Source organism: Pseudoalteromonas rubra, from assembly GCF_001482385.1.
GTDB classification, from domain to species: Bacteria; Pseudomonadota; Gammaproteobacteria; order Enterobacterales; family Alteromonadaceae; genus Pseudoalteromonas; species Pseudoalteromonas ardens.
The window spans coordinates 980,413-1,038,083 of sequence record NZ_CP013612.1; the positions used below are offsets into that span (position 1 = coordinate 980,413).

At 49.0% G+C, this 57,671-nt stretch carries 36 protein-coding genes and 2 pseudogenes (2 of these 38 only partly in view); 30 read left to right on the plus strand and 8 right to left on the minus strand.

Going from position 1 to position 57,671, the window contains the following annotated elements; genetic code table 11:
* The 8 genes and pseudogenes from AT705_RS23285 to AT705_RS23320 all read left to right on the plus strand — a co-directional run.
* Positions 1–354, plus strand: the 3' portion of a protein-coding gene (locus AT705_RS23285; RefSeq protein WP_058798704.1) for a hypothetical protein. The gene continues 3,354 nt to the left of window position 1, outside the view; only the last 354 of its 3,708 coding nucleotides appear in the window; its start codon lies off the left edge, out of view; its stop codon occupies positions 352–354.
* 84 nt (positions 355–438) lie between these two features.
* Positions 439–1,221, plus strand: coding sequence for a class I SAM-dependent methyltransferase (locus AT705_RS23290; protein WP_058798705.1), 783 nt, complete (start codon positions 439–441; stop codon positions 1,219–1,221).
* A gap of 369 nt (positions 1,222–1,590) precedes the next feature.
* Positions 1,591–1,911, plus strand: coding sequence for a hypothetical protein (locus tag AT705_RS23295; protein WP_058798706.1), 321 nt, complete (start codon positions 1,591–1,593; stop codon positions 1,909–1,911).
* A gap of 261 nt (positions 1,912–2,172) precedes the next feature.
* Complete coding sequence (locus tag AT705_RS26130; protein WP_420492131.1) at positions 2,173–2,370, plus strand: DUF7710 domain-containing protein; 198 nt, start codon at positions 2,173–2,175, stop codon at positions 2,368–2,370.
* Between the two features lie 473 nt (positions 2,371–2,843).
* Positions 2,844–4,388, plus strand: coding sequence for an aldehyde dehydrogenase (NADP(+)) (locus AT705_RS23300; RefSeq protein ID WP_058798707.1), 1,545 nt, complete (start codon positions 2,844–2,846; stop codon positions 4,386–4,388).
* Positions 4,389–4,711: 323 nt separating this feature from the next.
* A pseudogene (locus tag AT705_RS25855) lies at positions 4,712–5,539 on the plus strand (iron-containing redox enzyme family protein).
* A 38-nt stretch (positions 5,540–5,577) separates the two neighbouring features.
* The gene (locus AT705_RS23315) at positions 5,578–6,516 is read left to right on the plus strand and encodes a DMT family transporter (protein ID WP_058798710.1); all 939 of its coding nucleotides are present in this window, start codon (positions 5,578–5,580) and stop codon (positions 6,514–6,516) included.
* On the plus strand, positions 6,491–7,468 hold the full coding sequence (locus tag AT705_RS23320) for a TauD/TfdA family dioxygenase (protein ID WP_058798711.1): 978 nt from the start codon (positions 6,491–6,493) through the stop codon (positions 7,466–7,468). Before AT705_RS23315 ends, AT705_RS23320 begins: the two co-directional genes overlap by 26 nt.
* Before the next feature lie 21 nt (positions 7,469–7,489).
* Here AT705_RS23320 and AT705_RS23325 read toward each other — a convergent pair whose 3' ends face one another.
* Together AT705_RS23325 and AT705_RS23330 are read right to left on the minus strand one after the other, a co-directional pair.
* Complete coding sequence (locus AT705_RS23325) at positions 7,490–8,365, minus strand: LysR substrate-binding domain-containing protein (protein WP_058798712.1); 876 nt, start codon at positions 8,363–8,365, stop codon at positions 7,490–7,492.
* A 279-nt stretch (positions 8,366–8,644) separates the two neighbouring features.
* Positions 8,645–9,007, minus strand: a complete 363-nt coding sequence (locus AT705_RS23330; RefSeq protein WP_058798713.1) for a hypothetical protein — start codon at positions 9,005–9,007, stop codon at positions 8,645–8,647.
* Between the two features lie 476 nt (positions 9,008–9,483).
* Here AT705_RS23330 and AT705_RS23335 point away from each other — a divergent pair, with 476 nt between their 5' ends.
* Positions 9,484–10,158 carry a hypothetical protein gene (locus AT705_RS23335; protein WP_157576966.1) on the plus strand — a complete coding sequence of 225 codons (675 nt, stop codon included), beginning with the start codon at positions 9,484–9,486 and terminating at the stop codon, positions 10,156–10,158.
* 243 nt (positions 10,159–10,401) lie between these two features.
* On the opposite strand, the gene AT705_RS23340 is transcribed toward AT705_RS23335, so the two are convergent.
* Positions 10,402–10,683, minus strand: coding sequence for a hypothetical protein (locus AT705_RS23340; RefSeq protein ID WP_058798715.1), 282 nt, complete (start codon positions 10,681–10,683; stop codon positions 10,402–10,404).
* Between the two features lie 398 nt (positions 10,684–11,081).
* Between AT705_RS23340 and AT705_RS23345 the strand changes: the two genes are divergently transcribed.
* The 11 genes from AT705_RS23345 (at position 11,082) to AT705_RS23395 (ending at position 24,031) form a co-directional block, all read left to right on the plus strand.
* A complete protein-coding gene (locus tag AT705_RS23345; RefSeq protein WP_058798716.1) occupies positions 11,082–11,396 on the plus strand; it encodes a hypothetical protein in 315 nt (104 codons plus the stop codon).
* Between the two features lie 490 nt (positions 11,397–11,886).
* Complete coding sequence (locus AT705_RS23350) at positions 11,887–12,210, plus strand: DUF5992 family protein (protein ID WP_058798717.1); 324 nt, start codon at positions 11,887–11,889, stop codon at positions 12,208–12,210.
* Positions 12,211–12,847: 637 nt separating this feature from the next.
* Positions 12,848–13,318: a DUF4410 domain-containing protein gene (locus tag AT705_RS23355; protein WP_058798718.1), complete on the plus strand. Its 471-nt coding sequence runs from the start codon at positions 12,848–12,850 to the stop codon at positions 13,316–13,318.
* Positions 13,319–13,827: 509 nt separating this feature from the next.
* The gene (locus tag AT705_RS23360; protein ID WP_058798719.1) at positions 13,828–14,205 is read left to right on the plus strand and encodes a hypothetical protein; all 378 of its coding nucleotides are present in this window, start codon (positions 13,828–13,830) and stop codon (positions 14,203–14,205) included.
* A 481-nt stretch (positions 14,206–14,686) separates the two neighbouring features.
* A complete protein-coding gene (locus tag AT705_RS23365; protein ID WP_058798720.1) occupies positions 14,687–15,943 on the plus strand; it encodes an efflux RND transporter periplasmic adaptor subunit in 1,257 nt (418 codons plus the stop codon).
* Positions 15,944–16,039: 96 nt separating this feature from the next.
* Positions 16,040–16,777, plus strand: coding sequence for an ABC transporter ATP-binding protein (locus AT705_RS23370; protein ID WP_049863304.1), 738 nt, complete (start codon positions 16,040–16,042; stop codon positions 16,775–16,777).
* Entirely contained in the window at positions 16,774–19,200 is a 2,427-nt protein-coding gene (locus AT705_RS23375; protein ID WP_237113851.1) for an ABC transporter permease, read from the plus strand. The genes AT705_RS23370 and AT705_RS23375 overlap by 4 nt, the downstream gene beginning before the upstream one ends.
* A gap of 33 nt (positions 19,201–19,233) precedes the next feature.
* The gene (locus tag AT705_RS23380; protein WP_058798722.1) at positions 19,234–20,616 is read left to right on the plus strand and encodes a sigma-54-dependent transcriptional regulator; all 1,383 of its coding nucleotides are present in this window, start codon (positions 19,234–19,236) and stop codon (positions 20,614–20,616) included.
* 2 nt (positions 20,617–20,618) lie between these two features.
* Positions 20,619–21,947, plus strand: a complete 1,329-nt coding sequence (locus tag AT705_RS23385) for a sensor histidine kinase (protein WP_058798723.1) — start codon at positions 20,619–20,621, stop codon at positions 21,945–21,947.
* Positions 21,948–22,086: 139 nt separating this feature from the next.
* A complete protein-coding gene (locus tag AT705_RS23390; protein WP_058798724.1) occupies positions 22,087–22,434 on the plus strand; it encodes a hypothetical protein in 348 nt (115 codons plus the stop codon).
* A gap of 241 nt (positions 22,435–22,675) precedes the next feature.
* On the plus strand, positions 22,676–24,031 hold the full coding sequence (locus tag AT705_RS23395; RefSeq protein WP_058798725.1) for a trypsin-like serine protease: 1,356 nt from the start codon (positions 22,676–22,678) through the stop codon (positions 24,029–24,031).
* A gap of 148 nt (positions 24,032–24,179) precedes the next feature.
* Here the strand turns inward: AT705_RS23395 and AT705_RS23400 are convergent, their stop codons facing one another.
* Entirely contained in the window at positions 24,180–24,773 is a 594-nt protein-coding gene (locus AT705_RS23400; RefSeq protein WP_058798726.1) for a cytochrome b, read from the minus strand.
* A 238-nt stretch (positions 24,774–25,011) separates the two neighbouring features.
* Here AT705_RS23400 and AT705_RS23405 point away from each other — a divergent pair, with 238 nt between their 5' ends.
* Both AT705_RS23405 and AT705_RS23410 read left to right on the plus strand, forming a co-directional pair.
* Positions 25,012–26,091, plus strand: a complete 1,080-nt coding sequence (locus AT705_RS23405; protein WP_208856792.1) for an EAL domain-containing protein — start codon at positions 25,012–25,014, stop codon at positions 26,089–26,091.
* Positions 26,092–26,187: 96 nt separating this feature from the next.
* A complete protein-coding gene (locus tag AT705_RS23410) occupies positions 26,188–26,688 on the plus strand; it encodes a zf-TFIIB domain-containing protein (protein ID WP_058798937.1) in 501 nt (166 codons plus the stop codon).
* 49 nt (positions 26,689–26,737) lie between these two features.
* On the opposite strand, the gene AT705_RS23415 is transcribed toward AT705_RS23410, so the two are convergent.
* From AT705_RS23415 to AT705_RS23425, 4 genes are all read right to left on the minus strand, one after another.
* Entirely contained in the window at positions 26,738–27,115 is a 378-nt protein-coding gene (locus tag AT705_RS23415) for a hypothetical protein (protein WP_058798727.1), read from the minus strand.
* Positions 27,115–27,291 (minus strand): hypothetical protein, encoded by a 177-nt coding sequence (locus AT705_RS25450; protein WP_157576967.1) that lies wholly within the window; start codon positions 27,289–27,291, stop codon positions 27,115–27,117. The genes AT705_RS23415 and AT705_RS25450 overlap by 1 nt, the downstream gene beginning before the upstream one ends.
* Before the next feature lie 190 nt (positions 27,292–27,481).
* The gene (locus AT705_RS23420; RefSeq protein ID WP_058798728.1) at positions 27,482–28,453 is read right to left on the minus strand and encodes a glutathione S-transferase family protein; all 972 of its coding nucleotides are present in this window, start codon (positions 28,451–28,453) and stop codon (positions 27,482–27,484) included.
* Positions 28,454–28,497: 44 nt separating this feature from the next.
* Positions 28,498–29,334, minus strand: coding sequence for a pirin family protein (locus AT705_RS23425; protein WP_058798729.1), 837 nt, complete (start codon positions 29,332–29,334; stop codon positions 28,498–28,500).
* 674 nt (positions 29,335–30,008) lie between these two features.
* Here AT705_RS23425 and AT705_RS23430 point away from each other — a divergent pair.
* The 8 genes and pseudogenes from AT705_RS23430 to AT705_RS23465 form a co-directional block, all read left to right on the plus strand.
* Positions 30,009–31,070, plus strand: a complete 1,062-nt coding sequence (locus AT705_RS23430; RefSeq protein WP_058798730.1) for a hypothetical protein — start codon at positions 30,009–30,011, stop codon at positions 31,068–31,070.
* 879 nt (positions 31,071–31,949) lie between these two features.
* Positions 31,950–32,147: a hypothetical protein gene (locus AT705_RS23435; protein WP_049863315.1), complete on the plus strand. Its 198-nt coding sequence runs from the start codon at positions 31,950–31,952 to the stop codon at positions 32,145–32,147.
* Positions 32,148–32,527: 380 nt separating this feature from the next.
* Positions 32,528–35,601, plus strand: a pseudogene (locus AT705_RS23445) (amino acid adenylation domain-containing protein); the annotation flags it as partial.
* The gene (locus tag AT705_RS26135; RefSeq protein ID WP_420492132.1) at positions 35,587–39,219 is read left to right on the plus strand and encodes an amino acid adenylation domain-containing protein; all 3,633 of its coding nucleotides are present in this window, start codon (positions 35,587–35,589) and stop codon (positions 39,217–39,219) included. The pseudogene AT705_RS23445 and the gene AT705_RS26135, both read left to right, overlap by 15 nt.
* Positions 39,220–39,426: 207 nt before the next feature.
* Positions 39,427–46,179, plus strand: coding sequence for a non-ribosomal peptide synthetase (locus AT705_RS23450; RefSeq protein WP_058798733.1), 6,753 nt, complete (start codon positions 39,427–39,429; stop codon positions 46,177–46,179).
* On the plus strand, positions 46,176–53,627 hold the full coding sequence (locus AT705_RS23455; RefSeq protein ID WP_058798734.1) for a non-ribosomal peptide synthetase: 7,452 nt from the start codon (positions 46,176–46,178) through the stop codon (positions 53,625–53,627). Before AT705_RS23450 ends, AT705_RS23455 begins: the two co-directional genes overlap by 4 nt.
* A 113-nt stretch (positions 53,628–53,740) precedes the next feature.
* A complete protein-coding gene (locus tag AT705_RS23460) occupies positions 53,741–55,417 on the plus strand; it encodes a cyclic peptide export ABC transporter (RefSeq protein ID WP_058798735.1) in 1,677 nt (558 codons plus the stop codon).
* 131 nt (positions 55,418–55,548) lie between these two features.
* On the plus strand, positions 55,549–57,671 hold the beginning of the coding sequence (locus AT705_RS23465) for a non-ribosomal peptide synthetase (RefSeq protein ID WP_167552020.1). 10,909 nt of this gene lie beyond the right edge of the window; only the first 2,123 of its 13,032 coding nucleotides appear in the window; its start codon is at positions 55,549–55,551; its stop codon lies off the right edge, out of view.

A 57,671-nucleotide genomic window follows, 5' to 3' on the forward strand; every position in this document is an offset into this window, starting at 1 on the left:
GTACACTACATTCGCACATCGCCTTACAATGATGAATATTTGGTATACTCGTTCTCCGCGGATGCCAATGGCGATAATGTCACGTATCGCGAGTACGTAAGATATTACCTGGGCTTATACCCTACTGAAAGAAAAGAGATGTTTGAGCAAACATGCCTTGAGCAATCTTGTCGACAATCAAACCTTGAGTTAATCGAGTCAGAAAGTGGCACCAAACTGAGAGCATTAGACAGGTTAACAGGCCTTGTTATCTGGTCTCGAAACGTTGCTAGCAGCAGCTTGGAAGGTGATATTTTGTACTATGACAAAGACCGTATTTACCTGAATGTAAACGGGCTACATGTAATTCGTTAGTATCTGCCGCTGCGTCACGTTAGTTTTTGGTTTAAAACACGCGCGGCGCAGTGTTCAAAGCTAAATAGAATTTATGGAAAGACGATGGATTATTTAAGCATTAATAAATCAGCCTGGGATAAAAGAACCCAGGTACACGTAGCATCTAAATTTTATGATGTGGCCGGATTTAAGGCCGGGCAATGTTCACTGAACCCGGTTGAACTGGCGCAGGTGGGCCCAGTAAAGGGCAAGTCTTTGCTGCATCTGCAATGTCACTTTGGCCAGGATACCTTGTCCTGGGCTCGTTTGGGCGCCGATGTGACTGGGGTAGACTTGTCTGAAAGTGCTATCGCGCAGGCAAATAGCCTCAAAGACGCACTTGGCCTTAAAGCGGAGTTTATTGAAAGCGATGTAATCGAATTTGGTCAAAGTAACACACAGCAGTTTGATATTGTGTTCACCTCCTACGGCGTACTGTGTTGGTTGCCCGATTTAACCGCATGGGCAAAGACTGTGGCTGGCGCACTCAAGGCAGGTGGAGCATTCCATCTGGTTGAGTTTCATCCCTTTAATGATCTGCTGGCTGGCTATGCTTATTTTCCTCATGGTGCGCCGGATATTGAAGAAGAGGGAACCTACACAGAAAACTGCGATGGCACCAAAGCCACGACCGTGACCTGGACTCATTCGGTCAGTGATGTGGTTAACGCGCTGATTGGAGCTGGTTTGAATATCGAGTCGCTTACTGAGCACCCGTATAGCCCATATGATTGCTTTGAGGGGCTGGAGTTTGTGCCAGAGCAGGGGTATCAAAAGCTAATTCAAGGTCAGCAAGTGCCCATGTTGTATTCAATCAAAGCAAGCAAAAGCCGGGCGCTTGTGTAAAAGCACGGTATCACCCTATTTGGTTAGACTAACGGTGGTGATACTGTTTGTGCTCCCTGGCTTTTCAATACAATCAGTTCACGGTCATGGTTTAATATAAAAACAAGCACTTAAGTGCTTGCTACATAAACCGATTAGCATACAATAAACGCTCACTTGCATAGTCTGTTTATTGATATATTAACCACTCGCAAAATGAGAGCCTTGTGTCAAAAAAGAGTCTGACCAAACTGTTTACTGGTTTCAGCACTGACTTTGGTGTTATGAAGGTGCGTTACTTTTAGTTAAATTTCCATCAGAATAACTCACCTATTTTTGGCACCCGCTCTATTTATATATGACCATAAAAAATGATAGGAAGCAGAGAAAATGAAAAGAATAATAGCAACGGTATTAATGGCTTTTTCGTCTTTTAGCTCGATGGCTGGAGAATGGAATCAGGCAGGAAAAGTCACAAAAGTGTACCCAAAGCCAACTAGAAATGGGATTTACTTTACTCATGAGCATATGGTTTCGGGTGGTTGTACAAGGGGAACGAACTTATTTTTAAGTGCAGATGAAAACTTATTCAAAGAAACATATTCTCTGTTGTTGTCTGCCTATGCTACGGGTCGACCAATAAAAATATATGTTGACGGGTGTCAGCCAACACATGGGTATCCGCTCATTAAAGAAGTGGTTGCAAAGTAAAGTGCTCAGAGGCGGGCACTCAGAGTTGAGTGTCCGCACTTTATGTATGATTGATAATTTATGGTTATCTAAAATAGGTGCTGATGCACAATACCTTATAGTTATTCATACTATCTCTGGCAAACGGCGCGCTTAACTCATGCTGTTATTATGTGATTTTGACTTCGGAGAAAAGAAATGGGATCCGTTTGGGTATTCAACAAGCGTAACTCTGCTTGTCCTGGTGGTATATTCAGCGAAATTGGTTGAGCTGAAGCGTGGATAAAAAATAACAGCCTGTCGGGTGTATTCACTCCGTATCCACTTGAACAGGGGGTCTTTGACTGGGCGATTGACAATGATATGCACAATATCAAGCCTGAGAAAATCATGGAAAAAAGTAATCAGCCGGATTTCATTGGCGGGTTCACAATCGCAAGCCAGGCGTATTATCATTACAAACATGGAGCGCGTATTTAGGTTAAGTTTTAGGTCGGTTTAAGGTGCTTTTGAACACTCTCTTTTGTAAAGCACCACAAGTGCGTCATTACTTTCCTATCACCATATTGCCTGCAAGGTTCGGACTTACATCACTCTGTATAACAGAGTTGCGCAGCCTTATGCGCATTCTTAGCACCGTTATCGACAGATCCAGCCCTCCAATGGGTGACGTGTTCATGTCATTGGATATTAATACTATCCAAAACTGGTTTCTCCAATTATGGCTATGAGGGGCACGCCAATACGCAAGGGTAAGCGATGAGTTTATGCTTACCCTTAAAACCGGTCTGATTTTATTTTCCTTACCTGAAAGAGGGGCGAACTCCCGTCTCTTGTGGCTTTCCCGAGGCATGAGGATTGGCTCACTGGCCCTGTAAATATCTATCACTATCAGCACGGCTGTATTCTGCCTAGAGTATTTGACAGCGAACAAACAAATACAGGATAGAAGAATGTCAGTGTTAACCGGCAAGCATTTGATCGACGGGCAATGGTGCGCACAGAGCTGCGAAAGTTTTTCAGCCTATGCGCCTCAAATGGATGAATTTATATCCCCACAATTTCACTCTGCTGGGGCGGCAGAAGTTAATCTGGCAGTTCAAGCTGCGGAGCGGGGCTTTGAGGTGATACGACAGCTAAGCGACCATCGTCGTAGTGAACTGCTGACAAATATTGCGCAACAGCTGGAATACATCCGGACACCCTTAGTTGCTCGCTGTGTACGAGAAACGGGGTTGCCAACCGGCAGGGTAAATGGAGAGATTGATCGCACAAAAAAGCAACTTTTGCACTTTGCCAGCTTGCTCATGGAGGGGAACTGGCGACGAGCGTGTTCAGCATCTTCGGATGTCACCTCACATCCTGATTTACAACTAAGCTCGGTGCCATTGGGTCCGGTTGTAGTATTCAGTGCCAGCAATTTTCCTCTGGCCTTTTCTGTCGCCGGTGGTGACACAGCATCCGCATTGGCAGCAGGGTGTAGCGTAATCGTAAAGGCCCATCCGGCTCATCCGGGTACGTCAGAAATGGTTGCTGACTGTATTTTAAGTGCGTTAAAGCACCTGGATATTCCGCCTTGCGTTTTTTCTCTATTACAGTCAAAAGACCATGAAGCAGGGGTTGCGCTGGTGACCAATCCGGCCGTTAAAGCCGCTGGGTTTACCGGGTCAATTCAAGGGGGCCGGGCTTTATTCGATATCGTCAGCCAGCGGCCAGAACCGATCCCTTTCTTTGGAGAGCTGGGGTCTACCAATCCGGTGTTTGTTTTTGACAGCACATTTGCCAATGGGGTTGATGCTTTTGCTCAGGCATTTTTAAGTTCAATGACGCAAGGAGCCGGGCAGTTTTGTACCAGCCCGGGGATCCTGGTACTACAAAAGAGCGAGCACCTAGATACTTTGCTAACCAGCTTAGCCGCTGCTATTCCCTCACAGGCGAAGCAGACAATGCTCACTCCTCATATTTGTTCAGCATATCGCAGAGCGACCAAACAACGTCAGTCTCGCAGTGAGCTGAATACATTGGCCGTTGGAAGGGTGGCCGAAAACGCGCAAAGTCAGGCACACATTGCTCTGTTTAGCGTTTCAGCACAAGACTACCTGAGTAATCCCGAACTGGAACATGAGGTGTTCGGGCCATCCACCCTGATTGTGATATGCCAGGATTTTGCCGAGCAGCTAGAGGTGGCCAAGAGCCTTCGGGAGCATCTCGCCAGCTCTGTTTTTTCAGGGCCTGATACAGAGGACCGTCAGCAGATAGCGCAATTAGTGGATGCGCTCTCCCTGAAAGTGGGCCGACTGGTGTTCAATGGATTTGCCACTGGAGTCGAAATCAGCCCTGCGATGCAACATGGTGGCCCTTACCCCAGTAGCACAATTGCGGCAATCACCTCAGTCGGAAGTCGTGCAATTGAGCGCTTTATGCGGCCTGTGTGCTTTCAGTCAATGCCCGTCGATTATTTGCCTGTTGTGCTAACCAGCGCGACAGCAGACCAATAACAATCAATGTAGAAACTCAATAGGATATGAGAATGAGAAACAAATTAAGTCAAGACAATGTTAGCTATGTCGTCAACAACACAGGTCTGGCAGACTGCGTCAGATATCTGATTAATGCGGCGGATCTGGAGTTGTTTTTTACTGAGAATCCGGCGCTCTTCAATGCGCTGATCAATAAAAGCAAATCAGTAGCGGCAGACGCCATCATCAGTGGCAACGAGCATTCGTTGTATGAGCTACACCGAAGCTTGTTTGAATTATATAACATGAATATTCGAGAGCCTCGCCCCGGTCAGGATGACAATCACAGCAGTGCTTTTCTAATGAGTGTACGCAATACACTGGAGGGCTATGTTGAGCAGCAGGAGTCCAAACAAGTTGAGAAGTTTGATGTCGAACATTTAGAAGGTCAGGACTTTCTTAACCATATCAAGGAAATATGGAAAAGTAACAGTACGCCTGAGCACGAAATCTTCCACTTTATGGAACACAAAGCGAATCGTGCGCAGTTCAATACTTACTTTAAAAACGATTACATGTTGAACATTCGTTTTTACGATTTGATTGTCTATTCACTGATTGGCATTGATGAGGAAGTCAGGCCAGAGGTTGCAGAAAACTTCTGGGATGAAGTTGGCAAGGGAATCCCTGCACATACGCATGTACGTTTGTACAAAAATATCTTTGATGAACTGGGGTTATCACTCGATGAGTCAATGCTCAGCGATGAGCTGAACTGGCAGGCGCTGGAAGGGTACAACCTTTTGATGCGTCACATTATCAATCGCAAAAATTACTTTAAGTCTCTGGGTTCTCTGGCGATCACTGAACTTGCCGATCCACAACAATATGAGCGCTTTGTCGCCGGTTGTAAATGAGTCGGCCTTGGCGAGAATTCACAGTTGTTGCAGTACTATGAAGAGCATATTTCCGTTGACACCATTCACGGAGACGGCTGGCTGAATAACGTTATTTTACCGTTGATCACCAAATACCCCGAAGCAAAGCAAGACATTATCTTTGGCTGTTATGTTCGCCTGAATACCAGTAAAGCCTATTGGGACTCGCTCTATCAAAAGCTACTGGCACAAGAAAGTGCGACTTCGGCGATTCAGTATACGCCAAGTGGGGAAGCGTTGATCCTGTCTTAGTGCAAATTGGGAGGGTTCACCTCCCCTGGAGTTCCTGAATGAGATTAAGTTATGTCTTTGCCACACTGGCAACGTTAATGTGGGCTGGTAATTTTATCGTTGGCAGAGCCGTTAATGAATCAATGAGTGCGATAGAATTAAACTTCTGGCGCTGGTCAATCGCAGCTCTGATTTTATTGCCTTTTACCTATGGAAAATGGCGGGAAAACAGCGCCGTTATCAGGCAGTCTTTCCGCAGTTTACTGGCGCTTGCATGCACCGGTATCGCGCTTTATCACTGCCTGGTTTACATCGCTCTGCAAAGCACAGGATCCATCAATGCGACGCTAGTCAACTCGGTTGTACCTGTATTCGTTCCAATTCTGGCTTACTTTATTTTAGCCAAGCAACTGACAGTGCAAGGACTTATCGGTACCGGACTTTCTATTCTGGGTGTGACCATCGTTATCTGCAAAGGCTCGCCATTACAGATCTTTGATTTAGCATTTGTCCCCGGAGACATCATTATGTTGCTGGCTGCATTGATATGGTCTTTGTATACCGTGTTATTGAGCAAGGCCCCCAAACTGCCTGCAACTTTGTTTTTGTTCTTAATATCGGGCTTAGGTGTGTGTTTGCTGAGCCCATTTATGTTTTATCAGGTGATGTATGTCGGGGTGTTTGAACTGAGCGTAAGTAATGTTTTGGCGATGGCTTATATCGCTGTATTTGCAGCTGTTTTAGCTTTTCTGTGCTGGAATAAAGCGGTTCAGATAATGGGGCCTGTTAAAACAGGATTGTTCGCAAACCTCATTCCGGTGTTCAGTGCCTTTCTTGCCGTGCTGTTTCTTCAGGAAGCACTTCGTTTGTATCACTTTATTGCCCTCGCTTTGATTGTGTTGGGAATTTATCTCAACTCCGGTAACTTGCCCACATTATCGACCAAGCTGTTTAAATCTAAGGAAAGTCACTATGTCAGTCGCAAAGATCGAGTTTAATCACCAGCAAACGGCCTCATTGGGCTTCATGCTGAACCTGCTTAAGTCGAACCCCTATCAGGATTACGCTGCTTTCTATCATGAAGTTGAAGGATTAGTCAGCGAAATGACGGAGCTGAGCGAGCACATTATTAAGCAACTCAATGAGCTGCATTATCTGCAGCAGCCCGTTGTGCTGTTCAAAAATGCGCCGATAGATGATGCTCTGCCCATATTTGATTTTCATGATCCCGTTGCAGCCAAACACAAACTCAAGAAGACATTTGTGGCAGAAGGGATTCTATGTTTTATTGGTATTTTGATGAAAAGTTACCCGTTTGGGTTCGCGTCCATCAATGATGGTGATCTGTTCCATGATGTCTACCTCAAGGACGCATTGCGAGACTCTGCATCGCAAAAGTCTATGGTATCCATCGGGTTTCATTACGACATGGGGTTTTTCAAGGTTCGGCCTGATTTTGCCAACCTTCTGTGTTTACGTAACCCCAGTTGCAACAAGGTATCGACCAGCTTTGCACTGGACCAGGCAATTTTGGACGGGCTTACTGAACAAGAAAAGGCGCGCTTCTCCCGTACTGCGTTTAGGACCAAAACGGAAGTACTCGCATTGAAGGGAGAGCGCACGAGTGCCTATATGCCTGCGCATCCAGTTTATTATCCACAAAGAGCAGCGAAGTTGTCGTTCTTTGAAGGAAGGACGGAAGCGATTGAACCAGAAGATCAGGCTATTCTGGATAAACTCGCCGAGCTTATTCATCTGCATAAGCAGCGTTTTTACTTTGAACCCGGAGATCTGTTATGTATAAACAACAACCTGTGCATCCATGGTCGAGAGGTGATAGAAATCACAGATCTGGAAGCGCATAAAACGCGCTGGTTGCTAAAAACCTATAATTCCAATGATGAAACCTTGTTCGAAGACAATAAAGGTCATTTTGTGTCTGCTGAATAAAGCAAAGCGTAGCCCCATGGCTCAGCTGGTGGGTAGCTGAGCCAAGATCCAGCTTTTGAACAATGAGACTTTGTCATCTTGGGCCTTTTTGGCTTCGTACACTAAATAATAATCACGTTTGCTGGGCGCTGATATGGTAAAGGGTGTGCACAACTTGCCGGTTTGCAGTAGCTCCTTAACAAACAGTGGGTCAATGAGGGCAAATCCGGCGCCTTCTAAGCAGGCTTCTATGATCTGGGATGTGTTTTGAAATTGAAATATGACATCCAGGCTGTACTTTTTCTTTGTGACTGATAAAAACCACTCTTCCCATTCCGACAATACGTTTTCGTTGTGCAACAATACTGCGCTGCTAAGGTTGTCTAAGCTCAGCGCACTGGTGACGAACTCAGGGTGACAGACAGGGGTCAGATTTTCCTGATAGAGTAGCACGGAGTCCAGCCCTTTCCAGCTTCCGGCACCGCGTCGTATTGCCACATCAATCTTGGCTGAGTCCAGATCAAGCGCCTGTGTACTGGTATGAATATTAAGCTGCCAACCGGGATGGCTCTGATTGAAATGGGACAATTTAGGGATCAGCCATCGGGTGGCAAATAAAGGAACGCATGACAGTGAAATTTGCTTTTGCTGGCTCTTATCGAAGAGTGACTGAGAGCTTTGTTCTATGAGCTCAAGTGCACTGTTAACTTGTTGATAGTAGCGCTGACCATCTTCACTGAGATAGACCTTATTGTCTACTCGCTCAAATAGCCGGCAATTAAGGCGTTCCTCGAGCTGTTTTATCTGATGGCTGACAGCAGAGGGGGTGATATGCAGCGTTTTCGCCGTAGCTGAAAAGCTTTCTAACTGTGCTGCAGTTATGAATGTTCGTAATGAGCTTAATGAAGGCAGTATCATGTTTGTTCCTTATAAAAATTGACCGATCCATCCAGTTAATTTATTGTATACTTTATACAATAAATTAACTCAAGGCTATGGAATTAGGTACATGATGACTGCTGGTGAGCCGGGTTAGTAGACTTGCCATGATGAGTTTCAGCAGAGCAATGGGGCTTAGATGTCAGAAGGTAGCCACTCCTAAAAAACGATATGCGCCAATTTGTTTGTCAAAGATTCGATAGTCGCTTGGTACTCAGGCACCGTAACATCACAGCGGAGCGTATTTGTGGCTGTGGCCTATCGGTGAGTTGTATATTGATTGCGTTCCCACATCCAGCAAAGTATCAAGGCAAATAAACCACAGGCATAGGTGATGTACAAAGGTGCAGACGTGTTTGCATCCTCCGCATACATAAATGCGTTAGACATCACCCAGGCTGTTACAGCACCAATTCCGAGCCATGCGGCTGCATAATACAGTTTATGCCCGGGCGCACTCATATAACCAGAAACCACCACACAGGCTGCGGCAACGCCACCTATCACTGGTTTTTTCCACCAACCTGCGTATTCGGCCAGCATGCCAGCCAGCGTCGCTGAAGCGATAAAGGTAATGATCACGATTACCATGGACAGTAAGAGCTTAAGTATTTGTTGCATAGGCCACCTTTTCATCCTTTAAACATTACTCAGGATAGCCTACCGCCTTCGTAGCGCGAGACTTTTGTGACTTTTTATCATGAGGTTTGCATCTTTTACAGGGTTGAATTGTCGAGAAAATAGAGTGTGTACTCAATTTTGTGAGGACTGTCTCGGTCGAGCATTTCGGTTGGCGACTGGACCATTTTGTTATGTATATATATTTATCTCATTTAATTTTTTCTCGTTCTTAACACTTGTAACTAACTATAAAATTCAGAAAAACACTTGGTTTATTCTGGTTTTTGTTAAATTTTATTTTTTTAATAAGGTCGGTTTTTATAATTAAAAATTCTACAGGAAATAGAAGTTATTCATTATTATTTCTCAATTTTCACCAGGTGGGGAGGCGAAAATTTACCGAGGTAACCATAAGATTAACTTCGTGGCTTTGCCATACGATAATTTTTTAACTAACAAATAATTGAGGTTTTAAAATGTATAAAAAATCGATATTGCTACCTGCATTGCTTTCTGTTTCAAGTGTATGGAGTGTTATGGCAGCGGAAGTGTCACAGAGCAGTGGTCTTGAATTGCATGTTTCTGCCCATTCAGAAGGTATGGAGTCCGGTGACTTTGATGTGAGTTTCCACAATAAAAATGGCGATATTGTTCATTCTGAAATTCTGTCATGTAGCTCGATTGAGCATAATCAGTGTTCGCTAAACTCGGGTATACAGAGCCCCTGGTCTACAGTTGTTGTCGAATCTGTGAGTGGAAGCATGAGTGGTTATGGTCTTCAATCTGACGTAACTAATAATACCTTAAAGGTGCAGAATAAAACAGCATCAATTGGGCTTTTATCAAGCGGTGAAAATGAAATTTATAACTTTGGCGCTGATATTTATTCCTCTGAAAACAGAGAGTATTTCACTGGAACTGCTTCTCGCATAATCTGGAAAAACCAACTCGATGCTGCGATATCTCAGCTGCGTGCCAGTGCTATAAATGAGTGGAATAAAAAGGCCAAAGCTAAGTTTGGTGATTTCGACTGGTGGAATAAGGGGTCGCACAACAACCAGGTTCAATGTCAACCATACTGGGAAACGGTGGTGTATGGGTTTTACTACTGCCAGGCCGATGCCTATGTAAAATACGTGACTGCACTGTAATGTGATTTTTTAAATATTGAGTTGTATATTTTTATTTTTTTCTTATTTTTTCGTCCTAATGGTGATTTGTACAACCCGTTTTTGGCTATTTAACCGGCTTTTTTAGATGGTGAAAAACTTAGGGTTTTCGGAGTGATATTCCAGATTTTTTTTTGGTAATGCCAGAAGAAAGTATGCCAAGGTGCTATGCCCTGCTTAGAGCAGTGGCCTTCGGTGGTATTCGAGTTATAAGGTATTTATAGGCTAGCCTAGAATATGCTTTTTAGCGTCCACTATTTTGTGTGCAATTTTTAAGTTGTGTTGCTCAGGTGCAGAGCAACTCATATTTTGCTTGATAGAAGAGGAAAGGTATTGCGCAATGTTAGATACATCCTTATCTTCTAATACAAGTTTAAATACATGAGGCACATAGCTGTCGTATTCATCATTCCACTCGTCTTCACCGTAGTTAACACCGATTGGATCCCAGTCATGCCATAGTATCGAGGCTATCGCTTTGTACAGTTCTTTTTGTTTGGCTTTCACCGTTGAATTCCTTGTTTCTATGTGAGCTTAAAGGTTATATACGAGAACCTAGAGTTATATCTTGGATTAGCCGAGAAAAGCAAGAAGTATAAAATAGCCTATTATTCCTAGGCTTTATATTGAGGGTAAGTAGTTACTTCGAATTGGCGGTTTAGTTAGCATGATGAATTATATCAGCATTATACCTTTGGGCGCTTGTAAAATAAGTAGAAAATAAGTTTAATGGGTACATAGTCGTTGCTTTGTCCGGGGAGCTTGCTGGAGCAGCGCTCAGCAAGAAAGGCCTCTGAGAAAGTGTTTAAATAGACATTGTTATGGCTAACTCGATGTATCGGCATAAAAATTAAGTAATTGATAGCTTGCTGCTGGTTTTCTGAGAGCTATTTGAGCATAAATTTATGAAGCTATTACTTTATTTTTCTACATTGGTATTGTGTTTGTTTTTATTCTCACTGTTTGTTAAACCTGAAGCGTTTCCTGCATCCGAGGTACATATAAGGATTTCAGAAAAAGGGCTCATGAGAGCACGAACACCTCAAACCTCCGTTGAAGCGTATATTGATATAATACGAGATAAAATAGACAATGGGAAAGTGGTGGTTATTATTTCTGCTAATTCATGGCAGGAAGAGGATGTTGAAAAGTTGAAAAGTAGGATTCTAAATGAGTTTGATAATAAAAGATTGGAATTTAAATTAATTTACTCTAGCTGAAAATTATAATTTAAGTAGCTATTTACTGTGTGGTCAGTGTGTTTGCGATGAAGAATGCGGGAGTTGACTGTCCCAAAGACGTAGCGTGCTACTGCAAAGAAGCAATCAGAGAATTTCTAAAGGAATAAGTTGCTGATTTTGAAATTTACACAGCTGGTTTTAGCTTTTATTTTAAGTGAAGAGAGCTCTTTTGGTTTGAAGATAAAATGATGCTACTTTACGAATAAAAATCAACTTTGAGATCTCGTGAGTGAGAGATTGCGTACTTATAGGAGTGCATTATAGCAGTGAAGAACGATCATTAACTCTTCGGTAATTTGTAATAATAAAATAGAAATACTGCTTTAAAGTGGTTGGAAATTAATAGCAGTTAACAAGTGTCGTCAAAACGGAAGCCTACTCTCTGGCCTATTTTTCGCTAATCGCTTCGCGGTAAAAAAGCCCTTAAGGCATTCGTCGTTGATGCACACGTTAATTTGAAAGGAAATGTATGAGAAATTTAATCTGTGCGACTTTGCTTTTGTCACCTTTTTTTAGTGGAGCTGGGGAGTTGGTAAGGAATGCCGTAATTACTGAAGTGGCGAGTTCCAGTGGTAATAAAGATGTGTTTTACGTTAAGTTAAGTGGAGGGACTGGTCCATGTGCAAACGGATCTGTTGAGTTTCCTGCAAGTCAGTCACAATCAGAGCAGTCTTACAACCAAGCCTTTTCAATTGCCCTTGCAGCGGCAATGAGTGGGAAGAAGATCAGAATACACAATTATTCAAACGATGAGTGTGGCGGAGCAAACTTTATTGGTATTTTTACAAACTAGTAAATTTTAGAATACGACTTATCAGGGTTGGCGTGCACGGAAGTTGAGCATGTGAATGACTCAGTTTAAGTACTATTTGCGGTTGTGCGCCTACTAAATCAGCACTCCTGGTTTTGGCCTGGTGAAGATGACTGGAAAGTGCGTTAGAAGTATCTATTTGGTGCACTTTCCAGGACTGTAATTGTCTGTATATGAAATTCTCATTCCCCTGCAACTGTTGCATATAAAAGTGCGCATATTGGCGTCACTTTCAAGTTTTGATGAAGGCAGGGTCAAAAAAGTACATTAAAGTGGCTGTATTAGATTTCAGGTGGCTGTCCTTTTTTCCCATTTTCGAAGGGCCGGAGATGTAGGCGTTGTTGATAAGTTAAAAGCACTGATACAGATAGTCACTCTCAGGTTGTTCACTTGGCTGAGAGCACGTCTGCCGTGCCATGACGTGAGATTTAGTGCTTTTGTTATTGTGTAAGATAGTTACATCGCACGCGATGCTGTTGCTTCTGGGGAGGTTAACGTGTTAAAACAGCGTCTTTGAGTTAATCATATGGGCAATAAATGCAATATGTTTGACGATACCTAAGAGCAGTATAGCGGCTCTAAATAATTATAATAATCTAAATTTGTATTAGGAAGTAAGATGACTAAAACACTAGGGGTAGTATTTTTCAGCGCATTACTCAGCGCCTGCTCAAGCTCAACAAAAATTTCCCAAGCTATCGATGTTCATAATCAAGCACAGTTAAAATACGGCACAATAGAACTCAAAAGCATAACACCAGATGCCCCAGAGCACTTCTCTCAGGCGGTTAAATCATATCTAAAACTAGAGCTCAGAAGTCGGGGCATCTATACCGAAGAAGATGGCAGTACAGTCACTGTTAACATCATTGATTACAGAATGCGATCTGGATTCTCACGTGCGATGTTCGGTGTGCTAGCCGGCAAAGATGGTGTTTATTCAGAAGTTACTGTCATGGATCAAAATGGGAAAGTGATAGGCAAGTCTAATGTCTCCAGTTTTAATGTTATGGCAATCGGTGATATGCAGGATATCGCGAGAATGCACGCAGAAGAGATCGCAGAGTTTTTAGTCGGTAAAAAAGGCTAACATAGAGTCTGCCAGGCAAGTTTTACAAACTCACCTTGAGTGCTGTCAGCTCAGATCTCAAAAGCGGATGGCGCATATGATAAAAGGGGTTGTTGTGTCGAAGTCACAGCCAAAAAGGTCGACGTAGTGACCCACCAAGGTGTAACGTGCAATTGTGGGAAGATAGACATGCTCTCAACAGCGCGAATATTTTAACCAAGCATAGTAGGTTGCAGTGAGTGGAAAAGGTGTGTGAACTGCCATTAACGCTCACTGGCGGAAATAACAATGTACCTATATAAGAAAACTCTTGAAAAATTGAGAAGATCGTCATTACGGACATTCAACCAATGGAAGTACCAAAATCGGTTGTTGTGGATATGATCGCACGTTCAAAATTCACACCTCTATTGCCCAGAGATGGCTTTTCCAAGTGTGGTTTAAAAGGTTACGCATTAACAATGGAATTTATGTTGCCTCAAAAAGTAAGCTTTGAGCTGTAGCAATAAAAATTAGCTCACAGCTTTGCTATGAATATTATGGTGAGAATAGTAACCGGATTGATCGTACTGGTGCTGATAGCAGCAATGACAGGATATCTACTTTATTTTCGAGGTCAAAAGGTTGAAGTTGGTTTTATTCCTAACGCGTTTCAATACTGCGGAAAAGTCATAACGGGCGCAGACCCCGAGTACAGAGAAATAGTTGACTGGCTCCATTCAAATACCAAAGGTTGGATGAGAGACTGGCATATGCAAATTGCAGGTGCAACTTATCATAGCTCAGCTTTTTTAGGTACTGTATTTCCTGGTGGTGTGTCGGTAAGTTATAAAACAGAAACTGGCTTTCCTCGATTTATCAAGCAGATAAATCATAATCTCAGTACATCATGTGAAGAGCGTGAATAAAATCTAAGCTGCTCGAACCAGGTGCCAGGTTACAGAGTCGCGGCATTTTTTTGCACATGCAGAGGTAAGCTACGCGAATCACCTTACTGCTCATCACATTTATGCTATACCAACAGTAAAGCCAGTGCCCCAGATACGATGAGTTTTTGCCTGCCCTTATTATAAAGAGACAAATCATTTTTTGGTTGTGTTCAAAGCCTGTTTAGTGTCTGGCACTTTTAGTCGTCATGCTATTTCGCATAATGTTTTACACAGTGGTTTTGTAACGCTTACCTCCATCGACTTCGTCAATTAAACACCTGTGTCAAATCCGACACACTGGCCTGTTTCACCTGTCTCAAAACCGATACACCTTCAAATCCCCTTTTTCAGGGAAATAAATAAACATCAATTAAAACAGTTGCATATGGTGGTTATAGATCTGGCATATCCCTTGTAACACCTTCTGCAAACCAGACCCAATAACAGAAGGGAAAAGCAGATGGATATACAAAGAGATCTTACACAGCCAGTGCGCTGGAAAAAACTGGGTTATTTGCTGCCAGTTGTCGCGCTGGCTTTGGGTTACTTCGCAATTCAGGAGTTTACCGGTGATGCGTCTTATTTCGTGGATCGGGAAACTGTGGTCACAGCAAAGGTGGAGCACGGCGATTTTCAGGTTAACGTGCGGGCTACCGGTGTACTCAAGCCCGCAGAGATCCGTTGGGTGGCAGCGCAGGTATCCGGTCGGGTAGAGCAGGTGCTAGTGAAAGCGGGTGCTGAGGTCGAAGTTGGGCAATTGCTGCTCAAGTTATCTAATCCGCAGTTGCAACGAGAACTTGAACAGGCGCGCTGGGAGCAAGAAGCCGCCAAAGCTGAAAATAACGCCACCATAGTTGCGCTGGAATCTCAATTGGTAGAACTCGACAATCAGGTGGTTTCGGCAGATCTGGGTTATCAGGCAGAAAAGCTAAAACTCGACGCCGAAACCCTGTTGATCGAGCAAGGCAATGCCACGGTGTCTCAACTGGATTATCAAAAAAGCCAGCTGGCGGTAAAGCGTGAGCAACAAAAGTGGCAGGCCGCTAAGCAAAAGGCGCTCAAAATGCGCGCTGAAATTGAAGCAACCAAAGCCGCACAAACAGCCCGCTTTGGCCTGCTGGAGAACAATCTCAGGCGCATGCAGGAACAAGTTGATGCTTTGCAGGTGCGTGCAGATAAAAGTGGTGTCGTACAACAGATTTCGCTGGAGCTGGGTGAGCAGGTGAGCCTGGGCGGCAGCATTGCATTGCTGGCATCGCAACAGAATTTATACGCCGAGCTGCAAGTACCGGAAGTCAGGGTTCAGGATATTCAGATTGGCCAGAGCGTGACGCTGGATACCCGAAACAATGAAATAACCGGCACGGTCACGCGCATAGACCCGGCAGTGGAAAATGGCATGGTACTGGTCGATGTCGCGTTACCTGACAGTTTGCCTGCGGATGCCCGTCCTGAGCTGACGGTAGACGCACAGGTTCAGGTCAGCCATCTGAGCAATACTTTGTATGTCCGCCGTCCAACCTACGCACCCAAATCCAGCCAAATCCAGCTGTATAAGCTCGACCATGCCGGACGTTTTGCCCATAAAACGGCAGTGGCGCTGGGTCAGGTTTCCGTCAATCGGGTGCAGATAGTCTCGGGGCTGAGCGCTGGGGATGAAGTCATTATATCTGACAGCAGTGACTGGCAGGACCATGCCGAAATCAAACTGAATTAATGCGTTTCTACTCAAGAAACAAGCAGGCTGTTACGCCTTAACCTTGCCAACAGAGGCTGTTTGCTGCACCCTGTTGGCTCTGAAATGGAGTCATTCATGAGCGCACTCATAAGATTAGAAAATATCAGTAAAAGCTTTTACACCGATGAAATAGAAACTCAGGCATTGCACGGCATTAACCTGAGCATCACAGAGGGTGAATACGTGGCCCTGACCGGGCAATCCGGGTGTGGTAAGTCAACCCTGCTGTCTTTGCTGGGATTGCTGGATGCACCCACACAGGGACATTATATACTGAGCAATCAGGATGTATCCGGGCTGTCTCGCGATCAGCGTGCAGCCATCCGCAGTAAGCAAATTGGCTTTGTGTTTCAGTCGTTCAATCTCATTTCAGACCTCACGGTGGCAGAAAACGTCATGTTGCCTTTGAGCTATCAGTCCGGGATTAGTCGCAAGGAAATGCAGGCGAAGGCGCAGGAAGTGCTTGAGAAAGTCGAAATGAGCCATCGTACTGCGCATTTTCCATCCCAGCTATCCGGTGGTCAGCAGCAACGTGTTGCCGTTGCCAGGGCATTAGTGAATGACCCTGCTATCATTCTGGCCGATGAGCCCACAGGTAACCTGGATTCCAAAAACGCCATGGCGGTGCTGACATTGTTCGATAAGCTGCATAGTGAAGGCGCAACCATTTGCATGGTGACCCATGACCCTGCATCGGCATTGCGCGCGCAGCGCAGCCTGGAAATGTTCGATGGCCGCCTGGTAGGAGACACCCGTAATACACAGGCTTCGCAGCCCGTGGCGCACAACGCGTTGGATCTGGAGGCGTTATGATGGCCATGTTGCTGGACCTAAAATACGCATTGCGTCAGCTTTATAAGTCGCCCAAGTTTACCGTGATGACGCTGGGTGTGCTGCTTGGTGGCCTGTCGATAGCCTTGTTCACGTTTTCATTCTTGTATTCAACTATCTACAAAGCGCTGCCTTTGCCAGATGGCGAGTCAGCAAAACGCCTGGTAGTTTATAACGATGGCGAATTCGATATGCCCACTGCCAACGAGTTTCAGGCTCTGATACAAGGTGCACAGGCCTTCTCTGAATTGGGGATCTTTCGCGACCAGGACGTGCGGATGAGTAAAGGCGAAGCAGGCCGTAACTTTTTTGGTGCTGCGGTTCAGGGAGGATTTTTTGAATTCAGCCGTATAAAACCACTGACAGGGCGCACGCTCAATGCGCAGGATAGCCTGCCAGGCGCCCCTGCTGTGGCGGTGATCAGTGAAGAAGTCTGGGAAGATGAGTTTAACCGGGATCCGCAAATGCTGGGTCAGGCCATTGAGCTCAATGGGGTGCAGACCGAAGTGGTGGGGATCATGCCAAAGGGGTATCGTTTTCCACACATTGCGCGTATCTGGTTACCCCTGCCCGACAAGGTACTCGACGCTCAAGCCCCGGTGAGCGAGCAGTTTAATGCGTATATTCGCCTCAAAGATGATGTTGAAATAGCCACGGCTGAGCGCGAAATGACGCAAATACTGCGTACCCTGCAACTGCAAAATCAGCAGAGTTATGGCATGGAGCCGGTACAAAAACAGGCGCGCATCCTTACCTTTCAGATGACCCAAACCGGCGGAGAAGGCGCCACGGTGTTTTTCTTTTTGAGTGCGGTTTCCTGGGTAGTACTACTGCTGGCCTGTATCAATGTGGGCAACCTGTTGCTGGCCAGAATTCTCGAAAAGCAAAAAGAGACCGCTATTCGTAACGCGCTGGGGGCAAGCTCCGGGCGCCTGATCAGCCAGTTAATGTGGGAAGGCGTGTTAATCACCCTGCTGGGGACATTTTTGAGTGTTTGCCTAGTTGGCGCACTTCTGGATTATGTTAATGTGGCGCTGCGTTCCTGGTTGCCTGGGGCTGGCCTATTTTGGTGGCAATATGGGCTTGATGGGGCAACCCTGTTGATGGCGCTGGCTTATATGCTGAGTACCGTGTTGCTGGCAGTCTTTTTACCTGCCTGGCGCAGTACGCGGCAGGATATCAATGCCACGCTCAGAGATGGCACCCGTGGGGCACAAAGCCGCAAAGCCGGTCGCCTGTCTCGTATCCTGGTAACCATTCAGGTCTTTTTAGTCGCCATATTAATGCTGATTGGCTCCATATCTGCGCTTATTGCTAATAAATTCGTCAATATTGATCTGGGCGATGATTATCAAAACGTGATGAGCACGCGTTACAGTACCCCGGAACACGATTATCCCAGCCCTCAACAGCGCCTTAACCTGACCTATGCACTGATGAATGAGGTGCAAAATCACAACGCAGTCACACATGTATCGGTGGCACAGTGGTTAGGCCCAAGCAATGTCTTTTTTGCCGACAAAGCCTATGGGGATGAGCAAACGGGCACTGAGATTGACACGATTTCCATGTTGGGGGATTTCCAGGCCACCGGGGTTAAACTACTCGAAGGGCGTTTATTCAACCTTGGCGACACCATGGACAAGCGCAGGGTGGTGATCATCAGTGATTCTATGGCACAACGCTACTGGCCGGGTGAATCCGCGCTGGAGCAGCACTTTACCATGGAGCTTGAGGGCAAAAAGCAGCAAGTGTTTGTGGTGGGGGTGGTCTCGAACCTGATGAACCCGAAGTCTCTGTTTGGCAAGCTGGACTCAGCCGATGAAATTTACATCAGTGGCAGTCAGTTCGTGCAAACTCTGCAAAAGCTGTCGTATCGCATTTTGCCCGGCACGCGCAATGCCGATGAAATTTTTTACCAGGCAATGTACAAAATTGCACCTAACCTGGAGGTCACGCAAACGGTGATGCCGGCCATTAAAAACCGCGATAAAATGCGCGAGTCAATGAAGTTTATTTCTCAATTAACCTTTGCAACCGGCGGCTTTGCATTGGTGCTCGCGGTGATTGGTATTTATGGCCTGACAGCCAATGCTGTGGCACAACGCACGCATGAAATTGGCATTCGTCGTGCCGTCGGCGCACGTGACAGTGTTATTGTGGGATTGTTTATGCGCCAGGGGGCGGTTCAGCTAGTAATTGGCCTTGGGCTGGCATTGCTGCTGTTTGCTTTGTTAGCGATGGGTTTTCAGAAGTTTACCGAGGGGCTGTTCCCCGTTGGCGCCTATTATGCCTTGGCTACGGCGGTGAGTGCTGCGCTAAGCGCTGTGGTATTGCTGGCGGTGTATATGCCTATCAAGCGGGCGATTGAGCTTGAACCGATCGCAGCGCTGCGTTATGAATAACCCCATAAAAGTGAAGGAAGTATAAGAACTGGCATGAGCACAAAACAACATATTCTGGTCGCCGATGACGATATGAACGTCATTGCAGGTCTGTCTTTTTTGTTGCAAGACGAAGGCTATGAGGTGAGTTGTGTTACCACGGCTCAGGCCGCGCTGGAAAAAGTCAAAGTGCAGTCGTTTGACTGCGCTTTGCTGGACATGAACTTTGGCAAAGACACTACCTCAGGACAAGAAGGGCTTGCCCTGATAGCTGAACTCAGGCAGCTCGACAGTCGTCTGCCAATAGTGATGATGACTGGCTGGGCGACCATTGAACTGGCGGTAGATGCGATGCGCAGTGGTGCTCAGGATTTTGTGCAAAAACCCTGGGACAACGAGCGTTTGCTGCACACCTTGCAAACCCATATTACGCTTGCACAATCACAGGGGTTAAATGAGCGGCTGAAACAGCAAAACCAGTTGCTACAGCAAGCCGCCTATCCTCAGGAACGCAGCGAGATTGTGGCCTGTTCACAGCCGATGCAACAGTTGCTGACCCAGCTTGAACAACTGGCTCAAAGCGATATGAGCATCTTGCTGACTGGCGACAACGGCACCGGTAAAAGCATGCTGGCGGCCTATGTGCACCGTTGTTCGGCGCGCGCTGAGCAGGCGTTTGTCACGGCCAACATGGGGGCGATAGTAGAAAGTCTGTTTGAGAGTGAGATGTTCGGCCATGTCAAAGGGGCTTTTACCGATGCCAAAGCCGCCAGAGCGGGCCGTTTTGAAATGGCGCGCCATGGCACCTTGTTTTTGGACGAAATTGCCAATATTCCGTTGTCTCAGCAGGCTAAGTTACTCAGCGTGCTGGAAGAGCGCAGGTTTGAGGCTGTTGGCAGTAGTCAGTCACAGGTTGCTGATGTCCGGGTTATCTCGGCTACCAATGGTGATTTGCCAGCGCAGATCCAATCTGGTGGGTTTCGTCAGGATCTTTACTATCGACTGAATACGGTGGAACTCAGAGTACCCTCGCTCAGAGAAAGAGTGGCCGACATTGGTCCGCTGAGCGAGCACTTTTTGACACAGTTTGCAGCAAAGTACAACAAACCTGTGCCGCAACTGAGTGAGCAAGCCCTCACCGCGCTTTGTCAGTACGACTGGCCCGGCAATATTCGCGAGTTGCGCCATGTCCTGGAGCGGGCGCTGTTTGTGTGTCGTACGGCCCAGATCACCCCAGGCGATTTGGCTATCACAACCGGGCAGCCAGCGGAGACTAATGTGGATGACCCTAGCCTGACGCTGGATGAAATCGAACAAGCGGTGCTGCGTCAGAGGCTGCGCCATCATCAGGGCAATGCCAGTGAAACAGCCCGCTCTTTGGGGCTGAGCCGCAGCGGCTATTATCGCAGGCTGGCCAAGTTTGGGATGGCTGAGTAGCAATGCGCAAGGTCTCTGGTTTTGCCCTGACGCACTTGCAGCGCCTGATTATCGTGGTTTGTCTGCCCTGTTATCTGTTGATGGTGACAGGCTTGTATATGGCCAACTGGAATGGCTATTTGGTGGTGTTTATTGCGACTGTGTTTGCCTTATTGCTGATCTGTCTGGTGGTAGCAAGCAAGGCCATGGTGGCGCATCAGCTGCATACCTTAACGAACCTTATTGAAGCCATGACAGTGGGGGATTATTCGATGCGGGGACGGGTGAGCGGCGACAAAGCAATGTCTGATTTGCTCAGTCAGGTTAATCTGCTGGCAGACAGCCTCAGCCATCATAAAACCCAGGCGGTGGAGTCGCGCCTGATGCTTAATAAGTTTATTAATCAGATGGATGCCATGGTACTGGTGCTGGATGACCAGGAGCGGGTTATTATGGCTAATCAGCCCGCCCAGACAGTGTTGCTTACTGCCATACCCAGCACGGAGCAGCCACTCGCGCTTGCCTGCAGCGCTGTGGGTCGTCAACTGATGGCTTGCGACGGTAAAATAGTGATGCTGGACGACGGCCAGATCAGTGGTGAGTATCTGGTATTACGAGAGCGCTTTATCAGTGAAGGCAAAGCACATCAGTTTTTAATTATCAGTAATGCTGAGCGCTTGCTGATGGAAAAAGAGCGCACGGCCTGGCAGGGCCTGCTGCGGGTATTGAGTCATGAAGTGAACAACACCCTGACTCCCATCAGCACCATAGCGCAGCAGCTCAACAAGCGTTTATCACAGCCAGAAAATCAGCCATCAGCCGACAGTTTGTGTCAGGGCATAGGCATTATCAGTGAACGCGCCAGCTCTTTGCGTGCTTTTTTAGAAGGCTATACTCGTCTGACGCACTTACCTCAACCCAATAAAGTTCCGGTAAAACTGGGTCGGGTGATCAGCACACTCACAACCCTTTACCCTGATATACACTGGCAGTTTGAGTTGGATCAGTCTGCCTCTGTGCTGGTTGATCAACAGCAGTTTGAACAGGTATTACTCAACCTCACCAAGAACGCGCAGGAAGCCGTCATGCCCGGCCAGCAGGTCGAAATCACTTTGTCTTCTGCTACTTCACTGGGCCAGCTGGTTCTGACCATGGTGGATAATGGCGGTGGGATCGTAAACCCGGATAATGTTTTTGTGCCCTTTTACACAACCAAAGCACAGGGCAGCGGGATTGGTCTGGCTCTGTGTCGGCAGATCATGTTTGCACATGGCGGCAGTATTAAGCTCGACAATAATCCGGACGGTCAGGGCGCGCGGGTGCGCTTGCTGTTTCCGTATTACGAAGACTGACGATAAGTAAATTGGCGATTGATATTTAGCTATCACTTCAACTGAAATAAAAAATTAACTTTTTGGTGTCTTTTTATTCACCCTGCGTGCTTAGTCTGTGTGTTGCCAGTATTGGCACTAATCAACTTAAGGAAGAATAATGAGAACACATTTGTTACGCGCCGCTATTGGCGTATGTATGGCAGGCAGCGCATTTGCTGCACAAGCAACCATCTTTACCTGTTCAGGAGTTGTGACCAGCGTTGCTTCTCACAATGGTAATTTTGAAGTCAGATACAACAGTGAGCGCACTGGTAATCAGATGGAACCGGTAATCATCTATAGTACGCACACTTACCTGCTTGGCCCGGTACTGAGAGCCATTGAAGCAGGTCAGGACTCACGCACAGTTTACAACCTGGTCATTGAGAATCGCGATGGCGGCGATACCCGTTGCTACGATGGAGAGTCAGAGAACGCTTTGATCGGCATCAGCGCAAAATACTAAGCCGTTGTATAGCTGCCAGCGCACAAAGCTGGCAGCTTTAGGGGCGTCACTGTGATGCCCCAATATATTGTAAAGTCCACTTCTTTCAGGTCATTTTGTCAGCTTGCTCAGCCTTTTTCTGTATGAATAACAGGTGCAATTCAACTGTACATTGGATGCTTTTTAATCTTTTTTATTTACAAGTGTAAATTTAGTGTTTATATTTTTTGGTTCCCAATAAAGGAAAAACAAAGGTATACACATGTTAAAGGTTAAAAAAACACTTTCAATGACAGCGTTGTCTGTTTCGCTGGGGCTAGGTCTGAGTGCAGCAGCAATTGCGCAACCGGCTAATGTCGGTGAGCACTTACTTTATAGTATAAGTACTGAATATTATGAGCCTGAAATTGTTGGCGGTAATCCGGCCAATACCGCAGACTGGCCGTTCTATACACAAATTTTAAGCTCGAATGGCACCACGGCATTTTGTGGTGGTAGTTATGTCGGTGATGGTTATGTACTGACTGCGGCACACTGTGTGAGTGGCAGATCGGCAAGCGGGCTTAATGTTAAAGTGGCGGGTTTTATCCTTGGTGGCAATGATGGCGACCGCATTGCTGTGGCCGAAAAATATGTTCATCCACAGTATAACAGCAGCACGTTAAACCATGATATTGCACTGCTTAAGCTGGTTCGTACACCAACTCAGGGGTCGAGCGTTACGCTGGCACAGGGCAATGTTGAGCAATATGTGCGCGTTGGCGATTTAATTTCTGTTGCAGGTCTTGGCCGTTTGAGCGAAGGCGGCAGCCGTCCGACTAACCTGTATGAGGTAGACGTACCACTGGTCTCTGATCAGGTATGTCGCCAGTCTGGCGGCTCTTATCAGAATGTAGGCAGCGTGGCATTCTGTGCCGGCTACCCTGAGGGTCAGAAAGACTCTTGTAGCGGTGACAGTGGTGGTCCAATCGTAGCAAACTCAGGTGGCCAGGTGGTACAGCTGGGGATCGTCAGCTGGGGGATTGGTTGTGCACGCCCTGCAAAATACGGTGTGTACTCAGATGTGGCGGCACTGCGCAGCTGGATCGACAGCGTAAAAGGCGGTGCTGAGCCAGTTTCTGTGTCGTTCAAAGCAAACGATACGCTGACGGGTTTCAAGGTTGGCGAAACTAAAGCACATACTTTCACTGTCACCAATTCAGGCAATACGCCATTCACCTTTAAGACCTTAAATGTAACCGCCAGTGGTGTCACTTCTGGTCTGGTTAAGCCGGTTGATACGTGTAGCGCGAGCACGCTTGCCGCAAATCAGAGTTGTCAGGTGGGTGTTGAATTTGGTGCTAGTCGCAGTGGCTCAGCCGGTGTTGCTGTCAACTTTACCCTGGAAGAAAGCCAGGTGAACTACAGCGCCAAAGCCACGGCGACGGTCACATCTGGTGGTGATACGAACTGTCCTGGCAACTGGGATGCGAGCAAGGTTTATAATAAGCCAGATCAGGTGACTTATCAGGGCTTTAAGTATGAAGCGCGCTGGTGGACACGTGGCGATGTGCCAAGTGAATCGGGCACCTGGGGCGTATGGAGATTGCTTGGTCAGGACACAAGTTGTACACGCTAAGCAATTAAGTAGTACCAATTTGACTTAATACCTGGTCTATTTTCTCGCCTCAAAATAGCCCACTTACTTAAGCAATTAAGTAAAAAAGCAGCTTCGGCTGCTTTTTTAATGCAAAAATAAAGGGATCAACGTGTTACCTGACCGATGGCTAGCGCTCGCCACCGCGCGTCATTTTCAGCAAAGTCCGGTCGCGTTTAACCAAATGATGGTACAAGGCTGCAGCGGCATGACCCAGGATCAGCAGCCAGACAAGCCAGGCGCCGAGAATCTCCTTATGGATAAAGTCGATGGGTTTTTCAAACTCGGCGAATGACAGTCCCATTCCCTGTTCGACGAGTGCGCTAAATAGCGCTGTGCTTTCAAATTTAGGAATATCAAACAAAAAGAAAAACTCGGTGTCCACACCCGTGCCAATATAGCCCGTCAGTGGGGCGATAATCATGATGGCGTACAAAGCGTAGTGACCAATATGGGCGGCCAGATGCTCGATGTGGGTGCCAGGTTCTGCTGAGGGGGTGGTATTTAGCCATCGCCAGATGAGTCTGAGCGCGACAATCACCGCAATTGAAACACCGAATGACAAGTGGAGCTGCAATGCAGTCCAGTTTTCCGGGGTTTTGGCTTCGGTAAACCACTGACGATAATAGACGCTGACATAGGCCGCCAGAAATAACAGGGCTGTGCCCCAGTGTAGCCATTTTGCAATGGTGCCATAATCTCGTGAGGTATTTTTGATGCTCACAGGGTTGCTCCGGATAGTGATTTGTTACTGCCACGGATGGTAACAGCTGGTGATGTGAATGAATGCCACAAAAATCCGGATAAAGTATTCTTTTTTTGAGAACACTGATTTTAATACTCTGATTTATATTGTCTTTATTTGATTAATTGTGAGATGTGCTGATTGCATTGCGTGAGGCTGCTTTTGATTTGTCCTGCTATACTGCAAGCGAATACAGTGTGAATCAGCCGGAGGCCCTTTGCTTACTTTAACCTTAGTTTCTTTGTCGGGGTGGTCCGATATTGTCGAGCGTATTGGCCAGTCTACAGCACATAAAGTATGGCATGCGTTAGTGGGGTTACTGTCGCCAAATGGCCAATCCGGGTTGAAGCAGGACATATTCGAGCTGGGCGAGCTCTGGTTCGAAACCGACCTGTTTGATTCTCTCTCGCAGGCGGAAAGAGCACTGAGCCAGCGCGTGGCGCAGCACCTGCTTCACGAGCTGGATTGTCAGCTGGTGCATGAAGCCGAGATCCAGGTGAGCTCAGCGCAGGTGGAAGAGCAAACTTCACAAGAACAAACTATCCGGGCTGGTGCAGCCTGTGCTCTGAACGAGCTTTATCCTGATAGCAAAGAAGATTTGTTGCGGGTGTTTGCCAACAAAAATTTGCTCCCTTACTGGCAGTCAATCCAGCAGGTTCAAAGCAGCGGCGTATTTGGATACGAAGCCTTGATCCGAGGTCCGAAGGCGTCACCCTTGCACCGTGCTGACAAGCTTTTTGGTGCTGCCATGGCACAGGGGCGGCAGTTTGATATGGAAAAGCTGGCACTGACTACCCATTTAGCAACGCACCAGGGCCAATGTGAGCAACAAAGCACGGTAAGATTAACGGTTAATCTCTCACCTGCTTTATTATTTGACGCGGATGTGTCGGGTACATTGCTAGATTATCCTTATGCACACTTGCTCTGTATTGAGCTGACAGAGCATCTGCCTGTAGATGACTGGGCACCCATCAAAGCAAAAATGGCCGAATTACGCCAGCTAGGTTACACCTTCTGGCTAGACGATGTTGGTTGCGGATTCTTTGAGCTGACTTTGATCAATGCGGTGAAACCCGATGTAGTGAAGCTGTGTATCACCATTATCAGCCGCCTGGATTATGGCGCTGAGATCATCGATGAGATCAGGCAAGTGGTTGATACGGTCCACCTATATGGTGGCAAGGTGCTGGCCGAAGGCATAGAAACACAGCAGCAGTTAGCTATTGCCCGGGAGTTAGGGGTTGATTATGCACAGGGGTATTTGTTTGATAAACCAAGGGAAGCCGGGCTGTAAGAACCTAAACCTGCGCTCGTGTATGGCGGCTTCCAAACTTTAGCGCAATCAGTATACTGCGATTATTTAACCAGTGCAGACGATTGGAGTAGTAAAGTGCAGTGTCCCAGAACGTCACATCCGCTTAAGCCAGTGAAAGTGGGTGGTATTAAAGTGTATATATCCGAGCACAGTGGTGGTGTCTTTTTTGACAACCAGGTGTTATCTAATTTCACTAACCCGTCTGAATTGCGCTCAGAGGTGCTGGCAAAGCATCTGCGTCAATTTTCCGCTCCGCTTGGTGATGAAAACGCCCGGATCAAGTGCCCGAAATGTCCTGATATCGTCATGATGCGTCGTTATTTTAGTCCGTTGCGTGTGGTTGAAATAGACGAGTGTCCGGGCTGTGGTGGCATCTGGCTTGATACCGGTGAGCTGGATACATTGCACGAGAATCACCTGAGTGCGAAAGAGCGTGAGATGCTAAGGATCAAAATGCTTGAAGAGCATCAGGCCTTTCACATTGACAGCCCAAGGCGTTATAAATTGTCTGAGCAGGATGGGGGCAGCAACCTTGAAAAAGTGTTTGCAATTGCCGCAGACGTGATCAGTGATTAATGAGTAAGTGGGACGCCTGTCCTATAGCTTTGCTAAAGAGTCAGCAGTGTTATCTCAGTGAGTGAACCAGGATCACGGATAGCTGAATAACAATACCGAACCAAAAAAACACCGTGTAACCGGCATACCATGTTTGACGCAATGGCTGAAATGCAGGCTTATTTGGCAGGGGTCGTTCGGGTGGACCAATATACATAGGAAACCCCAGTTGGTAGTTGTTCATCTGGGTCAGGTTGAACAATCCGAGTATGAGATTAAGCGTTACAAAGCTGAAAAATTGCTCTAAAGGGTGGCTGAAGTAGCTCAGTGCAGACACAATAAAGAGGTATGCCCAGTATCGAGTAAATGAATAATGCGCATATATTGCATTCATCACACGGGCGAACGTTGTTTTTGCGACTTGAAGCATGCGAATTGACTCGGGCATTAACTGTTGATATCCAGTATCATACCGACTGCCACACCGATCGCTATACCAAGCGTTACGCCATTGACAATATTCTCAGAAGAGACGCCTATGGCAGTACCAACAGCCAATCCGGTGACCATACTGACGCCAATTTTGCTGGCTATCTTTTTACGATTTTGTTTATCTGTCTTCATGATTTCACTCCTTTAAAGTCACGTTAGACAGTGGGTAATTTACCACCAAATGACACCTTAAGCCATTTATTTCAATAAAGGGTGAATGAAAAAAATAGTAGCGTGACGTTTTTGAGTTAGGCTGGATTGGCATGTTAGCAGGCAAGTGAAAGCCACTGTAAACGGGGTTTACAGTGGCAGTATAGGGCGCTTAGCTTCGTTGGTGTGGCTGCGAGTAATTGATATCCGGGCCAACCGGCACAACCTGAGTCGGGTTGATCATGGTGTGGCTAAAATAGTAGTGGCGCTTGATATGGTAAAAATCCACCGTCTCGGCGACATTAGGCCATTGATATAGCTCGCGGATATAACCGGCCAGATTTGGATAGTCTTCAATTTGCTTAAGGTTACATTTAAAGTGACCATGATAAACACTGTCGAAACGGATCAGGGTGGTGAATAAACGCCAGTCGGATTCTGTGAGGGTATCACCAACCAAATAGCGTTGCTTGCTCAGTTTTTGTTCCAGCTGTTCAAGTGCCTCAAATAAGGCCTGTACCGCTTCTTCATAGGCTACCTGATCGGTGGCAAAGCCAGCTTTGTATACCCCATTATTGATTTTGTGATAAACAAATTCGTTAATGTCGTCGATGTCCTGGCGCAGTGCTTCAGGGTAATAGTCATCAGTGTTGCCTGTCAGCTCGTTAAAGGCTGAATTGAACATACGAATAATCTCGCTCGACTCATTACTGACAATGCGCTGAGTGTGCTTATCCCACAACACGGGTACTGTCACACGACCTGAATAGTCCGCTTTATTGCGTGTATACAGTTGGTGCATGTAGTCCTGAGCAAACAGGCTATCACCACTGCTGCCGGTTGTCTTGTCAAAGGTCCAGCCGTGTTCCAGCATATCAGGACTGACCACAGAGACATCAATGTGCGCTTCTAGCTGTTTTAAGCGTCTGAAGATCAGCGTTCTGTGGGCCCACGGACATGCCAGCGAAACATATAAATGGTAGCGGCCAGACTCGGCTTTGAAGCCACTGTCGCCCGTTGGTCCGGCGTTGCCATCAGCCGTTATCCAGTTGCGCAATTGCGCGTCTTCGCGTTTAAACTTGCCCTGATTGCTCTTGGTATCGTACCAGACGTCATGCCACTTACCTTCAATTAATCGTCCCATTGTATTGTCCTCTTAATTTGCTAAATACTTTACTGTGCCGGGTGTTAAATGCTGCCGAATTTTCCGGCCTGATAATCACGTACTGCCTGATGTAGCTCTGCCTGGGTGTTCATGACAAACGGTCCCATGTGGGCAATTTTCTCACCAATAGGGTGGCCGGCCAGCACCAGAATCCCCGTACCTTCCGGACCGCTGCTCAGTTCAACCGGGTGTGCCGGGTCCAGTTCCAGCTGATAAGTGGCACTGAATTGCGTGTCTGCCAGTGTGCCAGTATGAATATAGATAAGGACTTTGCCATAGCCAGACATATCCAATGTAACTTGCTGGTTGGGTGGTAAAATCACATCCGCAATGGCGCCATTACCTGCTAAATCATTGAGTGGTGAGCGAACGGTTTGTTCACCCAGTTGCCAGTTCCCTGCCAGTGCTTTGAGCTCTGCGCCAGAGTCGGTGCTAATTATAGGCGCCTTGTGCTCTGTGGTGTCCTGATAGCGGGGCGCACGCATTTTGTCTTTGGCTGGCATATTGAGCCAGATCTGGAAACCATGCATGCCCTGCTCGGCGTCACTAAGTGGCATTTCAGAGTGAATGACGCCGCGCCCGGTGCTCATCCATTGCACATCACCCGCACGAATTGCCTTTTTGTTGCCCATCTGGTCCTGATGTTCGAAGCCGCCCTTACTAATATAGGTAAAGGTTTCAATACCGCGATGTGGGTGAGGCGGAAAACCCGCCATATAGTCGCTGCTGTTGTCTGATTTAAGCTCATCGATCATCAAAAAGGGATCTAAACTCTTGCCATCAAAGCCCGCAATGCGACTTATGTTTACGCCCGCGCCATCCTGCGCAGCGTGTGCTTTATTGATACGAATAATCTGCATAAAAACCTCGTTGCCTGCGCCATCAGTTAAAGTTAGTCCAATGCGCTGTGTCTGCTTGATGTGACCACTTTAGCAATGGCAAAGTGAGAATGAAATTTGCAAATATTGAAGGTTTCGTTCTAAAAAAAAGAATGAATATAGCTGGGTGAACAAGTATTAGAAATAACGAATCGCTTGAAATGTTTTGGGCACAAGTTAGTATTTAGTGGGGGTTAAGAATAACAAGAAAAAATCTCAATAAGGATGATGACGATTATGCCAAGACTTAAATTAGTTCAGTGGGTTATCGCGACATGGGGATGGGTCATGAAGCGCGCTACTGACATGTATGCCACCAAATGCACAGTGCAACCCGGATAAACTGGAGGCGCCATAACTAGCTCGAACTAAATGAAATAAACTGAGGGACAAACCCGGTTTATCACTTAGAAGACTGTCAATGTGCGTAATGCGCCTTGACCTGTGCAAGAAAGTGACTTTAACTTTGTGTGCTATTTGATCCGTGAGGGATAGCAAAGGGATAGAACGGCGGTAGGCACCCGATGAAATTTTCGTTAAACTTGAAGGCAGAGCCGTTGCTCTTTTTTTAGGTGTAATCACCTTTGAGTTGTTTGTGGCAAAGTTCCACGGCGCCCGGCTGAGCGCGTATGTCAGCCTGATTAAGAGTACAAACTATGTTAGAGCAAATGCTACTGAGCAACCTGAACAATAAGAATGAACTCAACGATGAGTCTTTCGAGTACAAGAGCATTTTTTTGAGCTCAGTTGTTCCCGATCCCTCCAACGGTCGATTTTTACCGTCAATTTTCGTGAGTGATGAAGACGCTCGTCTGTTTGTTGCGCGTAAACTGAGTAAAGCACAGCTCACCAAGCTTTATCAGGGAGAAAGCCACGTTCTGATTGGTAAATCGATCATCATTAACTGCTTGAAACGCGATACGGAAGACTGGAAACGGGCTTCGCAGACCATAGACTCCATCATTGAGCTGGGTAACAACATTTCTGTGTCTGAAATGATCCAAGTACCCACTTTATATCCCCTGGAAGATGGTCGCTTTCAAATCCTTACGGGGCACCGCCGATTTTTTGCACTGGTATATGCCAAAGGATATGGTGCGGCAGCGCAGTTTAAGGTCTACGATAATAAGCCCTTATTGACTAAGGTAAAGCAGTTTCAGGAAAATGCCAGTCGTGAGGATTTGCCTCAGTATGGTAAATTACAGGCGTTTTCTAATGCCATGACAGAGATTGAACAGCTGAATAAGGCGCGCCTGCAGTCTGGCATGTCGCGGCTCACTGTCAGGACCATAGTCCCCAAACTTGGCATTTCAACGGGGGCATATGATAACTACAACGTGTTATCACGTTATCCGGTGGTTATGTCAGCTTATGAATCCGGGTGCAGTTATTCTTTTGTCAAAATGAAGCGACTTATTTTGTCAGTGGAGTCGCAATATAAGGCGCAGTATGACAAGTCTACCTTAAATGCGGTGGATAAACGTGCTATCTCTGACCTCATTGTGCAGCAATTACAGGGGATCAAAAAGCGACCTGAGAAAAGTAAAGCCCCGTTTGTCACCACATCGTTTGACTCACCTGGGGCACTGCAAAAATTGCTGACACAGGATGTGACGCAGCTGTCATGCGGCGTAGACTGGTCAGAACTTGACTGGCAGGATAAAAAAGCCGTGTCAACCGCGCTGGCGCAGGTGATTGCCCATCTGGAACAAGAGTAAACACAGCAACAAAACCTGACGTGCGTTACCCTCTTAGAATTGTATCAGTGTAAATAGCGACATAATGTCGGCATCTTGGGGCCTCCATGGAGAGCCCTTTTGTTGCGTTTTATATGACTTTTCTAATTCATTTCAATGAAACTTGCTCACTAATTAGGTACTAAAACACCGCCAAACATGTGCTTTTGTCTGAGTTTGCTGCACTTAGTTTGGTGTTCATTTTGGGTAAGCTGTGTAGTCTGTGCCGAGGTTTAAGCTGAGGGGTATTTGTGGTCAGGACATTGATGTTAGTTTTGCATTTGTGCCAACAAACCACTCGAATTTGAGAATATGACAGCAAAAAGTCTTTTCTTTATGACGCTTTTATTTCGTCATCCATGAAAATAAAATCTATAAATTAATCAAGTCTGTAAACGTCATAAACACGGTTAGCCCGAGTGACGGGCTACGTGCCTCATAGCACTTTTGAACCATTTTGAAACAATTAATTCCCTAAACCGTCATGTTATTGTCCCGATGTATGGGGTATAAATGTCCCCAATGAAGCGCATTGAGCAGGTTCGAAAAGCGTAAATAGTATCGGTTAATATTTGAGCTTCGGACTGGGTATTGCGCCACAGAAAGGGCTTTTGCACGAAGTTGTTAATTTTGTTATTTAAATGTTCCCTTGGTTTGTGGTTGTTTTAGGTAAGTTTTGCAGATCAAGTGAAAAGAAGTGGAAAACTCAATTAAATCAATAAAAATAAAGGTTTATTGATTTGGTTTATGAAATTTATAATTTTGGGAAATAAAAGTGTAGAAAAAAGATGCAGATTACATAATAATGCGTTTGCGTGAAAATTTAACACTTTGCAATACTTTTTAACATGGACTGATGAGATGAAAAATGACGCACTGACAGAACTGGGCATCAATCTGAATATCCACAATATGAATTCAGAGGCTGTAGATGTACAGCTGCTCCATCATATCTTCAAATTAGCCTATGACTTTGGTTACAAAGACGGGCGTAGCGGTGTATACGTTTGCCCGGCTTCGTCACTGCGTTCATTAGGTGGCTGCGAGCTTGACGCATAAGTCGGGCTATGAATTTATACATACCTTAGTCCCGTTGACTGACATTTCGGCACGTCAGCGGGCAACAACAGCAACATTAAACCAAAGAGTCGATCGCATTTGCATGCTGGACTCTATGATGCCAATTCACTTAATTGTGTACGCTATTTTGTAGCGGAAAAGTGTCGCGACAGTATGACAACCCAGGTATGAGCTTATGTTCATCAAATGGGAGCTTTGAACAAGTACAGTGTGCGCTGGACTTTTTATTCAATATGGCAAAAAGATTAAGACTGATTGGACTTATGTATCACTGGTGGTGATATCACAGGGTCCCTGCTTTAGGGATTCTGATACCGGTGTTTTTTCTTTATCATCAATTTGATTGCAAAAGCGAAAATATGAAACAGTTCTTTTTACAGCTCAGCGAGAAAGGGATCAAACTTACTGTTGATGAACAGGGTAAGTTACTGGTCAGAGGCAAGCTCAAGGCTTTGACAGCAGATGAGAAAGACTTTCTAAAGAACAACAAACAACAGATCATACAAGCGATTGGACAGCGCCAACGTGGCGTTACTGAGTCGCCCATTGCGGTTGCCAAAGCTCAGCCTGGCGAGCCGCCGGTATTGTCTTTTTCTCAGCGCCGTTTGTGGTTTATTGACCAACTGAATCGCGGCTCCAGCGAGTACAATATGCCGATGGCTTTCGAGGTGCATGGACACCTGGATATAGCCAAGGTGGGGCAAGCCCTGAATGCCATAGTGCAGCGCCATGAGGTGTTAAGAACGGTTTTTTATGAGTGTGATGGTGCGCCGTGTCTGCGGGTGTTAGACGATGCCAGATTGTATATCACAGTGTTAGATTTGAGTGACCAGGCCGACCCGCATCAAGCTGCCAGGGCTCATCTGGAGCGTGAAGCAAGCCGCCCCTTTGATCTCAGTCAGGATCTGATGATAAGAGCCAGCTATCTGCAATTAACACATGATGATTCAGAACGCTGCCAGGCGCTGTTGAGCTTTAATATGCATCATATTGCGTCGGATGGCTGGTCAATGGATGTGCTGACCAAAGAGTTCTTTGCGATTTACCAGTCACTCGAACAAGGCACACCGAGTCCACTTGTTCCCCTTACCATTCAGTACAGCGACTTTGCACACTGGCAGCAACGCAGCTTTGCACAAGCAGGGCTTAAAGAGCAGCTGGAATACTGGCAGCAACAGCTGCAACAGGTGCCAGCACTCCATCAGCTACCATTAGATGCTAGCCGTCCTGCCGAAAAGCAGTATCGCGGTGAACTGGTCACCTCGCAACTGAGTAGCAAGGTCGCAACCAGGTTGCTTACCTTAGCCAAAGAATTACAACTGACGCCATTTATGCTGCTGCATGGGGCACTGGCGCTGGTACTGAGTCGTCACAGTAATAATAAGGACATTGTCATTGGCAGCCCGGTGGCCAACCGTCAGGATCCAGCGCTGGCACCGCTGATCGGATTTTTTGTCAATACCCTGGTGTTGCGAGTCAGCACAGCTCATGACACCTTGCGCGATTACCTGGCACACGTCAGAGCAGTCCATCTGGCGGCACAGAGCAATCAGGACGTGCCATTTGAGCAGCTGGTCGAAGTCTTAAACGTACCACGCAATAACGCCTACAGTCCGTTATTTCAGATCTTACTGACAACAGATAACCAATTTAGTGTTGCCGCGGAGCAAGTGGAGCATGTCCAGCTGGGTGAGGCGTCACTGCAGGCGATGCAGGATGTCAGTCTGACCACCAAATTTGACCTAGACATTCATATGTCACTGAATGAGGCTGGCGTCTCGATTGGCTGGACCTACGACGTCAGCTTGTTTGAACGAGCGCATATCAGCCAGTTGGATCGGCACTTGGGTAATGTGCTGAATGCAATGTCCGAGCTGACTCATGCTGATAATGGGTCGACCAACCTGACCGCACTCTCTATGGTGAGTGAGCAAGAACAGCAGCAAGCGCTGACGTTAACAAGCGGCACGCAGGTATCTTCTGAATGGCAGGCCGTTCATCAGTTACTGGAATATCAGGCCCGGCATAACCCGAACGCCATTGCGCTGCAAGATCACGAGACTGAGCTGACGTATGCAGAACTGAATACCCGTGCCGATGCGCTGGCGATGCGCTTAATCACGGAACATGGTGTCACTGTGGGTCAACCTGTTGCGATTGTGGCACAGCGTAGCATTGCCACTGTGTGTGCGGTGGCCGCGCTGCTAAAAGCGGGCGCAACCTATGTACCTTTGGACCCCGAAGCCCTGAAGAACGACTAAATTACATTATCGGCGAGCTGTCACTCTCGCTGGTGTTATCACAGACACAAGACACCTTCGCTGGATTACCGTGTGTGCGACTGGACAACCCGGATATATGGCAGCCAGTAACACAAGCGCATAGCCTGCCACACATTAGCGGCGATCACAGTGCATATATTCTCTATACTTCCGGCTCAACTGGTCGGCCAAAAGGCGTCAACCAGCGTCACAGCACTTTGGTGAATCTGAGTGTTCATCAGGCTGAGATTGACGGGATCACCCAGCCCTACCGGACTTTGCAATTTACCCCGCTGACTTTTGATGTTTCGGCTCAGGAACTGGCCACCAGCTGGTATACGGGCGCATGTCTGGTGTTGATGTCACAGCAGCAAAAAGACCAGTTGCAGGATCTGGCCAGCCTGGTTGCTACGCAGGGAATAGCGCGATTGTTTGTGCCACCTGCTGTCTTTGATTTAATGGCAGAGCAGGCAAATCAAAACCCGGACATTGATATGACAGGGCTTAGACAGGTATGTGTTGCCGGAGATGTGCTGAAACTCACCCCCAGCATTCGTCAATTTATGACACAACATCCGTCTTGTGATTTATATAATCATTATGGTCCTACTGAAACCCATGTCGCCACAACTTGCCATGTCACACAATATGATCAGGAAGAAGCCAGTATTGGCCGGGCGATTGCCAATACCCAGTGTCTGATTTTAGATGCAGATTTAGCGGCCGTACCAACAGGTTGCGTGGGCGAACTGTATGTTGCAGGGCCCGGTGTTGCGTTGGGCTACTACAACAATACGGAACTGACTGACGAGCGTTTTATTGATGCCGCCCGTGCGCAGGCGTTACCTGCCAGCCAATCGCGACTTTATAAAACCGGTGATTTGGTTCGTGTCACACCGCAAGGTGACCTACAATACCTGGGCCGAAGCGATGAACAAATAAAAATTCGAGGATTCCGGATTGAACCTGGTGAGGTAAGTGCCGTTCTGGAATCTTTTGATGAGGTTGAGTCTGCATTGGTGCTGGCAATGGGTGAAGCAGCCAGCAAACAACTTGTTGCCTATGTACGTCCTTGTATCACGTGTGAGACAAACGATGCACAGCAACACTTGAGCACCACACTGTTGGCTGCGCTTAGGTCCGTTTTGCCTGCTTACATGGTACCGACTGCTATTGCTTTAGTTGAGCAATGGCCACTCACCGCCAATGGTAAAATCGACCGACGTGCCTTGCCTGCGGTTAAAGCAGATTTGGCACAGAACAAGGGCGAAGCGCCGCAAACTCAGACAGAACAAACTCTGGCCGGGATTTGGGCGACCTTGCTTTCGTGCGAGGCTGAACTATTGACCCGTGAAGCAGATTTCTTTGCGCTCGGTGGGCATTCGTTGTTATCGGTACGGCTGGTATCCTTGATCCGCACTGAGTTTGAGGTCGAAATTGCCGTCAAACAGGTTTTCTCAGCCAGTACCTTGGCTGATCTGGCTGTGCTGATTGAGCAAAGCAGCAAAGTATCGCGACCTGCGATCGAGGCGTTGCCGCGTGATACAGACAGCTTTGAATTATCTTATGCCCAGCAACGACTGTGGTTTATCGATCAGTTCCAGGGCAGCTCTGCCCAGTACAATATGCCATTGGCCTTTGAAGTCGACGGTCTGTTTGACTTGACTGTAGCGCAACAGGCACTGAACACGATAGTGGCCCGCCACGAAGTACTACGTACTGTGTATCAGGAAGGCGAGGCTGGACCAGTGCAGGTCATCCTTACACCTCAACCTGTGATTATCCGTCATATTGAGCTACACCATTTGGCGGGAACTGAGGCGCAACAACAGCTCGACCAGCTGCTGGCTGAAGATGCCCAAGCGCCATTTGATCTGGCCACTGATCTGATGTTGCGCGCCAGCTTCATCAGCCTCAACCCGACTCGTGGCGTATTGCTGCTCAATATGCATCACATCGCCTCAGACGGTTGGTCACTGAACGTGTTCAGCCGCGAGTTTTTCTCTTTATATGCCGCACTGCGAAGCGGTCAGGACAACCCCCTTGCACCGCTCAGTATTCAGTATGCCGATTTTGCCCAGTGGCAACGCAACTGGTTACAGGGAGATGTGTTGCAGCAACAACTCGACTACTGGCAAACTCAGCTTAGTGATGCACCAGGCGTACACGGTATTCCATTAGATTATCCAAGGCCTGCTGAAAAAAGCTACGAAGGTGCTATGGTGTCGGGTAAAGCCTCTGCACAACTGGCCGCCCAGCTGCGTGATATGGCAGCCCATTACCAGATGACCCCGTTTATGTTGCTGCATGCGGTGCTGGCACTGACCATCAGCCGTTACAGTAACAGTGTGGATGTGGTGATTGGTACGCCGGTGGCGAACCGACTTCAGGCCGAAGTGGAGCCGCTAATTGGTTTCTTTGTCAATATTCTTGCACTGCGGGTGAATACAGAGCAGCCATCGCTGGATACGTATCTGCAACATGTCAGAGATGTGCATCTGGACGCGCAAAGTCATCAGGACCTGCCGTTTGAGCAGCTGGTGGATGCATTACAGATCCCGCGGGGCGATGCCCATGCACCGTTGTGTCAGATCATGACGTCTTTTAATAGCGCGCAAACACAGTCCGGGTCTGAGCAAAATGCGCTCGACGGGCTGACGCTCACGCCACTGATGCAGGCTGGTTGTGTGGCAAAATTCGACCTCGAAGTAGAGTTTTCACTGGATGAAACAGCGCTTCAGGTTAACTGGATTTATGATACCTCGTTGTTTTCACAGGCCCATGTCACGCACCTGAGTGAGCACCTGATGTTGTTGCTGGAGCGCCTCGTACAAACAGAGATGACCCACAGTCTGAACAATCCGCCTGGGAAGCTGAGTGTGCTGGCGAACGAACAAAGTCAGTATCTGGTTAATGCCCTTAATGATAATTATCACGAGTATGACCGAGCCTTATGTATTCATCAGGCCTTTGAGCAGCAGGTTGAGCGCAACCCAGATCATATTGCACTTATCTTTGCCGATCAGCTGTTGAGTTATGCGCAGCTGAATGGCAAAGCTAACCAGCTTGCACATTATTTGCGAGAACAGGGTACCATCACATCGGATACCTTGATAGGGATAGCACTGGATCGCTCGCTGGAAATGATCATCGCGACCCTGGCCGTGCTTAAAGCCGGTGGTGCTTATGTGCCACTGGATCCGACTTATCCACCTGCACGATTGAGTTATATGCTCGAAGACGCCGGGATCAGGACCATCATCAGCAGTCAGGCTATCAGCGATGCCGTTTCTCTCACCGATTACGCGCTTATTCCGGTGGATGGTTTGCTCGATGATACCCATTTGGGGCCGTTCAGCCATTGCAGCGCAGAAAATCTGGATCATAAAGCGCTGGGACTGCTGCCCACCAGCCTGGCCTACGAGATTTATACCTCAGGTTCGACGGGTCAGCCAAAAGGGGTGTTGCTGGAGCATCAGGGCATAGTCAATCTGGCGGACAACCAGCGCCGCGCCTTTGCTATTACGCCGCGCAGTAAGGTATTGCATTTCGCGTCAATGAGCTTTGATGCGGGCACCTGGGAATATGCCATGGCACTGCTCAATGGCGCCACGCTGGTCATAGCCAGCAGCGAACAAAGACGCTCCCCTGACGACATTACTACACTGCTTGCACAACAGCAGATCAGCCATGTGACTTTACCTCCGGCATTTTTGGCCATGATGCCACTCGACAACTCGCTGTCGTTGCAAGCATTGATTGTGGCAGGTGAAGCCTGTGAGCCGGAGCTGGTCAATCAGTGGTCGGCACATTATCCCTTCTTTAATGCCTATGGTCCTACGGAAGCGTCAGTATGTGCGTCTTATCAGCGCTTGTACCCGGGCACCCCGATCACTATAGGTAAACCACTGAACAATGTGAGTCTGTATGTCCTGGATAACCACATGGCGCTGGTACCTCCGGGGGTGATTGGTGAGCTGCACATAGGTGGTGACGGGCTGGCGCGTGGTTATCATCAGCGCCCTGAACTGAGTGCTGAGAAGTTTGTTGAAAACCCGTTTTATTATTATCCGGCGCACCGTGACAGTACCCGTTTGTACAAAACGGGCGATCTGGCCAAAATATTGCCCGATGGCAGCATTGAGTTTGTCGGTCGCCTCGATGCCCAGGTCAAAATTCGTGGCTTCCGCATTGAGCTGAGCGAAGTGGAGGCACAGCTCAACCGCTGTGTGGTACTCGACTCAGCCGTGGTGTTGGTGAAACAGGCCAGTAATGGCACGGATATGCTCATCGCGTATATTCAGCCGCGCAATGAAGCACAGGACCAGACTTCCATGATACAGGACGTTGAGCAGCATTTGCATGCTCAGTTGCCGGAGTATATGGTGCCGAGCCGTTTTGTGGTGGTTGAGCAATGGCCACTCACCCCGAATGGAAAAATAGATAAAAAAGCGTTGCCAGACGTGTCTGGCGCAGACAGTGAGCAGGCTTATGTTGCACCCCAAACGGCGACTGAGCAGGCGCTGACAGAAGTCTGGTCAGCCTTGTTAGGCATAGCGGCCAGCGAGATAAGCAGTCATGCGCGCTTTTTTGAGCAAGGCGGCAACTCCATTTTGGTGACCCGGCTGGAAACTCAGATCCGTCACCGCTTCGCTGTTGAGTTTTCTATTAAAGAGCTGTTTGCACAGCCGCAGCTTAAGGAGCAGGCATTGCATATAGATTACCTGCTCAGCCGCCAGAGTGATCCGCTGGCAGAGGATGATGCTGAGCTGGAGGAAATGGACTGGTAACAGGACAAGGTTAGTCAGGCCACAGGCCTGAGATACAAGCACACGTAAAGATAAAAAGTAAATAATCTGCCAGCCTGACGACTCAGGCTGGTTTTAAGTCGTAGAGGCTAAGCCGGTGTATGGGCGCGATTCAGGTATCTGAGTGGCTCTCTGGTTACGGGCACAGCGCTTTTGCAGTTAAACACAGATATGAGTTAGTCAGCCATTATGGAAAATATCAAACAGCTACTCGTTGAGCTCGAGCAGGCGGGGATCCGGTTATTTTTGCAGGGTGGGGCATTAAAGTCCAAAGCCAAAAAAGGGGCCATCACGGTCGATATCGCAAAGCAGATCAAACAACATAAAAGTGCCATTATTGACGCGCTGGCTCAGTACACTGAAGCTTCCGTCGTGAGCCCGGTGGCGCGTCGTGAAGATCTCAGCAGTTACCCGCTATCGTTTGCACAGCAGCGTCTGCATACGCTGGATCAAATTCAGGGCGGCTCCAGCGAATACCACATGCCGATGGTGTTCAGGCTCACAGGCCAGATTGATGTCGCGCTGATAGAGCGTGTGTTTCGCGAGATAGTGACACGTCATGACGTACTCAGAGCGGTATTTCGCCAGTCTGAACACGGCGTGCAGCAGTTATTGCTCGACCCGCAAGACTTTTGTGTGACGCAAGAGGCCGTGACGACACAGAATGACGCGACCGGGATTGAACAGTTTATTAGTGATGCGGCCGGACAGCCTTTTAATCTGGCTCAGGACTTTATGCTGAGGGTGCGTTTTTTAGCCTTGAATGCGGATGATGCCGGAGTGTTGTTTATCAACATGCACCATATCGCTACCGACGGCTGGTCCATGGACATACTGATCCGGGAGTTCTTCACACTTTACCATGCTTATGGCTATGGCCAGCCAAATCCGCTTCCCGAATTAACGATTCAATACGCCGATTATGCCCAGTGGCAGCGCGACTGGCTTCAGGGCGAAGTGCTGCAAACTCAGCTCAATTATTGGCAGCAACAGCTGGCCCAGTTGCCCCGGGTGCATGCGCTGCCACTCGATTTTCCGAGGCCTGATGTCAAAGCTTACCAGGGAGAAGTGGTGTCACAGCCGCTTGGTGCCGAGCTGTGCCATAAGCTGGCAGCGCTTGCCCGACGTTATGAATTGACTCCGTTTATGCTGATCCATGGTGCTCTGGCGCTGGTACTTTCCCGCAACAGCAATCACCATGATATTGTGATTGGCACACCGGTGGCCAACCGTCGTCAGGTTGAGCTGGAATCTTTGATTGGCTTTTTTGTCAATACCCTGATCCTGAGGGTGGACACGCAGGACCAGCCACTAACGGATTATCTGGCACAATTGAGGCAAGTGCACTTAGATGCTCAGTCGCATCAGGATCTGCCATTCGAAAAACTGGTTGAGGTACTGAAAGTCCCTCGTAGTACCGCGCACAGTCCACTGTTTCAGATCATGCTGACCACCAATTCAGACTATGGCGTGAGTGAACCGCACTCCGACACCACAGAGCTGGCAGGGTTATCTATTACCCCAATGACCGGTAGTGGTGCGACAACCAAGTTTGATCTGGATATCAATGCCTCAATGAGTGATGAAGGCGGCGTCATTGAATGGACGTATGATGTGACCCTGTTTAGCCGCGAACGCATTGAAACCCTGGCGAGGCACCTGGATAACACACTGATGTTCCTGGCGGAACTGGATAGCGACAGGGCGGCCAATACTTCAGCTATTACTATGTTGACGGAGCCGGAGATTGAGCAACTCAGTCAGTTTAATAATAACGCCGTTGAATATCCGCAAGGGCTTTGTATTCATGAGCTGTTTGAGGCTCAGGCAGAGCAAAACCCCGAGCGTCGCGCCGTACAACACGACGCGACGTCGCTGAGCTATGGTGAACTCAATGCCCGGGCAAACCAGCTGGCGCATTATCTGAGATTTGAACATCATATCAGTCCGGATTGTCCGGTGGGCGTTTGCCTGGAGCGTGGCGTAGACATGGTCGTCGCAATGCTGGCGATTCTCAAGGCTGGTGGCGCCTATGTGCCGCTTGACCCGGCGTATCCGTCAGAACGACTGGCTTATCTGATTGAAGATGCCAGCCTGAGTGTTGTCCTGACCCAGCAAAGTCTGACTAACACGGTGGCGCTGCCGGGTGCACACGCGGTGATGCTGGACGAGTTGGTTGCTCAAGGGCGTGCCTTCTCTCATTATTCCACAGCGAACATTGGCCGCAATGAAAGCGGTGTGACGGCGCAACATCTGGCCTATCTGATCTATACCTCAGGCTCTACCGGAAAACCCAAAGGGGTGATGATTGAACACCGAAACACGGTGGCCATGCTGTACTGGGCCCGTGCCGCTTTTAACGATGAGGCGCTACGCCGGGTGCTGGCATCGACCTCGCTGAACTTTGACTTGTCTGTTTATGAAATCTTCCTGCCGTTGAGCTTTGGTTTTGAAGTTGTGGTGGTTAAAAATGCCCTGACGCTGGCAGATGAACAGCTGGATATCAGTTTGATCAACACCGTACCGTCTGCGATGAAGGCATTACTCGATGTTGGTGCATTGCCCGACAGCCTGACGACCGTCAACCTGGCTGGAGAGCCGTTAACCGCCCAGCAGGTGAATCAGATCTTCGCAGCTTTGCCAGATGCTGAAGTGTGCAACCTGTATGGGCCATCGGAAGACACCACTTATTCAACCTGTGCGCGTTTTTCCGGGCAATTAGCATCCGTCCCCGATATTGGTTACGTGATAGCGAACAGCCAGGCCTATGTGTTAGGCAGTGCGATGGAGCGGTTGCCAGTTGGGTGTGTCGGAGAGCTTTATCTGGGTGGTGCGGGTGTCGCGCGGGGTTACTTGAACCGCCCCGATCTGACCGAGGAGCGCTTCATCGCCAACCCTTATTATCAGGCAGGCGAGCACGATAACAGCCCACGCTTGTATCGCACAGGGGATTTAGTGCGTTATCGCCAGGACGGGCGACTGGAGTTTATTGGACGCAGCGATGATCAGGTGAAGATCCGAGGTTTTCGTATTGAGCTGGGTGAGATTGAGCATCGCCTTAATCAGCTTGAAGATATTGCGCTGTCGCAGGTCCTGGCGCGCACGCTGGCCGATGGTCAGCAGCAACTGGTGGCCTATGTACAGCCTTGTCTCACATGTGAGACAGCGCAGGATGAAGCGCAACAGGCAAGCTGGATAGCCGATATTAAAACGCGCCTGGGTCAACAACTGCCAGCCCATATGGTGCCAGGTTTGTTTGTGGTGATGCCACAGTGGCCACTGACACCAAACGGCAAAATTGATAAAAAAGCCCTGCCCGCGCCCGATGCACTGCAACAAAGCAGCGCCCAATACGTTGCGCCAGAAACACAGCTGGCCTGCTTGCTGGCAGGTTTATGGGCTGAACTGCTGGGGCTGGAACAGGATCAGATCAGTGCCACCGCCAACTTCTTTGAGCTGGGTGGGCATTCACTGTTGATTATGCAACTGCTGGCCAAACTCCAGCAGCACAATCTTAATAGCAGCGCGCAACAGCTATTCCAGGCTAAGGATCTGGCCGCGATGGCTGCCGTTATTGACGAGGCGGATGATGCGTTTGCTATTCCTGACAATCGCATCCCGGCGCACTGTGAGGCCATCACTCCTGAGATGTTGACGCTGGCAACGCTGGAACAACCAGAAATAGAGGCCATTGCAGCCGCCGTGCCTGGCGGGATGCGCAATATTCAGGATATCTATCCATTAGCACCGCTTCAGGAAGGGGTACTGTTTGTGCATACCCTCAACCCGGAGCATGACCCTTATGTCACCACAGCTAGTTTTGAGTTTGCCTCAGCAGACAAGCTGGCCGGGTTTGTGACGCAGCTGAATTGGCTAGTGCAGCGTCATGACGTGCTGCGCACCGCAGTGTTCTGGCGAGGCCGGGAACAGGCGATGCAGGTGGTGCTACGTGAAGCGACATTACCTGTGACTGAGCTGGCACTGAGTGGCGACGACGACGATCTTAAAGCACAGTTTGCCCGCTACGTGGCAAGCGGACCACATGGCTTTGACCTAGAATCAGCACCGCTTATCCAGTTAGTCACCAGCTCGCAAGACGAGCAGGGGCGTACCTTTGCCATGCTCAAGTTCCATCATTTGATTACGGATCATGTTTCTTTAGAGATCCTGATGAATGAACTCGAAGCCGATGATGTACAGACACTGCCCGCACCTTTACCGTATCGAGAATTTATTGCCCGCTCTATGGCGCAAAGCGCGTTGCTGGACACGGCCGAGTTTTTCACTGAATTACTGGGTGACATCGACACCCCAACTCTACCCTTTGAACTGGCTCAGGTGGCAGGCGATGGCAATGCGGTGGTTGAATACACCCAGTCGTTAAGTGCAGCACAATCTGAGCAGATCCGCACCTTAAGTAAGCGTCATCAGTGCAGCCCGGCAGCTGTGTTCCATCTCGCCTGGGCGCAGGTGCTAAGTGCCTGTTGTGGCCGCGACGAAGTGGTGTTTGGCACTGTGATGTCAGGCCGCATGAATGGCATGGCTGGCATCGAGCGGATGATGGGCATGCTGATCAACACTCTGCCAATTCGCGTGTCTTTGGGTCAGCAGGCTGCCCATGTGGCACTGCAACAAGTCAATGATGCGTTGCGGGCGCTACTGCCTTATGAGCAGGTTTCGCTGGCTGAAGCACAAAGTTACAGCGGGATTGACGGCAATACGCCTCTGTTCAGCGCGATTTTGAATTATCGTCATTCAGCGACTCATGCAGATCCTGAACAAGCACAGGAACAAACCGACCCTGGCATTGCCTTACTCAGCACCCGTGAGCGCACCAATTATCCGTTTGACTTGTCGGTGAATGACCTGGGTGAGGGAGACAGTTTCAGTCTCGATTATCAGATTGAGCAAAGTGTACCGGCAACGCGGATCGCTGCGCTGATGGAGACGGCGCTGAGCGCACTGCTCACGGCGCTGGATGAACACTCTGAGCAAGCCGTCGCAACCCTGGCTGTATTGAGCAAGCCAGAGCTGACTATGTTGGATAACTGGCAAAGTCATGATGCCGATTATCCGCGTAGTGCCTGTATTCATGAAGTGTTTGAGCTGCATGCCAAAGCCACGCCGGATAATATTGCCGTGCAACTGGACAGTGAAACGCTCAGTTATGCCCAGCTGAACGCCAAAGCCAACCAGTTGGCGCGTTACCTGCGTGACATTCATCAGGTGAGCGCAGGTACCCTGGTCGGATTGTGCATTGGCCGTTCGGTCGACATGTTAGTTGCCAGCTTAGCCATACTCAAAGCGGGCGGTGCCTATGTCCCGCTGGACCCGAACTATCCGCAGTCGCGACTGGCGTATATGTTAGAGGACACGCAGCTGACGGTGATATTGACTGAGCAGGCACAGCAACAGACGCTGGCTTTCAGTCCGCTAAGCAAAGTTGTGCTGGATGATACACACCGCGCCTGGTCAACACTGAGCGATGAAGATTTGCCACGCGCTGTCGGGCTGACGCCGCAATCGCTGGCATACGTGATTTATACTTCAGGCTCCACAGGCACACCTAAGGGTGTCATGACGCCCCATCGTGCAGTGAACCGTCTGGTCCATGCGCCGAACTTTATGACGCTGGACACAGAGACTGTCTTCTTGCAAAGCGCTAATATTGCCTTTGATGCCGCGACGCTGGAGATCTGGGGGCCACTATTAAATGGCGGGCGCTGTGTCTTGTATCCGGATAGCCTGATCACTCTGCAGGGACTGAATGCCGTATTGAGTACGCAGGGGATCACGGCGTTGTGGCTGACCTCTGGTCTGTTTACAGAATGGAGTAAGGTCTGTGGTGAGCTAGATACTGACAGGCTTGCGTTACAAAGCGTGCTGGCTGGGGGCGATGTCCTGAACCCACAAGCGGTTAGTGCCGTGCAGCAGGCATTGCCTGAGGTCACGGTGATCAACGGCTACGGCCCGACGGAAAACACCACCTTTACTTGTTGTTATCCAGTACCACGAGATAGCGACGTCAGCGCTGGCGTGCCAATCGGCCAGGGTGTTCAAGGCGATAAATTACTGATTTTAACACCGCAAGGTCGCCGGGTGCCGCAAGGGGTGGTCGGTGAGCTGTGTGTGGGGGGAGATGGCCTGGCACTGGGTTATCTGAATCAGCCCGCGCTGAGCAAAGAGCGCTTTATTCACAACCCGTACGCTAACGAAACCGGGCAACCCGAACTCCTGTATCGCACGGGTGATCTGGTGCGCTGTAATGATGATGGGTTGATCACCTATGCAGGTCGCCTGGATGATCAAATCAAGATCCGGGGATTCAGGGTTGAGCTGGGTGAAATCGAACGTCAGCTGGAAGCACTGGATGATGTGACTCAGGCTCTGGTAACCATCAGAGTGCGAAGTGAAGGTGACAAACAACTGGTTGCGTATATTGAATTGAACGCCGGTTGTGAGCAGGTTGACCCCCGTGAACACACGCAGGCGCTGGCAACGGCCTTGGCCGCTCAATTGCCCGCGTACATGATCCCTACGGCGTTTGTGTTGGTGCAGGAGTGGCCATTAACCCGCAATGGTAAAATTGACAGACAGGCACTGCCAGAGCCTGATTTTAGCCTGATGCAGGCCGACTATGTTGCGCCGGCCAATGAGCTGGAAGATCAGCTGGTGGCCATCTGGTCTGAGCTACTGAACCTGCCGCCTGAGCAGATCAGTACGGGTGCTAACTTTTTCGAACTGGGTGGCCATTCATTGTTGGTCATGAAGTTACTTCAGCAGCTGAATCAGCGACTTGAGATTGAGCTGCAAATTGCCGATTTATATCGCTGCGAAAACATCCAGCAAATTGCCGGGTTTATAGGCTCGGTGCAGGCCATCCATAACCAAGCTGAGCCGCAGTGCGAAGACAACGATGAATTTGAGGATTTTGAGCTATGAGTGTTGAGTTGCTTTTTCAACAACTACAACAGGCGGGTGTTATTTTTCAATCTCAGGATAAAAAAATCACCCTGAAGCTGCCCAAGGAGATGGACAGCCAGCTGAAGCGCCAGCTGGCAGAGAACAAAGACGCACTTAAAGCGTTTTTACATCAGCTCTACGCCCGCAGTCATAAGCGTCCGGTGTTGACCAAAACGGCCGGTAACAATGCACCCTTGTCTTTTGCCCAGCAACGCTTGTGGATGTTAAACGAACTGCATGGTGGCAGCGCGCATTACAACATGCCACAGATCTATCAGGTTGAAGGCCAGCTGGAGCCGGTGCTGGTCGAACAGGCACTGGCGCGGATCGTTGAGCGTCATGAAGTGCTGCGTACGGTGTATCAGTCGCAACAAGGGCAAGCTACTCAGGTTGTTTGCGATGATGTGGCCTTTACATTAACCTGTGTCGACTTGAGTGATCATGACGAGCAGGCAGCGCAACAGGCGTTGGATTCTTTGATCCAGGACGACGCCCGGACGCCTTTTGATTTGAGTCAGGACCTGATGATCCGGGCAACCTGGGTAGATTTAGGGTTATCCGCAGATCAGACACAGGCACAGGGTTACCTGTTGCTCAACATGCATCACATTGCGTCGGATGGCTGGTCGATGGCGGTGCTCAGCCAGGAGTTTTTTGCACTGTACGCCAGCCTGACACAAGGCAAAAGCTGTCCTCTGCCAACACTGTCACTGCAATACAAAGACTACGCACAGTGGCAGCGCGCCTGGTTAAATGATGAAGTGCTCGCCTCCGGGCTGGATTTCTGGCGCCGCACCCTAGCTGACATTCCTGCATTGCATGGCTTGCCATTGAGCTACTCAAGGCCTGCTCATAAGGGCTATCTGGGGGGCAAGTATGATGCCTCATTGGATGCGAACGTCGCCAGTGCGCTTGGCCAGCTTAGCGAGCAATATCAGCTTAGTCCTTTTATGCTGATGCATGGAGCGCTGGCACTGACTCTGGCGCGTTTTAGTGGCAGCTCGGACATCGTCATAGGCACGCCAGTTGCCAATCGCAGTGATGCACAGCTCAGAGAGTTAATTGGCTTTTTCGTAAACTCCCTGGTGCTCAGAGCAAGTACAGAACATGAGACACTGGCAGACTTTTTGGCGCATATTCGCAGCGTCAATCAGCAGGCACAGTCCCATCAGGACGTACCGTTTGATCAGGTGGTTGAGGCTCTGAATCTTGAGCGTGACAGTGCTCATACGCCTTTGTTTCAGATAGTTCTGACCACCAATTCAGACTATGGCGTTGCCGCCGAGCAAGCCTCCGGCGTGGCTTTGCCCAAGCTGAGTATGACGCCGCTGATGAGCGATGAGCCCATTTGTAAGTTTGATATAGAGCTTAACCTGAGCCTGGATGAGTCGGGCGTCACGATTAACTGGTTATACGACAAAGCCCTGTTCAGCCCTGAATTGATTGCACGGTTTAACGCGCAGCTGATGGCGATCATTGAACGTCTGGCCGATGCAGCGAGGCGTGGCGACAATCCGTTGCTGAATCAAATCAACGTACTGCACTCGGAGGAGGTGACACGGCAAAAGGCGCTGATGGCACCAGGCAAGCTGGTTGAGGCAGCGCAATTAACCGTGACTGAGCTGTTTAGCCAAAGTGCAAACCGCGCAGCGCAGCATGTGGCTCTGGTTTGTGGTGAGCAGCAGCTGAGTTATGCTGACCTCGATTTGGCTTCTAACCGGCTGGCGCGTTATCTGGTCGCGCAAGGTCGCCAGGCACATATCGGGTTATTGTTACCGCGCGGCATTGAAATGGTCGTGGCCATGCTGGCGGTGCTAAAAAGTGGCGCAACCTATGTACCGCTGAACCCGGATTATCCGCAATCTCGAATTGATCACATCATGGCTGATGCTAAGCTGCAACACGTGATCACTTGTGAAGCGCACCGTGATTTAGTCAGTGGCAGTTCGGTACAAGCGCTGGAATTGACACCTGAGCTGACGATTGCCGGGTGTGATGAATTTGCGCGTTTTGGTTCAGCCCCCGTTACAGCATCTCAGCCCGAACCACAAAGCGCTGCTTATGTGATTTATACCTCAGGCTCGACGGGCTTGCCTAAAGGCGTTGTGGTGCCGCATCGGGCTATCAGCCGTCTGGTAATGTCGCCGAACTTTATGACATTGGATCAGGATACAGTCTTTTTACAAGCCGCAAACGTGGCCTTCGATGCGGCCACATTGGAGATCTGGGGCCCGCTGCTCAATGGCGGGCGTTGCGTGCTTTATCCAGAAGCGCACATCACACTGGAGACGCTGGATCAGATTATTGAAACTCAGCAGGTCAATGCCATGTGGCTGACTGCCGGGCTATTCAGTGAGTGGAGCAAAACATGTGGTAACGCGCCTGAGCGGTTGCGTGCTTTGCGCACGGTGCTGGCCGGGGGCGATGTGCTGGAGCCTCAGGCGGTGGCCCGGGTGCAGAAGGCGTTACCTTACGTACAAGTGGTCAATGGCTACGGGCCGACGGAAAACACCACCTTTACCTGTTGCTATCCGGTACCTGCCGACTTTGACCCGGCAACTGCCGTACCGATTGGCCGGGCACTGCAGGGTGACAGTGTGGTGGTGCTGAACGGCAATGAACTGGTGCCGCAGGGCTGTGTCGGGGAGCTGTGTGTCAGTGGTCCCGGACTGGCGCTGGGCTACTTAAATTTAGCAACGCTGAGCGAAGAGAAGTTTACTGCTAACCCTTTTTACGACGAGGCCCAGCCAGATGCCTATCAGCGCCTTTATCGCACCGGCGATTTAGTGCGTATGCGCGGCGATGGTGTGGTTGAATACATTGGCCGTACTGACGATCAGGTTAAGATCCGGGGTTTTCGGGTTGAGCTGGGCGAAATTGAGCAGCATATCTCACAGCTTGATGAGGTCGCCAGTGCGCTGGTGGTTGTTAAAGGAGACACCCACAAGCGGCTGGTGGCCTATGCAGAGTTGACAGCCGCTGCGCGCGAGGATGGCAGTACTGACAGCATTCAGTTAAGTCAGACTCTGGCACGCATTTTACCAAGCTATATGGTCCCGGATGCGCTGGTGCTGGTGACACATTGGCCATTGACTGGCAACGGTAAAATAGACCGCCGTGCACTGCCTGAGCCCGATGTTATTGATGCGCAAGCTGCGTATACAGCGCCTGTCAGTGCCGCTGAGCAGGTTATGGTGGAAGTATGCGCTGAGTTGCTTGACCGTGACCCAGCGCAGCTCAGTATCTCGGCCAACTTCTTTGCGCTGGGTGGCCATTCGCTGCTGGTGATCCAGCTGATAGCGCAGCTCAAAGCGCGCGGCTATCAGGTTGACAGTCAGGCGTTATTTACCAGTAGTAGCCTGGCTGAGATGGCGGATTTACTCACAGCAGACACCGGGCAGGGGTTTGTGGTACCCGAGAATCCGATCAAACCGGACTGCACGGAATTGACGCCAGAGTTGCTGAATTTGATCACATTGGTGCAAGATGAGATAGATGAGATCACGGCACAAGTGCCGGGCGGGGCCACGAACATCCAGGATGTATATCCGCTTGCGCCGCTGCAGCAGGGGATCCTGGCAATGCATACCCTGAGCGATGGTCGCGACCCTTACGTGACGACCATGGCTTTTTCTTTCTCACAGCCAGAATTATTATCACTACTGGAAGCACAGCTTAATACCCTGATTGCCCGTCACGACGTATTGCGTACTGCGATTTTATGGCGCGGCCGCACAGAGCCGGTTCAGGTGGTACTGAGAGCTGCACAAATTGCTGCGCAATGGCTGCCAGTGAAAGCCGGGCAGGACGTGCAAACGGTATTCGAGAACTACGTTGCCCAGGGTGCGCACCGCCTTGAGCTTGAGTCTGCCCCTATGATGCAGCTGCAGGCCATGGAGGATAAGCACACGCAGCAAATTTATGCGGTGCTTAAAGTGCACCACCTACTGATTGACCACGTATCGCTGGATATCCTGATGGCGGAGCTGGTCCAGATTGAAAGCGAGGGAGCTGCCAGTCTGTCTGCTGTCACGCCGTATCGTCACTTTATTGCGCGGGTGCTGCATGACCAACAGCATCACGACAGCCAGCAGTATTTCAACGCACAGCTGGGAGATTTTGACCAACCAGCTTATCCGTTTGGGCTCAGTGAGGTAAACGGGGATGGGGTCCACATTGATGAATTTAAACAGCGTATCCCGGCTGAGCTTGCACGCCGGATCAGGCACTACGCAAAAAGTCAGGCCATGAGCCCGGCGGCGTTATTTCATCTGGCCTGGGGCCGGGTGGTTGCCGCCTGCGCGGGCCAGCAAGATGTGGTGTTTGGCACTGTATTATCGGGGCGGATGCAAGGTGGTCCTGAGATGGCACAAATGCTGGGTATGATGATTAATACTTTGCCGATCCGTGTGACGCTTGATCAGCGCACCGCGCGGGAGGTCCTGCATGACGTGCATGCTGCCCTTCAGGCGTTGCTGCCGCATGAGCAGGCACCGCTCTCTGAGGCCATGCAGGCTTCGGGCGTGGAAGGCAATATGCCGCTGTTCAGCGCAGTACTGAACTATCGTCATTCTCACGACGTCAGTGCGCCAGACGAACAGGCTGAGCTGAAACTGTTGGGTGTGAAAGAGCGCACCAACTACCCGTGTGTGATGTCGGTCGATGACCTTGGTTGCGACTTTTCCCTGACACTGCAAGTGGACAGCAGCGTTCAAGGCAAGCGTATTAATGACTACCTGGTTACGGCTCTGGGTCAGTTGCTGGAGAGGCTCGAAAGTGACTCACCGCAGCCGGTTGCCACCCTGCCAGTGTTGCCAGATGACGAGCAGCATCGTTATCTGAGTGAGTGGAATGATACAGAGCAAAACTATGCGCGCGAGGCGTGTGTGCATCAGCTATTCGAACAGCAGGTTGCAGCGACACCGGGCAACATTGCATTGCGCTTTGAAGCTCAAACCCTCACTTATACTGCGTTGAATAGCAAGGCCAATCAGCTGGCGCACTATTTGCGAGACACCCATGGTGTTGGGCCGGATTCACTGGTTGGCTTATGCGTGGAGCGCTCGTTTGAAATGGTAATTGGCATTTGGGGTATTCTTAAGGCCGGAGGGGCTTATGTCCCGCTGGATCCTGAGCTACCGGCAGCACGACTCAACTATCTGGTTGAAAATGCCCGTGCCGATGTGGTGCTTAGCACTCGCGCGGTGGCCAATCGTGTCGTACTGGGAGAGGCCACGGTTGTGGCATTGGACGGGTTTGATTTTGATGCCTATGACGAACGCAATATTGCGGCGAGCGACATCGGACTTAGCGCGCAGCATCTGGTTTATATGATCTATACCTCAGGCTCAACAGGCAAACCCAAAGGTGTGCTGCTGGAGCATCAGGCGCTGCATAACCGCATCGACTGGATGGACAAGGAATATGGCTGTGATACTTCAGACAAAATCCTGCAAAAAACGCCCTACAGCTTTGATGTTTCGGTCTGGGAGTTTGTCTGGCCTATGCTCAAAGGTGCGGAGCTGGTGATTGCCAAACCGGGTGGGCACAAAGACCCCACTTATCTGAGCGAGCTGATCACAGCCACAGGCGTGACTAAGCTGCACTTTGTGCCCTCGATGTTAGGCGTGATGCTGGAGCATGGCGATCTGAGCCGCTGCACTTCAATACAGCAAGTGTTCTGTAGTGGCGAGGCATTGCAGATAAGCCATGTTGAACAATTTAAGGCGTGTTTGCCAACGGCACAGCTGCACAACCTGTATGGGCCAACGGAAGCGGCTATCGATGTCAGTTATTGGGATTGTGCGCAACCCCATGGCAGCAGCGTCCCTATCGGTAAGCCGATACAGAATATTCAGCTACTGGTGCTCGATGAAGCGCTTAATCTGTTGCCTCAGGGAGCTTGTGGCGAGTTGCATATTGGCGGGGAAGGCCTGGCGCGTGGCTATCTGAATCGCCCTGAGCTAACCGAAGAACGTTTCATTACGAACCCATTTTTCGATGCCAGTGCAGCGAACAGCAGCCCGCGCCTCTATAAAACCGGTGACTTAGTGCGTTACCGTGAGGATGGCAACATTGAATACATGGGCCGGATGGACCATCAGGTGAAGATCCGTGGCTTGCGCATTGAGCTGGGCGAAATTGAGTTTTATATCGGTGAGCACAGCGACGTAGACTCTGCGCTGGTCATGGCTTTGACGGATGAATATGGCAATCAGCGGCTGGTGGCGTATGTGAAACCGTTACGGGCGTGTGATGAGCAGGCATTAGTTGTAGCCATCAAAACACAACTCAGCGAGGCGCTGGCCGAGTACATGGTGCCCGACAGCTTTATGTTTGTCAGTCAGTGGCCGCAAACACCAAACGGGAAAATTGACCGTAAGGCCTTACCTGCGCCCGAATTGACGGGACTGGCTGGTGGCTATGAAGCGCCACAGGGTGACACCGAAGTGATGCTCGCTCAGGTCTGGGCCGATGTGCTCAAGCTGCCGGCCGAGCAGATCAGCCGCGATGCTAACTTCTTTGCGCTGGGTGGCCATTCACTGCTGGTGATGAAGTTGGTGCAGAACATCGACCAAATCTTTAAAACCCACGGTATTGCCATCAACAAAGTGGTTGAGCGACCCATACTCAGCGCCATGGCGCAGCTAATCGAAGATCACAATGACCACGAATGGCAGGCCATTCGCCCCGTGTTATCACTGGACTTCGATCCGGCAGCAACGATTTATCTGGCTCCCGGTGCGGGCATGACTAGTGGTGGTTATATGGATCTGGCGCGGGCATTACCTCAGGTTCAGATCATGAGTCTGGAGCCGGTGGGAATGAGCGAGCAGGACCCGGATATCGACAGCTGGGAGGCACTCATCCATTGCTACGCCGATGCCATTATCAACGAGCGCACAGCGCGTGGTGCGCAGAATGAGCCAGCGGTGCTGATGGGCCATAGTTCAGGCGGCGCAGTGGCATTTGCAACGGCACTCAGACTGGAGTCATTAGGGTGTCAAACACAACTGCTACTGTGTGAGTGTTTAGTGGCAACCGATGATCAGGCACAGTTCGAAATCAGCGATGCCGAAAAGCAGGAACTTATGCTGTCGTATGCCAGAGAGTTGAAACCCGAAGACAGCGAGGAGCAGCTACTTTCCTGGCTGAGTCTGGCCATGACACAGCGGTTGTTCAATGTCTATTTCCAGCAGGTTGACTGGTCACGGCGCTACCAGCCTGAGACGAGCCTCAACGGCGCGGTCAGCATGATCAATACGCCTGAGCTGGGTGACGAATATTGGGCGCAAAAGCAGGCACAGTTGCAGGCATATGTAAGTAAACAAATCACGACCATCAACACTCAGGGCAAACACGTCACTATGGTGAAAAGTCCTTATGTTAGTGGTCTGGCAGACAAACTCATGACGCTACTGGCATGAGTTAACAGCACCAAAAAACAGGGTCTTTGACCCAAACAGGCAGGCTGAGACAACAGCGTCTCAGCCTGAGTAATACCCATTTTAGTTTTAAGTAACCATTACAAGGCTGTTTTATGTTATATCGGCTAGTTTTATCTCATAAGAAACTCCTCATCCTTGCCACTTTGTTGAGTGTGGTCAGTGCATTATCTGGCATTGGCATCATCTCACTGGTTAATGCTGAGATAGAAAATGTGTCTAACCCCGACTCGGATGTGATCCGGGGGCTGACCATCTTTTTCGCTGCGTTGGCGGGATTTTTAACCTTCAGCGTCATTTCTCAGTACATACTGACTAAGTTGTCTGTTCAAATCATGGTGAGTATTCGGGAGAATCTGGTACAGCGGGTTTTATCGACCAGTTATGAGCAGATTGAGCGCGTTGGCGGTCACCGTATTTTCGCGACTCTGACCAAAGACATTGAGTCACTCACCGCCACACTGAGTGCCGTGCCACACGTCGCTTATAATCTGGCAACGGTACTGCTGTGTTTTGCTTATATGGCGTACCAGTCCTGGCAGCTGTTTTTGTTTGTGGGTGGCGTTTTGTTGCTGGCCATGGTGGTTGCCCAGCTGTTGATGGGATTAGGAATACAACGCTTCCAGGCGGTGCGGGAACTCGATGACAGCTTATTTAAGAACTTTCGTGCGCTGATCGACGGCGGTAAAGAGCTGAATATCAACTTCAACCGTAAGCGCTTTTTTTACAAGGATGTGGTGACGCCAAACATTCAGGAAATTAAAAAGTCGACGATTTCGGCGCACATTGTCTTTATCATTCTGAGCAACTGGACCAATTTAATCTTGTTCCTGGCGCTGGGATCTGTGGTCTTTATGTCACAGTTGTTTTTAAGTGGTATCGCCACGGCTGTGGTGGTGAGCTTTGTTCTGACGCTGGTGTATGTGATAGGGCCGCTGACGGTGTTGATTAACACCTATTCTGTGGTTGCCGAAGGCATAGTGTCGAGCCAAAAAATTGAAAAGTTACAGCTGTCTGAGGAGATCCTGACCGATCAACTGGACAACACCCTACACCCGGAGCATAACTGGCAAACCCTTGACATTGAAGGCATTGAATATGAATACCGCCGGGATGACAGCGACGACTATCACTTTTCAATTGGGCCAATCAGCACGCAGATCCAACGTGGTGAAATTGTCTTTCTGATCGGCGGTAATGGTTGTGGTAAATCAACCTTCGCAAAAGTGCTATGTGGTTTATATACGCCAACTCAGGGCAGCATTCGCCTCGATGGCCGCGATGCTGCGCATTCAATGGATTGGTACCGCTGTCACTTCAGCACTATTTTTTCTGACTTTTACCTGTTTGATCAGGTGATCGATGCCAACGGTATGCTGGCAGATGACGACAAAATTCGTCAGTACCTGAGTAAGCTGAAACTGGATCAGAAAGTGACAGTAGAAAAGGGCATTTTGTCGACGACTGAGCTGTCTCAGGGTCAGAAAAAGCGCCTGGGGCTGCTGTTGTCTTATATGGAAGATACGCCGCTGTATATCTTTGATGAATGGGCGGCCGATCAGGACCCTTACTTCAGAAACTTCTTCTATCGCGAATTGTTACCCGAGCTGAAATCGCTGGGTAAAACCGTGTTTGTGATTAGCCACGACGAGCATTACTTCTCACTGTCAGATCGGATCCTCAAGTTTGAAGCCGGTCAGATGGAAGACGTAACGACGTCATTCTCAGCGACAGCGCCAGTGATCGAGCGCCAGCCAGCAGCCCTGGCTTAATCGTCTGACAGGCGGGCTTGTGGTCCGCCACGTTTCGTTGCCTCCGGGCGAGGCCGTTAAGGACTGCCTTACGGCCAGAGTATTATCAAGGTTCCCGCACACCGGGACCAGTGAGTATGGATAGACCAATCATGAGTAATAGACGTTATCCCCTGACATCATCCCAGCAACCCGTCTGGATGGAACAAGTATTCAAAAGTGAGTCCCCGCTGTATAACGTTGGGGGTCGGTTTGTGTTAACGGGGGCACTGGACCCTGTACGCTTTAAACATGCACTGGATCACGTCGTGGCACACACCGACGCCTATCGGATCAATTTGGTAATGGAAGACACACAGCCGTGGCAAACTATCAATGATGACCTGGAACTGGACTGGAAGTGTATTGACCTGAGTGGCTACCCGGATGCGCATCAGCGTGCGGCCGACTACTGTCAAAATCAGATGTCTACGCCCTTTGATATCTATGGTCCCTGCTTATGGCGTGTTCACTGGTTAAAAATCTCCGAGCAGGAAAGTGCCATGTGCATGGTGTTCCATCATTTGATAGTAGATGGCATTGCGGGCAGCTTATTCCTTGAATACCTTAGCGAAACCTATCTGGCAATGGATGGGCAAGGTCGCTTTTTTAAAGAGGTCCCTGAGCGTCCGTCATATAGCGAGTTTATTGAAAAAGATCTGGCCTACCGGCAGAGCAGTCGGTTCGAAAAAGATCAGGCTTTTTGGCTGGAGAAGTTCACAACCTTACCGGATCCTCTGCTGCTGAAGAAAACCAATCAGTTTGATGATCAGCCTTTCGCCCGCCGTGAATACGAATTTACGCAGCAACAGTACAATCAGATAGGGGCTGTTGTCGCACGATATGGCTGTTCGGCCACACACTTTTTCACGACTCTGATCGCTGTCTATTTTTCACAAATGAACGACAAGCGTGATCTGGTTCACATCGGTATGCCGGTGCACAACCGCAGCTCAGCCAAGCTGCGTCAGACTATCGGCATGATGGCCTCAGTGATCCCCGTTGGTGTGGCATTTTCTCGTACCGATAGCTTTGCTGATACCTTTAAGTCCGTGGCGGCTGAGCTGAAACGCAGTTACAAATATCAGAAGTACCCGCTGCACGAAATCATTCGCGATCTCAGACCGCTTAATGATGGCGAAGGTCAGCTGTTCGATATTCAGTTATCTGTAGAAGAACACCCTTCGGATACCCAGTTTGGTGAAGTGTCTAGCCGTAAGGTGATACTGAACAGCGGATTCGGCTCATACCCTTTGTCTATTTATGTGCGCAGCCATGATAATATTAATAACGTTCATGTCGAATTTAATTTTGACCGCAACTTCTTTAATGACGATGAAATAGATAGCCATGTCAGCCGCCTGACGACTATGATTGCAGACGTGGTATCGAATCCAACCATGCTTATCGGCGATTATACGCTGGCGAGTGAGCAGGAAATCGAGCAGCAGCTGTTTGATTGGAACGCCAATCAGAGTGACTATGCTACCCAGCTAACTATTCAGCAAGTATTCGAGCAACAAGTTGTGGCGGCTCCTGAGCAGCCGGCCCTGGTGTTTGGAGAAACTTCACTGAGCTATCAGACGCTGAATGAACGGGCTAATCAGCTGGCTCATTATCTGGTGCAACAAGGAGTGATGCCGGGCAGCTATGTGGGTGTCTGCATTAATCGCTCACTTGAAATGATGATAGCCATCCTTGCCACGTTGAAAGCGGGCGGGGTGTATGTGCCACTGGACCCCAATTATCCCACAGACCGTCTCGCCTATATGATGGAAGACTCTGCAGTGAGCGTGATCCTTACCAATACCCGTTGTAGCGAATCGGTGGCATTTGCTGCTGATAAAGTGATCTTGCTGGATAATCTGGCTGTTGAACCAAAGGCCTGCGAATGGGCACAGTTTAGCGAGAGCAACCTCAGTACAGAGATACAGCAACACAGTGACGAACTGGCCTACCTGATTTATACCTCGGGTTCGACGGGCAAACCGAAAGGCGTGATGTGTACTCATCAGGGTATCGTCAATCTGGCGCAAAATCAGCAAGACAGATTCGCTATCACAGCACAAAGCCGGGTCTTACATTACGCCTCAATCAGTTTTGATGCGGGTACCTGGGACTGGGTGATGGCACTGCTAAACGGTGCGACTTTGGTGATCAGCAGCGATGAAGCGCGTCTGGAGCCGGCAAAGGTGACCGATTTATTTGTCCAGCAGCAGATCACCCATGTGACTTT

Bases quoted from the DNA above. Each gene is read 5' to 3' on its own strand.
- AT705_RS23290 (WP_058798705.1), top strand. From the start codon at position 439: ATGGATTATTTAAGCATTAATAAATCAGCCTGGGATAAAAGAACCCAG.
- AT705_RS23295 (WP_058798706.1), top strand. From the start codon at position 1,591: ATGAAAAGAATAATAGCAACGGTATTAATGGCTTTTTCGTCTTTTAGC.
- AT705_RS23300 (WP_058798707.1), top strand. From the start codon at position 2,844: ATGTCAGTGTTAACCGGCAAGCATTTGATCGACGGGCAATGGTGCGCA.
- AT705_RS23315 (WP_058798710.1), top strand. From the start codon at position 5,578: ATGAGATTAAGTTATGTCTTTGCCACACTGGCAACGTTAATGTGGGCT.
- AT705_RS23320 (WP_058798711.1), top strand. From the start codon at position 6,491: ATGTCAGTCGCAAAGATCGAGTTTAATCACCAGCAAACGGCCTCATTG.
- AT705_RS23325 (WP_058798712.1), bottom strand. From the start codon at position 8,365: ATGATACTGCCTTCATTAAGCTCATTACGAACATTCATAACTGCAGCA.
- AT705_RS23330 (WP_058798713.1), bottom strand. From the start codon at position 9,007: ATGCAACAAATACTTAAGCTCTTACTGTCCATGGTAATCGTGATCATT.
- AT705_RS23335 (WP_157576966.1), top strand. From the start codon at position 9,484: ATGTATAAAAAATCGATATTGCTACCTGCATTGCTTTCTGTTTCAAGT.
- AT705_RS23345 (WP_058798716.1), top strand. From the start codon at position 11,082: ATGAAGCTATTACTTTATTTTTCTACATTGGTATTGTGTTTGTTTTTA.
- AT705_RS23350 (WP_058798717.1), top strand. From the start codon at position 11,887: ATGAGAAATTTAATCTGTGCGACTTTGCTTTTGTCACCTTTTTTTAGT.
- AT705_RS23355 (WP_058798718.1), top strand. From the start codon at position 12,848: ATGACTAAAACACTAGGGGTAGTATTTTTCAGCGCATTACTCAGCGCC.
- AT705_RS23360 (WP_058798719.1), top strand. From the start codon at position 13,828: ATGAATATTATGGTGAGAATAGTAACCGGATTGATCGTACTGGTGCTG.
- AT705_RS23365 (WP_058798720.1), top strand. From the start codon at position 14,687: ATGGATATACAAAGAGATCTTACACAGCCAGTGCGCTGGAAAAAACTG.
- AT705_RS23370 (WP_049863304.1), top strand. From the start codon at position 16,040: ATGAGCGCACTCATAAGATTAGAAAATATCAGTAAAAGCTTTTACACC.
- AT705_RS23375 (WP_237113851.1), top strand. From the start codon at position 16,774: ATGATGGCCATGTTGCTGGACCTAAAATACGCATTGCGTCAGCTTTAT.
- AT705_RS23380 (WP_058798722.1), top strand. From the start codon at position 19,234: ATGAGCACAAAACAACATATTCTGGTCGCCGATGACGATATGAACGTC.
- AT705_RS23385 (WP_058798723.1), top strand. From the start codon at position 20,619: ATGCGCAAGGTCTCTGGTTTTGCCCTGACGCACTTGCAGCGCCTGATT.
- AT705_RS23390 (WP_058798724.1), top strand. From the start codon at position 22,087: ATGAGAACACATTTGTTACGCGCCGCTATTGGCGTATGTATGGCAGGC.
- AT705_RS23395 (WP_058798725.1), top strand. From the start codon at position 22,676: ATGTTAAAGGTTAAAAAAACACTTTCAATGACAGCGTTGTCTGTTTCG.
- AT705_RS23415 (WP_058798727.1), bottom strand. From the start codon at position 27,115: ATGCCCGAGTCAATTCGCATGCTTCAAGTCGCAAAAACAACGTTCGCC.
- AT705_RS25450 (WP_157576967.1), bottom strand. From the start codon at position 27,291: ATGAAGACAGATAAACAAAATCGTAAAAAGATAGCCAGCAAAATTGGC.
- AT705_RS23420 (WP_058798728.1), bottom strand. From the start codon at position 28,453: ATGGGACGATTAATTGAAGGTAAGTGGCATGACGTCTGGTACGATACC.
- AT705_RS23425 (WP_058798729.1), bottom strand. From the start codon at position 29,334: ATGCAGATTATTCGTATCAATAAAGCACACGCTGCGCAGGATGGCGCG.
- AT705_RS23430 (WP_058798730.1), top strand. From the start codon at position 30,009: ATGTTAGAGCAAATGCTACTGAGCAACCTGAACAATAAGAATGAACTC.
- AT705_RS23435 (WP_049863315.1), top strand. From the start codon at position 31,950: ATGAAAAATGACGCACTGACAGAACTGGGCATCAATCTGAATATCCAC.
- AT705_RS26135 (WP_420492132.1), top strand. From the start codon at position 35,587: ATGGTACCGACTGCTATTGCTTTAGTTGAGCAATGGCCACTCACCGCC.
- AT705_RS23450 (WP_058798733.1), top strand. From the start codon at position 39,427: ATGGAAAATATCAAACAGCTACTCGTTGAGCTCGAGCAGGCGGGGATC.
- AT705_RS23455 (WP_058798734.1), top strand. From the start codon at position 46,176: ATGAGTGTTGAGTTGCTTTTTCAACAACTACAACAGGCGGGTGTTATT.
- AT705_RS23460 (WP_058798735.1), top strand. From the start codon at position 53,741: ATGTTATATCGGCTAGTTTTATCTCATAAGAAACTCCTCATCCTTGCC.